Here is a 57,671-nt window from a genome sequence, read left to right on the forward strand (position 1 = left end):
TTCTACACGGGGACCCAACCAAATTCGTAGGTCAAAATTCGCCCACCATCGCCTCGTTCATGGTTCTCCACGAGAACGGCTTCGTCGGCGCAGTCGAGCACAATCGCACCCCTCCGATTGTTCACGCAGTGATGGACAGACCGGTATCTGTCAAATCAAGCGAGACACTGACGATCAGTTCATCTGCATTTCAGTGACGGGTTCGTTGAGGAAGAAGACGGTTCGTGCGCGGGCCGCGTCGCGGCTGTGCGGGCGGATACAATTAGCTTTTCAAGGTAGATCCGCCACTGCGCCCGAAAGACTTGCGATCCGTGGCGTCGCGATCTGCTCACCGCCCCAACCACCCGCGCGTCGTAGTAAACCAAATGTAGAGGCGGAGGTCACCGTTTGCGGAGTAGCCCGGTCATCGCCGCCAGGGTCAGCGCAGCGAAGACCCACGCCAGCAAGCGCAGCGACGCCAGTACCGCCCCGATCGCGACCGCCCACGGTCCAGTGGTTGACAACGCCCAGTCCGGCCGCTGTGGCCCAGAGGCAGCCGGTACAACGTTTTGGAGCGTGTACCCGATAGCATTGAAGCAGGGGTAGGGGCTTGTGTCCGTACATGTTTCGTGAGCTGTGGCCGCGACACTGCGATCGGCGGGAATGAACTGAGTCTGGTTGGTCCAGATCATGATCCCAGATACAGCGAGGATACAAAGCAACCACAGGACTGGAAGAAAGGGTCGATATCCGTATCCAACGGTTGCTGCGTAGACACGACGGATCGCCTTCGTCGATCCGTGACTGTTGGCGGTAACATGCCGTTCTGCATAAAGTCGGACCCGTCTGGCCTGATCAGGATGTCCGATGCGGTCGTAGACGTCGGCGATCTCAAACCATGGCGCAGGAATGAACCCGTTGCAGGCGGGTTCAAGGTATGCGCGGGCGACGGTCCAATCTTCTCGGATCGCGCCCTGGAAATCTGACACGGACCAGCCAGCCGCGACGAGTGCCGGCTTCGCGAACGTTTCAGCGTTGGGGTACTCCCATGAGGAGTTGGCTTCCGGCAGAATCAACATTCGAATCGTGACGCCCGTTAAGTCAATTGTTCCCACTACATTTGTTGGGCGGAGATCGATCACTCCGACTCGTGCATGTTCGAGGATTAGAGGGGGAATTTTCTGACCAACGAGTACTGACCGATTGAATGAGAGTCGACCTGTGATCTCTGCGTCGACTGCGCGGATCGTTCCGGCGGCGCTCAGGTTGTCAGCGATCATATCTCCGTCGATGCGTGCGCCGTCGATGTTGAGGGCATCACCGTTTCTGCCGATGAGATTCGCGCCAACTAAGGAGAAAAGGCCTGTGATATTTGCGCCAGCCGCGCGGACGGTTCCCGCAGCGGTCAGATTGTCCGCGAACATCCCGCAGTTGATTCGGGCGCCGTCGATGTTGAGGGCATCACCGTTTCTGCTGATGAGATTCGCGCCAACTAAGGAGATCTGGTTCGCATGTACTCCCACCGCGCGGGTCATTCCGGTAGCGCGCAGGTTGTGTGCGTGCAATCCGTCGTCAATCCGTGCGCCGTCCAGATTCAGCGCATAACCGTCGAGGTTCTTGAGGTTTGCGTCATTGAGGGTGAGCTGACCGGTGACGTGGATGCCGATTGCGCGCACCTCCTCAGCGGCAACTAAAGAGTGAGCATGGAAGTTCCCGTCGATTCGTGTGCCGTCTAGCGTGATGGCGAGTACCTCGCACGACCGCAGAGTCAGGGTGCCGATCTTCGCTTGTACGAGGTACACCTTTGAGGAAAATTGGCAATCGAAGAACTGTAGTGGTCTCGGGAAGGTTACGTAGTTCCAGTCGGTTCTGCCCACGATTCGCGCACCCAAGATCTGTAAGCCGTTCGGATCGAGTGTCTTCACCTCGGACTCAGGCAGCGTAAGCACCCGCCGGATTGCGCTTGCAGGTATAGATCGATCAGCGCTCAACGGGTCGGTGTCCTCCGTATTCATAGGAATGGAACTTTCAACGGCTGGACGCAGATCGACGACGCCACCCTCCTGCGAGGCTGTCCGCAGTCGTTCGAACCAATCGTCTTCGCTCAATGTCCTCAGCACTGTGTCCTCTCCTCTGGCTACCCACGCTCCTGCGTGCCCGTGTCGCAATGATTATGCGGGACCAGCCAGTTTGGGCGGTGTCAACGGTGTCTGGCAATTGCGGTCCCGATCTGGGTGTGGAACGGGCGGATGTCCGTATCCGAACGGACATCTGTTCGATGGTTTCGGTGAAAGTTGTACGCCCGTAGTAGTCCTCGCGGCACCTCGTACGGGTCTTGTGCCATCGCAGAATGATTCGATCGCGTCCGTAGGGAATGTCTTTCCGGTGTGGTCCTCGTGTGTTACTTGACCGAGGTGGAGACGACACGACAACCCGAGCATGCGCCGGCGATGTCGTCGGCGACCGCTTCGACAATCCTGGCGCCGTCGTCGTGTCGGCCCACGTTCACCACCTGCAGTCCAGGTAACCCGAAACAGCAGTGTCGTAGCATCGAGCCTGCCTCTGGTTCTTCCTCGCGTCCGAAATCGTCGCAGCGTTCAGCCGTTAGTAGACCGGGAGCCTTTGTCGTCCCAGACAGGCGAAAAGGCCACGGTCAGCAATGCCCTCTCGAGATTGACGGGCCATCAAATGTGTTCCATCCAACTCGACCCGAGCCCCTTCGCGACACCTGTTTCCCGCTCCCCCATCGAATCAAGCACGAACTGCAAGCCCGAGTACGGTGCGACAATAGGTTCCCACCTGAAGACATCTACCATCCGAACGTGACGCATGAGGCCCATAGTCGCGATGAACGCTTCTAGTCGCACACGCTCACTTGACGCCGGGACTAGGCACTGCGCCCAGTCCTCTACTGTGTCCGATTCGCTCGGTTCATGTTTTATTGCCTCTTGCATCGTCTTGGGGAGACCAAGAAATAAACCCACTAAAAGAGCAAGGCTATCCGGGCCATCCTCACCTCTATTGAACTGCGACCTGCAATAAGAATCAGAGAGCACTCGGGCACGAATTACCAAATACGTACTCATGAAACGCTTGGCTCGACGCGGCGAGGTTGCGACGAGCGGCGCGATTCCGTCGAGCACCTCGAGGTCCGCATCGGTCAAAGTAAGCCCTTCAACCATACTGTTGACTACTCCCGCACTGAAATCGATTCCGCTTCCCCCGGAATCCGCCTGAATAAATACTCGAGCGTCCTCGGTCGCTGCCACGCTGTCGGTTACCGATATCGACGAGTCTGAGGAAAATGACACAAAGGGATCATATGGAAAGATCCCTACCTTCCTTTCCACAAAATTAACTGACGACCTCAGCAGCGCCGCAGAACCCTGAGAATTCATTGGCGGGAGCGTATAGGTCAAGTGAAATATCTTCTCCAGATAATCAGCCGCCGTCGTAGCAACATTGCCCCCGAGTAACTCTGAGTGCCGCGCACGGAGTGAGGAGGCCAGCCACCGCGGATCCACACCGACGACTACTGAGAAGAGGGGAAGAGCGAGCAGAAGATGGACTGCGTCAAGAACATTTACGACGGTCTCTGGGTCGCATCGATCGAGATCGTCTATGTAAAGGACGATACGATATAGGGCAGTAGTATCTTCTTTCTCATCTTTGGCGGCATGCTCAAGGAATGCGCTGAGGTCTTTCAAATCTCGGTATGCCAGCCCGACTACTCCCAGATAGTGATCGTATTCTCCGCTGCCGGCCCGTTCGGCGAGATAGCTCTTGAGGAGTTGCTCTCCTGTCAGGTCATTCTTTGCCCTCTGCGCTGCAGTAAGTTTGGCTCGGGCTTCTTCCTCCTGTTCCTTGGCGGCCAAAAGTACCATTGCCGAGGCCGCCGACTCCTGTTTCACCGTCTCAAGTTCTGCGTCCAGTTTGCGACGCTGCTCCGCGAGGCGATTATCGACATTCTTCTTTAATTGCCAAGCAGGCTCAATGATCCGGCGACCAATGGTCGTCTGCCGCTTGACCCACGTCGCAATCGCGCCCCCGACCGCGCCTAGCTGGAGAAGGACCGCAGAGACAGGGCCCTGCAGCTCATCAAATACCGTCACAGCTCCAAAGCCAAGCCCCCCTATCGCCAGCGCAGCATAGATTGTCCACGCCAGTGGCGATCTGAAACCACCAACGGTGGCAATTGTGATCGTCTTTGAGCCGAGCGATAAGATCTCACTCGCCGCACTCGCAAGTTCCTGCGCACTGTCAAATGTTGAGCCTGCTCCAAGGCTATGAGCGGCTGATTTTAGTTCTTCTCTGAGCGTCGCATCGGAAACTGCCTCAGCACCTATACCGCTCCAGATGTCCGTGATCGCCACCGTGCCGACTCGTGCGACTGCCAGCTGATGATTCTCCTCCGCGATGTTTACCGCGCACTTTAGCTCGTCCACCCGTTCTTGTGCGACTTCTACTGCGGAACTTGCTTGATCTACAACCTGCTGCACCCCTCTTACATGCGCAAGGGCCTCAAGGACAATAGATTCTGGTTTCGACTGACTTGGGCTGAGGTGCGTAAAAATATGTTCCAGAAGACTCGCCCATATATCACCTCTGGCGTAGTGCCACGCATTGAACCACACATGTTCGATATTGCTATGAAATTGCCTCCTTTCCTGATCGTCATTCTGTAATAAATCAATAGAAGTCTGAATCCGCTTCATAAAGAAAGTCTTACCGCTGCCCCATTCTCCGTACAGGCCTATAGCGAGGGGTGGTTGAAGTTGTCGTGACGAGATCAACGAGGCCAACGCCCGCGCGTCGTGGTCAATTCCGAGCTGATCGACATTGTCGTCAAGGTCGCTCGTCACTGCCGCAATTACCAGACGATCACGAGAATCTTCTTCCTCGGCATCCATATCCATTTCATGAGCTTCATCGTCATCTGCATTCACAGCTCGTTCAATTCGAATAGCGCGGTCCGAATCGCCATCTCGACGTAAAATACCCGCTAGAGCGATCCCGGCGCTCTTATCCCCCGCTCGAAAACTCGACTCGAGTACGGACCTTAGCCACGTCAGTAATTGATCTCTCTGCTCTGAACTATCACTGGAACGCTCGATGATATCTATGAATGGAATCGCGGCCGAAAACTCCCCTCGATGAACAAGTTCCTGCAGCACAGAAATTGCACGCTCAGTATTACCCTGGCGGCCTAGGACTGCTGCCCAAGTCGCACCTACTTGCAGGTTACCCTGCTCGAATGCTTGCTGGAGAATATCCGCTGCACGAGTAAGTTCACCCTGCCGTATGTAAATATCCGCCAATTGGTCCACCGCGTCTAGTTCTCCGCGTTCAAATGCATGCCGAAGAATTTCTGCTGCAGATGCTAAATCGCCCTGCTTTTCGAAAAGTCGCGCGATCCGGTGCGCGCTAACGCCTTTCAAACTGCTCAGTATTCGTACCGCGCCTTGAAGGTTTCCCTGCAATTCGAGGACCTCTGCCAGCAGGAGAGCCAAAGAAGCATCACCCGATTCTCCGTCGTAGACGTGCCTGATTATCCACTCGGCTTCCGCAAGATTGTTCTTTCGCACCAAAGTTCGGGCGACAGTTTCAGCCAATGAGGTATCGCCAAGATCAAAAGCGCGACGAAATTCGTAGTCAGCCTGATCCGCAGCCCCCCGCCGCTGATGGAACTCAGCGAGCTGCCGCGCTGCCACAGCGTCTCCCTTTTCCACGCCGGCGCGCAGAGTTTGCTGTGCAGCGTCATATTCACCCCTGCGCTCAAGGAATTCGGCGAGGGTCCGTCCTGCTTCCAGATCCCCATGCGCGAAGGCATCAGAAAGAACTGTTGGAAGATCGGGGTCAGAAGGGCTTGTCGACATGCCTCCGATTATCAGGTACTCCGGCTCTGAAAGTTCGTAGACCTCGTGTCACAGAATTCGTGTCTGCATCGGTTGTGCTCGTCCCAGAAGTTGGATCAACTTTCGCGACTGCGCGTCGTTTCGCAGCGCACTGACACCCACTGCAAGAGTCAGAGCAGCTCTTCTTGTGTATCGCAGTGGCCGGCCCGGGGCTGGCTGACAGAATAGGTGTCGTCGCTACAACGCCGTGTGACTCATGAATCGCTTTGCTCCTTTTCGGATGCACTGGCCGGGGTTTGTCCACTCCGTTGTGGCGGCGACGGAAGGTCCGGTCCTGCTTCGGTGAAAGAGTGGCGCGTTCAACGATTTCGGTGCCCGGCCGACCTTGGCGACTACGGAGGAATGAAACTGGGCCCGGGCCGTTCGTGAGCTGGCGCGGAGCAGGCTCGTCTGCGGCAGTGACGTCGGCGATGGTGTCGACAAGGACGGTGCCCCATCCTTGCACCAGGTACTGCGCCAGAGACTCTTTGGACGGAAAGTGGTGATACATCGAGCCCTTCGAGACCCCCGTTGTGGCCACGATGTCAGCGATCCTCGCCCCGGCGTACCCGACCGTGTTGAAATGTTCGGCCGCAGCCGCAGCAATGCCGTCCCGTGTCGCGATCGCCCTCCGTTGAGGCCGCCGCTGGGTTGCACTCCGCCTTGTCCGTGTCCTTACGGCTGAGGCGTGGTCAATATGATCGTGCGCGGTCACAGGTCCTTAATGTGCGGCGTCGAACGCATCAACGACGTCGGCTTTGATCCGCCCGCGTGGGGAGACGTCGAATCCGTTCTTGCCGGCCCAGTCGCGGATCGCTTTCAGTTGCTCGACAGATCGACCAGAACCCGACGCTTTGACCACGGCCGAGGTTTTCGTACGGGGCTTGCCAGCAGAGGAAACCTTCTCCGCCGCATTGATATACGGGGCGAATACCGCTTCGATCTTGTCAGCATTGGTAGGCCGTAGATCGATCCGATAATCAACGCCCTGGTAGGAGAAGGTGACCTCGTGTCCCAATCCGGTGTCGATGGGTTTCCCATCGAGATCGTCGATAAGTTGGCGAATAATGATTTCGGCCACAGAGAACCCTCTTCGTTGTATTGCTGAATGAATATCGCGTTCATGTTATCCGCAGTATCTGATAATCCAGGACACTCCTGATGTCCTCGGCCGTGTCGTTACATAGTGCTCGCTCCCCCTGTTGTCGACATGCCGGGCATGTACGCCTGGGCGCGGGTGATACCGACGTCGTAGTCGGCGACGTACTCCCCCGTCCCCGGGGTGTAGATGCCGCCGACACGGTTGGGGTCATACGCCATGAACACCACATCGGGCCGCCCGCCGTTGAAGGTGCCGAACAGCTGGTAGTCCCAGCCCTCGGGTGCATAGTCGTCGTTCCAGGCCAAGCGCGCGACGGGGACGAATCCAGCGTCCGCATACATATCCGGCAGGACGGTATCGAAACAGTCGAGGCGATGGCCTCCCAGCCGGGTGGCCTGGCGGATCATCGATTGCACCGACCTGGGATGTGCGCAGTCCTTGTGCGCAAATGCGGAGACGATTTCGTCGTCTTTGAGTGCGACGCCGGCCTTTCCGTCGTCGGTGACCAACAGTCGCATCTGCCGGTATTCGGCCTCGTCGTAGACATGAACCGACGCTGCATGCGAATTCTTGCGGGTGAGCTCGAGCATCTGCTCCCGGTAGACGCCGGCGTCCGCGGGCGCCAACTCGTAGAGCGTGGGAGCGGACAAGTTACGCTTCGCAAAGCCGGCGCGTTCTGCCTCGGGAAGAGTGTGGTCGGCGACCGGTCGAACCTGTTGTCTGTCGATCAGAAGCCGAGCGCTTGGGCTTCCTCGATCTTCGGATCCGTGTAGCGCGCCTCGATCGCCTTCCGCTGGTCCTCCGGTAGTCCCGGGCTCCAGCCGTACTGCCTCCAAAAGCTCTCGCGGCGTTCCTGCGTCATCGGTTCGTCCATCGTGTTCTCCTTTCTCATTGTCATTGTCCGCCACGCCGCTTCGGACGCAGCGCAGTGCCTCGGTTTGTTCGGAGCGCAACTGCTGCCCCGCGGCCAGGCGCCGGGCCAGCTCGGCGCGGTGGTTAGGGTCGGCGGCGATAGCTGTGCGGAGTTCGTTCTGGCCGCCGGGGGTGGAGTCGTAGAGATCGCGGGTGTCGCTGTAGGCGGCTTCGGCGGCGGCAACACGCCGCTGCAGGCGCGCGTCGCTGGGATTCTTGTCGAGTTTGGCGCGGGCCGAATCGATTCGGGCGCCGGCGTTGTCGAGACGTGCGCGGAGGTGCGGGGTGCAGCGTGGGCCGGGTTTGGGTTTACACATCGGCGCCTCGGTCGCTGACTGCGTCGATCAAGACTGCGAGGTCGCGGCCGAGCTGCGCGATGCTGCTGGGGTGTGGTGTGCGCGAATCGCTCAGGTACGCGTCACGGCGCACTTCGATCATCACCGACAACACCCGGTCATCGGTGCCGTAGTGCCGCAGCGGCACATACGTTCCGGCGTAGGGCGTGTTCTCGGAAATCTCGCCGAGGGACGTGAAAGCGCCACGGGCAGCAGCTGTCAACCATGGCGGGGTGTGCCGGGGGTCGGTGCCGATGCACAACGGTGGCCGCGGCGCACTGGAGTCTTCGAATGCCGAGGGCTTGTCCGGGTATGAGTGCAGGTCGATGACGATCGCCCGCCCGCAAACCTTCAACCGGTTCCCGACAGCGGTGGTGACGGCGTCGGCGTAGGGACGGAAATAGGCGTCGATCAGTTCCGCCCGACGTGGATAGGGTTCGGCGCGCAGCGGCGCCCCGGAACAGGTACGGGTGTAGACGGCGCCGCGTCCGAACGCCTCAGCCGGGTCGCCGTCAGGGAACCGTTCGGGGTCTATCACCAGGCGTGAGAGTTGGTTGATCACGATCGTGGGCCGCGCGCGAACGTGGGCGAGGGCGGCGAGCGCGATCTCGTCTGTGGCGGTGTCGGTGGCCTCGTCCAGCTCGTCGGCGAGTTCCTGGTCGGTGAGCAGCAGGTCGGCGCGAATATCGGGTGGGATCAGGCGCGAGGAATGCGGAACATGGATGACGACCGGTGATGCTTCGTCACCCGGCAGCACGGTGAAGGCGTCCGGCACTGATTTCCCGCAGGTATTCTCGGATCGCTCGTCCTGCCGGCAGGCGGTGGCACGATCGTCGGGACGCGAAGTGTGCAGGTGGGCAAGCCGTTCGGGGTCAGCGGAGTTCGCGGAGTTCATTCTGTCGTTTCCTTATTCTGATCGGATGCCATCGAGGTGCAGAGACACCGAGGTGTGGTGCGCATCCGCCGGGTGCGTTCCCGTCTGCGGGCATCGGTGGTCGCGGTGACGAATTCGGCGGCCAGTGCCGGGCCAGAGTCGGGTTCAGACGACGACACCGACGGCGCAGGGCATGTCGAGACCGGCCCGATACTGAAACCCTCTGTTGCGGTGTCGGATCCCTGGGCCTGTACTCGGAGCAGGTTGCGGTCGATCTGCCCACTGCTCAACGCATTCGGCCGATGTCCGACATGAAACAAACCCTCGGTGTGGGGGCAGGCGAACACAGCCATCCCCTTGTCGCCGTGGTGTCGTTTGCGAACCACCTTCGCATCACCGCGTGTGTGATAGCCGCGGTGACCGCACTTCTCACACGTCGTCCAGCGGGCGGCGGGGTTGTGGGCTCGGGGGCTCATACGGCACGTCCGATCTGGAGATTGAGCCAGTCCGCCAGCCACACGATGGCACTACGTCCGGCGTTGTCGACGACGAGGGCGTTGTAGTTGGTGTGGGCACCGGAGGTGAAAAAGTCTGCGGCGCGCAAACCTTCGCCGACCAAGGACACGAGGTCCTCGGCCCCTTGCGACTGGGACAGTGTGATCAACGAGTTCGACAGTTGCGGCAAATCAAGGTTCTCCGCCGCGGTGGTGATGCTCGTGGAGACCGCGTTCGTCTGTTTACCCAACAAAGCGGGCGGGGTTTTGGTGGCCTTACCGGAGAGCATGTTCATCGCCACCGACGCCAACTCCAGGCCGACCGGAACGAGTCCGGTCATGGCTGCGGCTGCGCCGAGCGGGTCGGGCAGCTGCCCGGGCGGAGGTAGAAGCTTTTCGACAGCAGCCCACGCGATCTCCTGGATCTGCCCGACGATGTTCGCCAACTTGATCACATCGACGTTCGCGAGGATCGACGCGACGAGCGCCGCGATCTGGGTGGCGCCGGAGGGATCGGGGATGACCGAGAGCACCTGTGAGACCCATGTCAGATCAACACCTGCCGCCATCGTGATCAACGGGGAGAATTGATTGTTGAGTTGGCCCGCGATGTCGTGGGCGCCGCGTGCGTCGAGTGCGGCGACCTTCTCCGGCAGCACAGCCAGATTTTCGAGGATGGCAGGTATGTCGAGCGAGGTGACACCGGTGGCGACGTTGAGGACCTGGTTGACCACCACCGTCGGTTTGAGTACCGACAGCACGCTGGTGGCCGAGGTGAGTGCAGCGGACGGCGTCGATGCGAGTGGAGCGACCTGCACGCCGAGGGACTCTGCAGCCTTCGTCAGGGTTTGCACCTCCGTAGAGGTCGACGGCAGGCGCAGCGAGTCACCGCCGTCACCGCCGGTGAGCGTGGTCGCGGTGTCGACGAGCTTCGTGGCCGTATCGAGAGCTGCAGTGAGATCGGATTGCCCCGCCTTGGTGAGGACTTCGGACGCGTTGTACTCGGCAGTACCAACGGGCGCGGCCGCGAGTTGACCGTTCGCTTGCGGATTCGCCGCTCCCGAGTCGAGCAGGTCCGCCAATGGAGCGAGAGTCTTCGCGATAGATGACGCGGCCACGGCCACCTGTCTGAGGTCGACGGCCGGTTCTGCGAGCTGCTGCCCGAGAGTGGCCACGTTCGCCGCCAGTGCAGGCAGATCCGCCGCGGAGAAGTCCGATGTCAATGCGGTAGCGAGTTGACTGTTCCCGCCGGCCGATGCGCCGGTAGCGGCGCCGCTGGGGCTTTTGGTCAGGATCGAGCCGAGCGAGCCGAGTAGGGGGCTCGAGCCCTTCTCGATCGAGCAGTACAGGTCTCCCGGATCGCAGATCGATGCCACGCGGCCAGAGAGCGCACCCATCCCCTGTGGGCGCGGGTCGGCGATGCCGTGGCCCGAAGTGCGCGGGCCGACCGTCGCGGAGCCTTTTGTTCCGGCACCTGGGTCGGCGAGCAGGCCGACTGCGAGGACTCGACCAGCGTCGACGGGACCCTTGCCATTGCCGATTTCGGATGCGAGATCGCCGGCAGCGTCTGCGCCCTGCGAGTAACCGACAATAGTGAATTTCGTTTTAGGGCAGTCTTTCCCGACCTTCGACAAGACCTGCTTCGACTTGGCGAGGGCGTCGGTTTTGCTGTCTGCGTAGGTGTGGCCGTTGTCGAATGCGCGCGCCATGTACGGCAGCGTGTAGATCTCGGCCTCACTGCCATGCGCGGTCCTGAGGGCATCGACAACGGGTTTGAGCATGCCCACCGGCTCGTCTGGGTCGGCGCTCTCGTTGGTCTCCCAGGTGCCGGGGATGAACAGGTTGAATGTTGCCCCGCATCCGGATTGAGCAGAGGCGATAGCCGGTGCGGTGAGTGCGACCGAACTTGTGGCGACGGTGGCGGTCACCAACAGGGTGACCGCGCAGCGAGCTTTCGGACGTGGGAGCGCCATGTGCACCTCATCTACCAGGGGGACAATGCACCTTCCGGTACGCACCGCCGATCTCCCGCCAGCTGCGCCCACCGTTCAGGTGAGCGCACACAGTGACGTATCTGGGCGCGCCGCATCAACCCGCCTGTGGATAACTCTCCGTTGAGATTGGGCCATGTCCGTTGAGATTGGGCCATGTCCGTTGAGATTGGGCCATGATGTTTGTTGTCGAGTCCTCACCGATCAGGTGCAGTCGGCGTGCAGGGACAGATAGACGCGTCCTTGCCCGTAGGACGAGTTCCAGTCGGCTGGTGCATCAGCGGTGGCCGCGATATCGACCTGGTCAGGGTTTGACCATTCGATCGAGTGCAGGACTTCGAGGAATTGGTTTGTTGTGTCGATGCCTCCGGACGGGTTCTGCTCGGTGTTTTCGACGGTAATTACTTGGGACGGGTTGGATGCCTTGATTTTCCAGCCGTGCGGTGCGGAGATGTCCACGACGAGGTTCTCGCCTGTGCCGGTGCAGCGGGCAGTGATGTCTTCGGGTTTGGGGATGGTGATCTCGGTGTCGGAGTGCTTTTCACCCCAGCCGATGATGATGGATCCGAGATCGTCGGTCGAGTCGGTGACGATCGCGCCACTTCTGGAGGCGGATACACCGGTAGCGGCGCGACTGTCGTCGCTGTCGCACGCGGTCAACGCGGCGAGGACTCCGACGGCGACTGTGGCGGTGATTGATCGTCGGGTTCGCTTGACTGAGTGGTTCATTGGAGTTTTCGTCTCTATCGATAGAATGTCTCGCGGTTGTGGATCAGCTGATGCTGTCGACGAACCAGCGGCCGTCGATGTTCTTGGTGGTGATCGTCTGTGGGTACTGCTCGGGGGCAGTGCCGGGACGCATTTCCGCGAGAACGACGGAGTAGACACCGGCCGTGATCGGGGTGATGCGCACGCAGTGCGTGGTTCCTACGGGAACGGAGTCGATTCCAACTTGAATTTTTTCCGCAACAGGTAGAGAGGTGTCGGGGGTGGCCAGCGCTCGAACGACGTCTGAGGAGCGGGTGATGTAGTAGGCATGTTCGAAGGCTGCGATAACGCCCGCGCCGGTCTTCTGATCGCCTTGGTCGGTGCGGCAGGCGGTGGGGTCGGTGGCTGGTTCGGTGGTGACTGCCGGCGGGGTGACCGCCAGGGCCGGCATCGATGTGGGAGCTACGTCGTCGCTCTGAGCGACCACCGGGGCGACGGTGTCCGATCCGGAGAGCACGCGCAGCAGGAACCAGCCCAGTAGTGCCGCAACCAGCAGTAATGCTGCCGCGTATCGCAGATGATAGGGGCGCCGCAGCGGCTGGTCCTTCGGTGAGCGTGGCTCGTTCGGTGCGCTCGGGGGCTTCGGCGCCTTGGTGGCTTTCGAGGCCTTGGGGGTTTTCGGTGAGCCGGTTGCGGGTCGAGCGGCTTTCGGTGCCCCAGCAGGTGCGCCGCCGAGCGTATCGATCACTGCCGGATGCCTCGTGGTCTTGGTGCTCAGGATCGACTTCATGTCGGCGCACTCACCTTTCGTCGTTGTCATTGCCAGTGGCAGGTCGGGGCGGACGGCAGGTGTGCCGCCCGCCCGACCGAGCTATGAGTTGTTGTGGGTTATGCCTGCGCGCCGCCGTCGATTGCTTGGCTGATCAGCGTGGATGCCCGACCTGGTGAGGCGTTCTGGAAATAGTCCGTCAGGGCTGCGTCGACCTGCTCGATAACCTGCTGACCGCCGGGCTGCGCGCCCACGAAGTCGCGGACCTGCGCATCGATTGCAGGAGCGGCGGCAACGGTGTCGCGGACTGTGTTAGCTGCGAACTGCCCGACCGGTCCGGAGTTCTCCCACTCGGTGAGGACGTTCTGTGTCTGCGCTGTCACTGCGGGCTGGTCGACGTCCGGGATCTCGATGTCGACGGGTTCTCCGAGTTCGCCGGCACCGTATGCGGTGGCCGCGACGAAGCCGGCAACTCCGCCGCCTATTGCGCCCGTGATGAAAGCCGGAACACCTAGTGCCAGCGCGCCGATACCCGCACCTGCGCCTGTGCCGGCCAATCCGCCTGCCACCCAACCGATACCGGGGACGAACAGGTTACCCAAGCCCATACCGATATTGCCGCCAATGGTGCCGCCGATCAGCGCGCCGCCCGTCGCGAACGGTGCTGCGAGTGCTAAACCACCGGTCAATGCGCCGCCGGCAGCGCCGGCGACCTGCGCTGCAGACTCACGGCTTGCCTTGTCCACGGGAACACCGGTCGAATGCCAGAATGTCGCGACCATCGACTCGACAACGGCAGTGCTGTTGTTGGTCCGTTCCAGGTCTGCATCGGAAACCCAGTTCGGCTGCGCGATATGGAATGTGCCGAACCGGAGGGTATCGCGCGGGGCGATGATCGGCGCGATGATCTCGACCGGGCTGGGGAGATGGAGCTGGCTGTAATCGATCGGTGTGGCGTCGTAGTTGGCGGACTGACCTGTGTAGGTGTTGGTGTTGTAGTCGAAGTTCTGCAACGGCTGGTAGGAGATGTTCTGGTACTGCGCGGGCGGTTCGACCCAGTAAGTCGGCGCGGGCTGCGGCGGAGCCGGCGCGGGAGTTTCAGTGGTCACACCGGACTGTCCGCCGCCCTGTGAGATACCTGCCTGTCCCCCGCCGTCGGTAATGCCGGCCTGTCCCGGTGCTGCCGTTGCGGAAGGCGCGAAGGCGATGCCGGCCACGACCGCTGCACTAGCGACAACAGCGACAGTGCCCTGACGCGCTGCACGGCGGCGGCGATGCCGACCACCCTGTTGTGCACGCCGAGCGGCTCGGTTGCCCGCGGTGATGTCGATACTCATAGTGATGCCTTTCGATGAGGAAACTACTGGTGGAGGCCGATACGCACGTCGAATGGCAGTGCCGGACGACAGTGGGTCAGAGCGCGGCGTGGGCGATCAGGTCGATGACTGCCCCTGCAACGACAGTCAGGGATTCGGTGGTCGTGGAGCGAAGCTGGGAAGTCGCGATCCGCTCTCCCGACGCGAACAACGGCTCGAACGGCATCCGACGAACTGAATGGACGCCGACTTCGAGGAATGCGTCGACGGCTTCGATCTCGATCATCGGAGCATCACCTGGTCCGTCGGCAATAACGACGATCGTGCGGGCCAAGATGTTTGATCCCGCGGTAGCAGCGAGGTCTAGCAGCATCCGGTGCGCGGCAGCGGCGGCATCGCGGCGCAGTGGCACCGGAACGACGAGGACGTTCGCGTTCGAGGTCGCCCACTGCCAACTCCCGGCCAACCGGTTGTTGCCGGTATCGGCGATGAGAATCTCGCGATGCTCGGACAGGACATTGGCCAACGACTCGACGTCGTCGTATCCCAGGGCGGTACCGTCGAATCCGTCGAAAGCGCCGGCCACGACGTCTTCACCGCCTGGCTGACGTGCCAGGAACTGCGACAACTCGGAAGGACGGATACTTCCTGGTGCTGCGGCCTGTGCGGCAACTAGTGCGAGTACATCCTGACCGGCGCGCGGTGGAACGGAGACGCGGTCAGCGAGGCTTCCCCCGACCTCTGCAACATCCGCGCAGACCGTACTTCCGGCTCCCCGATGCTGAGCGATGACAGCGTTCAATCCGACTGCGATCGGGGTCTTGCCGACACCCCCTTTCGGGTTGGCCACTGTCACGATCGAGAACCCCGGAATCGGCCCGGTGATCGCACCAATTGCGGCGCGTTGACGCATCTCGGCGGACTCAGGTTTCGGTGCCAGTCCCAGGTTCAGAACGGCATTGAGTCGACCCCGCATACCTGTGCGCGCGGGTTCGCTTGATCCGGGCGTGATCTCGGGAGCAGCGAGTACCGACATCGCGGGACGCGTGCTTCGTGTGGAGGCGTGAGCCTGTGACCGCCGGACGCTTGTATCGGGGTTGGGACGCTGCCACGGGACTGGTGGGCGCTGCCGCTGCACGTTGCCTTCCCGCGGCACTGCGTCGGGGGCGGAAACCGGCAGGTGGCCGATGGGGGCCACGGACATCGTGACCGGTTCCGGTGCAACATCTGCCGGAGCTACTTCCGGCTCGCCTGTCAGTTCCTCGGCTACGCCCGGCTGCTGCGACTTGGCGGTGACGGACATCGTGACCGGTTCCGGTGCAGCATCGACCTGCGGAACTTCCCGCTCAGCAGCAGCCGCGACGATCGGCCCTGTCGGCAACGACCGCGAGACATTCCCGTCAGGGGCGACGGTGAGGTAATTCGTGCGTCCTGCTTCGTTCACGACGACCTCTACCGGTGCACCCGCATCAGCTGAATGCTTGCGGCTGTACGCAGCGATCACAGCGTGGATTGACTGCCCCTTGTCGGCGGTCAGTTTTACCTCTTCGGCCCCTGCCCCGCGCGCGACGGCGGTCCGCTCGCCGGTGATCTCGATGGCAAGGGCGGACATCAGGCGTTCGTTCCGCTGAATGCAGCGACGCCGGAGAGTTCGTGGTCCATCTCCGAGACGATGGTGACTGCTTTGTCGAGTGCCGCCAGAGCGTCCTCTCGTGCCTTGCCTTCGGGCAGAACCTCGATGATCTGGCGGCGGGTCGCGACGGCACTCTTGATCTCGTCGAGGCGCGGCTGAGTCAACTCCTGCTCTTCGCTGAGCTTGGCGAGCCACGGTGGGACGCCGTCTTTGAGGACCTTGCGCAGTGCGGTGATGACCGGATCCCCGCCGCCCTTCGTCGGCGCGAAGGGACCACGAAGCAACGTGATGTCCTCGGTGGTGGGGGTGATCGACTGGGAGATACGACGAGCCATGGCGATGGACCTTTCTTGTGGTGTTTCGAGGGTTTCGGGGGTGGAGCGTTCAGGGGTCACACGGACTCGAGGACCTTGTCCGGCTCCGGTAGGAACACCACTTCGTGCGGCCCGTAAGTGATGTGGTTTTTCACCCGTCCGGTGCCGCCCACGGTGATCGTGGTTTCGGTGACATCGCCGGTGTCCTTGTTGCGGATGACGGTCACGGCGAAGACTGTTGCCTCGTGTTCGGTTCCGTCCTCGCCGGTAACGAGGATCGTCATTCCTTCGGTCACCGAGTGAGCCGGAATCGCATCGACATCGTCGTCCACGGCTGCGGCAGAAACGGCCTGATCCGTGTGGTCTTCGCCGAGCTGCGTCGGCTCCGGGGCGTAGCCGCGTTCGCGCGCTGGCGTGGCCATCGAGCGTTCGGATTCGACGAACTGGCGCAACTCTTTCGAGTAGAACGCAATCTGCGGTTCCACCTGTGGCCGGAGCCCGTTGATGATCGCCTTCTCGGAGTCCGAAAGCTGATTCCACTTGTTCGGGTGGGGGTCGACGTTCGGGGTCCACCACATCTGCGCATCCACGGGAGAGCCGTCGTTGCCCAATGCCACACCACGACCGGGAACGGAGGTGTCGATTTCGCGGCCGACTTGCGAGTCTCCCCACAGCATCATCGCGCCGTCCTGCGAAAGATTACCGAGCGAAATTCGGGTGCCGAAGTTGTCGCGTGCGTTACCAGAGGCGCCGCCGAACAGTGACGCGTCGGGACGCTGCACACCAAGCAACAAGCGGATACCAGCGGATCGTGCGAGCACCGCGAGATCGGCCCACGCACCGAGCGGATCGAGTTCCTTGAGCATCTCGCGGGTCTCGTCGTCACCGGTCTTCGCCAGTCGCTGCCACTTGCCGGAGAGGATGAAGAATTCGTCGAGCACGGTGATCAGAAGCGGAAGCTCCGAGGGCTCGATCTTCTTCACGTGCACGTAGTGATTGCGGGCCATCATCTCGCAGTGCAGCGCGCGCACCAGCATTGCCGAGCGGACAGCGTCGTAGACGATTGCAGCGCAACCGGGATACCCCTCGAGTCCGTCGAGTTCGATCATCTTCGGATCGACGCCCAGGAACGGAATTCCGCGGCGCGCAGCTTCTGTGAGCAGTGTGCGGATAACCGACGTCTTGCCGCCGCCGGTCGGGCCGACGATCAGGCAATGCGGCTTGTTCGACTTCGTGGAAATGTCCCAGAACATGGTCAGATCCGATGCCGCTGTCGCATAGGGAAGGTGGCGCAGATTCTCGTCGACAAGTTCGAGTGGATGATCGACACGTGTGGGTAGCGGAGCACGCAACATCATCAGAAGAAAACCTTCGGACGGGAACCATTGCGTCGCCCAGGTGCGGCCTGACTCGTGGGTTCCGGCGAGGGAGGTGAGAGCCTCGTCGATTTTGCGCTGGAACCCGTGCACGCCGCTCGACATCGACTGGCTGTAGGTGATCTTGTAGCCGGTCTCGGAACCGTCCTCGTCGTACGAGTCGACCGTGACGGCCGCGTCCTTGAGCGGTCCGCCCACGAGGACCTGTTCGAGGACCCGGTGGCGATCGGAGCGGGTGTCGGGTTCGACTTGCTTGCGGGTGATGACGATCTGATCGCGGTGCGCTTGATGAGCAACCATGTGGGTCCACTTCCCTGATCGCCGGTTTACGGAAGCACGTACTGCACTGGTGAATTCGTCCATCTCTTTCGGACGGATGATCGCTCCGCGAGGAAGTTTGATCTTGGCGTTGCGCAACGCGCCAATACCGGGCGGGAATCCGACGGTGACCTTCACCGGAAGGTGCCGGGTGGCTTGTCGTACGTGGGCATCGAGCCGAACGCGGTGACGGTGCGAGATGAACCGCACGACGTCGAATGCGATCAGTGCGAGGGTGGCGAGCAGGAGGAGCCAGCGGTAGCCGTGAATCGACGCGGCTGCGATAGCGCCCTGGCTTTCGGGTGCTTGCCCGGTCAACTCGACAAGTCGTGGAACGTAGAACGCGAAAGCTGTTGCGATGACAATCAATGGCGCGATCGCGCTGTACTTGCCGACCACAGGTTTCTCCGATTTACCGGGCTGCCCTGTTGTCTTCTCGGAGCTAAACAGGTCGACGAGGAAGTCCTTGAGGGGGTCGTGCTGACCTCTGCCCATCGACTGCTCCTTTCGCTCGATTCGCACCCCTCTACAGGTCGCGCCGGGTGTGTTGTGGGAGCACCTTCGCAGAGTCGGGAAAAGATTTTCAAGGCGCCTGTGGATAACTTTTTTCCTAGCCTCCAGCCGACTCTCTGACACCTGTTCCCCGCATACGGATGGACAGCACCGAAACTCTGTCGATGACAGCTTTCACCGATACCGATTGCGGCACTGGATAAACCCGCCGCGAACCGTGGAATCCTCCGCTCCGCAAGGGGTGAAACGGCGACGGAAATGATCTTGATTCGAGTACTTCGAAGGGTATTGCGAGGCACTGAAATCAAAGCGCCGAAGACACCTCTGCGCACCGTCTTCAACCGCGAATTTCGGACCCCAGTCGCAGCGTCGTCAGTCGCCTTTCAACCCTGCCTGAAACGGGTCTCGATCACCCCGATGGCGACTGTTCGCGCCGTGATCTTGGTCCGGCGATCAACACCCGAAAGCAACCCTCCGACCAGCAGTTCCCGAAAAGAGTTGGCGCGGAGCAATTTTCATGACTACACTGCCGCTTTCCGGCCCAGAGGGCCGGAAAGCGGCAGTGACCCCCGGAGGGGGAACGGTGAATACACCCGTTTCACACACCATTTCGGAACCCCGCAAAATTACCCCCTGAAACTACCTCACTTCACACCTGCCAACGCTGGTACTTGAACGACAACATCCGCGGGCGTCTGGACCGATGAGTTCCCACTTCTCCGCACCCCCACACTTCGCTCACTCATGGCGGCGTTCCACAGCCCTTCGCGACGGGCTTCATCACCCCCGCCCATGAGTGGTCGAATCCACCTCTGCGACAAATCCCTTCCGCAGGACTCTGATGGCACCATGCCAGAAAAGTATCCACAGACTCATCACCACCACTGTCGACACAACGCTCCGAACCCCGCGCGACCACCTGCGAACACACCCTCCACTGCTCTACCCGTTGACGAAACCCCTCCCAGCAACGATGGAAGGACCCGCAACCACTCGACAGAAACCGGCATACGCGAGCCGAAGAACCTCTCACTGAGCATGACTCGTCCACCACAGCGCACGGAGTTGCACCGAACCCGATGCGCACTCACTGGAATCGAAGAGGTTATCCACAGGCGCCTTGAAGTCGAAGCACCACTTCTTCTATGTTCCCGCGCAACCACATTCGTGGGATCTGGTTTTCAACTGTTGGAGAGTGTTCATGTTTTCTATCGCTTCCACTGTGATCGACCTGTCGGTCGCGACGGCGCACCCACCTGCCCCTGCGGATGTCGTCACTCTCGCGCAATCGACGGACGTCAACACCGGCGGATTGCGGGCGTGGATCAAGGACAACGTGGTGTTCACGATCCTGATCGCACTCGCGTGTGTGGTTCTCGTCGGCGGACTCAAAGGCAATCTCTCGAGAGTCTTCACCGTCGGCGGACTGGGTCTGTTCGGACTCGCATATCTCGGGATCGCGACCTCGGAATCCGCCGCCACCGGGATCGGCAACTGGATCCTCGGCCTCGTCGGCATTCAGACGTAGCCCCTCCCGATATTCACCCCGAGACCACACGAACGGAGCACACAGTGATCGACAACGACGACCTGATGTACCGCGTAGACCGGCACTATCTCGGTCCGACCGGTTATCCCCTGCCGGTCCGGATCCGCTACACCGCCGGCCTCGTCGGCGCGTCCGCATTCGTCGTGGTGTTCGTGATCGCTCGGGGAATTTTGCATGTACCACTCGGCTTCAAAACCCTTCTGGTGCTCGCACTGATCACGGTGTGGATCACTACCCGCATCGCTAAATTCGTCACCCCCGACCGGCCACTGCGTTCGGTGTTCAAGGCCGCTCTCAACGACCTCGCTGCTCCGCGTCCCCCGAAGGCCGGCAAGACCGTGTTCGTGGCGCTACCGGCACGGCTTAGCAAACACGCATCCACGTCCGACGCCTGTGCCCATTTCGACGGTGAGGATCACCGATGACCCTTCACGACAACGACATTGCCGCACTGTTCGACCCGAAGGTCGAGGATCCGGTTCCGGTGGTTCTTCCAGGCTCGCTACCGCCGTCGTGGGCAGCTGCGCAGTCGAGTGCGCGCCGTCCCGAACAAGCATGGTCCGAAGCGGACCCGACACCGGTTCCGAAATACGACGACAGCGGCGAAGACGACTACGACGAGGACACCCAGCCAACGCAGTTTACCGATCCCGAGCAGGTCGCAGAGAAGATCATGCGACGTCGTGGTCGCCGCGGCCGGACCACGAAGAAGGCACGCAAGTCTGCCACCGATCGCGAGAAAGATGCCGCGAAGAAGCGAGTGGAGCGCGAACGCAAGGACGTCCACCTGAAACTGACCGGCACTTCTGCCAACATCACCCGAACCGCGACAACGTCAACGGCGTGGTTCTGGCAGCAGCAAGGACCCTGGAATTTCCGCACCACCGGTAAGCAACGCCGCTTCATCCAGGACGAAGCGATGATCTTGACCAACCTGCAGAAAGCAGGCGTGCGCAAGCTGCACCGCCGACTGGTGCGCACCCCGTTCCCGGTGACGCAGTGGGCGATCGACCACAACGCCTGGGCCACACCCATTCCGGATGTGCCCGGCGCGCTGTCGTGGGCGGATTACCTGCGCGGTCAGCAGCACGCGATGTTGTGGTCGAACGCAACAATGAAGGGCCGCTACTGGGGCATCGAACTACCCGAGCGTTCCGGGCTCGGGCGAGGTTTGGATTGGACTGCTCGAACGCTGCGGTACACGGCCGACTGGCCTCTACTCGGCCAGGTCTGCACGTGGGTGAACCGGTGGGCCGATGACGCCTTCGAGCGCGAGCAGAAGGCGCTCGCGGATCACCTCGCAGCGTTGGAGCGGATCATGTCGGGCCGCGGCGCGAAAGCTGTTCCCGCGTCCCCTACTGCGATCGATTACCTGCTTCGCCGCTCCGCAACGATCGGTCTCCCTCTCGAAGCGAGTGGAACGATCGCGGGCGGCGGCGACTGGACCGAGACCGACGTCGCGGCCCTCGAAGATCTCACCGACCTGTCCCTGACCCCGGGTGACGGCTACACCACCGTCTCCGGTGTGGTCGACGGCCGCACGTACACCGGTGTGGTGATCGTGTTGACGGTCGGGCGCATGGCACCGCTGCCGATCCCCGAACGGATGCTCCCGTGGCAGATCATCGGCGACCCTTCCGGGGAGCCGCAGGAGTGGTCGGATCGAATCGAACTGCACGACAAAGCATCGACCATCCGCAAGATGCGCTCCCTCACCGGCAAGATCGAAAGCCAATTCGACCACTACACCGTCGAACACGATCAGGTGCCACCGAAAGAGTTGGCACAGCAGCACGCTCGCGCGCAGAACGTGATCTCCGATGTCGAGGAAGACCATTCAGGACTCGCGACGCGCACCACCGGCTGGTACCGAGTCGCCGTCGTCGGCACCAGTCCGGACGATGTTCGACAGAAGGTCTCCGCTCTGCAAGAGATGTACTCCCCGCACATCGCGCTCGAACACGAGCACGGCCAGTACCAGTTGCTGCGCGAGTTCATTCCCGGCGAGCCGCAGGCGAACATCGCCCATGCTCGCCGGATGGACGTCGAAGCTGTCGCCGCCGGCATGGCCACGGTCAGCGACCGCATCGGTGACCGGCGCGGTGTCGTACTCGGTGAGACCTCCTCGATCTCTCCGCGACCGGTGATCTGGGATCTGTTCGCCGCCCACGAAAGGAAACACAAGTCGGGGCTGACTCCGATCGTCGCTGTGCCTGGATCGGGTAAGACGTTTCTCGCCGGCATGATCGTGTATCAGGCGGTGCGCGCCGGCGCCTACGGGGTCGTTCTCGACCCGTCCGGACCCTTGTCGAAGCTGGCGAGTCTCCCCGAATTCCGCGATATCGCCCGCGTCTACGCACTCACGGGTCGGGACTCACGCGCGGGAGCGTTGAACCCGTACCGGGTGATCACCAACCCCCGGCGCGAGGACCCCGAATACGACGCCGCCAACCCTGATTTCGCGCGCGACGCCGATCCGCATGCAGCGGCGCAATCGAAGTTCGCTGCCGACAAGCGTGCCGCCGAAGCGGAACGTGTCGAGGTCGCTGTCTCGGTCCTGAAGATGATGCTCACCGAACGTCATCTGCATCAAGAGCACACCGAACCGGTTCTGCATTTGGCGGCGAACATGGTCGGCGGCGACAGCGACCACAACCTCCGCGAAGTGCTGGCCGCGATCGAGACCATCAGTGAGAACAACCCGGATCAAGCGGTCAGGACATGCGCGAGTGGGCTGTATCAGCAGCTCGAATTGATGTCCAGGCTCACCGAAGCTCGTGTGCTCTTCCCCGAAGAAGGCACGATCGGCAGCGGCGCCGATTCCTTCGACAACGACATCCGCCTCACCATCTTGACGATGCCCGGCCTGCAGTTACCGCCCGAGGGCACACCATCCTCGCAGTGGACTCCCCAGCAGCGCATGACCGCACCCCTGATGCACATGGCCGCGTGGCTGGCGAACCGTCTCGTCTACGAAAAGCCGCGCCACGTCCGCAAAGTGCTCTTCCTCGACGAAAACAAGTACCTCGAATCCACCGGTGCCGGCCGCACCCTGAACCTGCGCATTGCACGCGACTCACGCAAGTACCTGCTCCGCGCGCTCGTCTGCTCGCAACTCCCGGACGACTTCCTCGGATTGGACGGCAGCGACGACAAGACCGCGCTGACCTACGAAGTGTTCGTCGGCGACGTCGGCGGCGATCCCCATGCGATCGCGGGCGCCCTGAAACTGCTCAAACTCCCTGCAGAGCAAGGCTTCGAGCAGTTCCTCGCCGAACTGGGAAGCGGCGGTGAAGACACTCTCGACGAGGACACCGACACCTCGTACCAGGATCAAGCACGACGCTGGATGATTCGGATGGCCGACGACGTCGAGTTGGTGCGCTCGAGCTGGATCCACTACGTGCATCTCGCACATGTCTTCGAGGCGCTGAACTCCTCGTCGTCGAAGAACGCACTCGGCGGGCCAGCATGATTACCCTCGAACGCCGCCCTGTGCCCGCGATTGGGAACACCCAAGTTGAGCCCCGTCGGGGGCGCGGTCACCGGTTGGGTGGGCGTTTGGGGCGCGTTCTGACGGTTCTGGCATTGGGGCTGCTGTCGCTGATCGGTGGCGGTGGGACCGCATCGGCGGGCGGATTCGACTGCAAGGACGTCCCTACCCCCGAATACCCGAACTCGGTCATGGCGTCGGAATTCGATTCTTCGAGCAAGGACCGCACACCGAAAGAGAGCGGCACCGGTTACGAGACCTACGGGTGGGCCGGCCTGTCGTGGCACACCTACGATCTCGGCTGCGGCAATGACCTGGTCAACGCGCCCCGCGCCGTTGCAGACACGTCAACAGGCAACCTTTTCCTGGCAATCGGCAAGGGATTCGCTGCCGCCGCATTCTGGCTCGACGACCAGACCAAGACCGGCCAAGCCGCTGAGGATGCCGGCATCGCTCCGGCGATGGTTCAGTTCGACCAGATCGTCTCCTCCATCGCCGACGGTATGTTCGGTGTCTACGGGATGTGGCTGGGTATCGCACTGACCGCAGTTGCGGCGATGCTCCTGTGGAACGCGCTCAAATCCAATGCCGCCGCTGTCACTCGCACTGTCGCTATTGCCGGAGCCGCGTTGGCGATCGGGGCGTTGTTCGTCGGAGCACCGCAGAAGGCGATTCAGATCGCCGACGACACCTTCGGATCGATCATCACCGACACCCAAGGGCAGATGCTCTCTGTGTCCGGAAACGACGCAGATCCACGCAACGTGTTGGTCGACAAAATCTTTCTCGACGACTGGCGCAAAGGCTGGTTCGGAACGAACTTCAACGACAACGAGTTGCAACTCGGTCCGCAACTGCGCGACACCTTGGCGTTTTCGTACGCGGAGCAGCTCCAGATCAGCGATGACAACGAGGCCGCAAGCGAACTGGCCGATAAGAAGGCAAAGGATTTCGAGGACAACATCATCAAGAAACTCGAAGGACTGAACCTCTCCTACAACCAGTTCCAGGGCAAGGACTCCGGGCGCACCGGCACCGGATTCATGGCGATGATCAAACTGATGATGCCGTCCGTCCTGTGGATCGGAGCCTCGATCCTCAAACTGACTGCGCTACTTGCCATCAGGCTAGCGATCCTGTTCGCGCCGATCTGGGTTCCGCTAGCTGCCATACACGGCGGCACCCTCGCTCGGGTATGCCGCGCCATCGCAACGGCATACATGTGGGGTGTGGTCGGCGCAATCGTCATCGCCCTCTACTTGATGGCGCTGGTCAAGCTTTACGACACCGGCAACGGGATCGTCGACGGTACGTGGCGGTTGTGGTTCATGATCATCTTGACCGGGGTGTGCTGGATGATCATGAAGCCGTTCAAGCGGATGTCGCAAACAATCACCCAGAACAAAGCCGGCCCACTCAACCGCAAAGCGCGCGGCGCTCAGTCGATGATGAAAAAGACATTCTTCGCTGCAGCGACGGGTGGGACGGGAGCCGTCGCAGGTGTCGCCGGTGTTGCTGCCGATCGAGTCTCGCAGAACGTGAAAGACCGCTACAACACCAACACTCGAGACGGCGCGGACAGCGGCGAGGCACTGTCACGCCCGGAGGGACGCGAGCTCAACCAACGCCGCCGCCAGGAAGTCGACCAGTCCCGCGTCGAAGCACGCAAGGCGATGGATCGCCAACAGCGGCTGACGAATTCGCGACGGGAATCAGCCCACGACGCCGCCAAACGGGATCTCCAGACGAGTGAGCCCTCCGAAACCGACACAGACAACGCAGCGGTGAAGCCTCGGATCCAGATACCGACGACCAACAGAGGCAGCGTAGTCGCCAGGCAGCTTGTCGGATCCGAGAGCGGCTCTGCACGCAGCTCCTCGTCGGTGAGCGAGACATGGGACGGCGGGCCGCGCTCGAACATCGCGCCGACCAAGGTATTCTCTCCAGTCTCTGCCGATGCCTCCGTGGAGAGGTCGGTTCCGAGACCCACACCCCAGCCGGTCCCGTCGACGCCGCCCCTGTCGACGGGGCGGTTGTGGACGCCGTCGTTGACCTCCGCAGGCGCTACCGACCACGGTCAGGGGTGACAGATGCCCACCAACACAGCCAATCCCGTACTCGCGCCGATCCGGCGATGGGTGCTCTACTCACGGACCAACCTGACGATCACGATCGTCTCCGCGTTCGCCGTGTTGTTCGTCGCCGGATCACTGTTCAGCCAGTCCCCCACCGCGGCGAACACGGCATCCGCAGCGGATATCACCGCCACCACGGCGACTGCGTCTGTTGATGCGGCGGTCGCCGGCGACCTCACCTACGACCTGGTCGAAGTCACCGAATCCGCCATCGCAGGAAAGTCCGTCGCTGCTGTCGCCGAGAGCGCCCCGGCCACAGCGATGACATACGCGCACACCTACGTCGACCAATCGCTCTCCAACAGCGAATGGAAAACCAAGCTCGGCAAGCACACCGCCGACGCACCGAGTGCGACCCTCGTCAACGCCCGCCCGCTCGTGCCGGTGGCGATCACCGGGCCGACGCGGAGCGAAGGCGTGGCCGGTACCGGCGGCGATAGCGCCGTGCTGGTCGTTGTGCCGACGCAGGTCGGCAACCTTCGCATCACCCTCAAAACAGCTGAATCCGGATCGGGTTCGGTGTGGCAGGTGCAGTCGCCGTTGCCGACGCTCGATCGCAGTGAGGTCGACAAGCTCGGTGCTCCGTCGCTGGCTAGTGCACCGACTTCCGAGACGGTCACTACCACCGCGGCGCCACGATCGACGACCAGCTCCCCCGCCGCGTCGACATCGACGCCGGAACCGGCAGCCTCGACACCCAGCCCGACTGCAAGCCAAGAGCCCGCACCGATCCCGGTGCCGGGTCCTATCCCGATCCCCGATCTCGACACCCCGCTACCGGGGGCACTGTGACGCGCCGGACGGTGGCGCTGATCCTCATCGCTGGCACCACCGCTGTTCTGGGGTTGTCCGGGTGCGCGCATGATCCGGTCATCCCCAAGAACCGCTGCGGCAGCACCTCGCCGAGCGAGAGCGACACAAGTGAATCACCAAGCAGCAAAACGGAACTGAAAGCATCTGGGCCGATCACTCAGCCCACCAAAGCCGGTACGACAACGCAAACCTCACCGTTCGGGCCCCGTTGGGGAACCGAGCACAAAGGCGTCGACTTCGCCGGCCCCGTCGGTACCCCGATCTACGCCGCCCTCGACGGCATCGCGGTCAAAGCCGGCCCCTCCGGTGAAGGACCCGGTGTCGGATTCGAGAACTGGATCGTCATCGATTCGCTCGTCGACGACAAGCCCGTGAGCACGGTCTACGGGCACATGTTCACCGACGGGATCCTCATCACCCCCGGCCAGCAAGTCAAAGCCGGTGACCATATCGCCAACATCGGCAACGCCGGTGGATCCACCGGCCCTCACCTGCATTTCGAGTACTGGGAAGGAGGACGACTGCAAGGCGGATTCGCGATCGATCCGCTGACCAAGCTCGGCGGAGCGTCCTCACCTGCTGGTGAGGACGGCGCCGGCAGTCCGAACATCGCCCTGGCCGCATCGTCGTCCTCGATCGACTGCGGCGCCGGATTCGGTGTCGCCGGCGGCGGGGATCTCAAAGCCGGATCAGTTCCTCCCGAGATGGAACCCTGGTTCCGCAAGGCAGGGTCGCTGTGCCCACAGATCACACCGTCACTACTGGCTGCGGATGCGAAAGCAGAGTCCGGGTTAGTCCGCGGGCTGGAATCCAAAGACGGCGCGAAGGGCATCACGCAATTCATGGACCCAACGTTCACCTCCTACGGCCAGGACGACGACGGGAACGGCAAGATCTCGATCTGGGATGACGGGGACGCGATCATGGCCCAGGGCCGGTACTTCTGTGAAATCGCAAAGAAGGTCGACGGCTGGATCGCCGACGGATCCGTCACAGGCGATCCGCGCTCGCTCTACATCGCCGGATACAACGGCGGCGAATACTCCGTCAAGAACGCCGGCGGCATGCCCAGCGGCGGCGACTACACCACCCAGACACAACCGTACGTCGCGAAAGTCCTTGCCTACGAAGCAGAGTTCGCGGCACCTGGAGGTAGCGGCGAGTTGGTCATCTCCCCCGGATCTGCTTCCGGTTCGCAGGTCGTCGAAGCCGCACGCCAGTACATCGGCACCCCGTACGTGTGGGGCGGCGGCAATATCAACGGCACCACAGGCGGCGGCTTCGACTGCTCCGGACTGACCAGCTACGCCATCTACAAAGGCAGCGGCAACCAGGTCACGTTGCCGCGCACCTCAGAGCAGCAATGGACAGTCGGCATCGAGATCCCGATCAACCAAGCACAACCCGGCGACCTCGTCTTCGGATCATGGTCAGGATCCGGTCCCGGCCACGTCGGAGTAGCAATCGGAGACAGCCAGATGATCCACGCCCCCACCACCGGGGACGTCGTCAAACAAGCTCCGTTACAGAGCGATATGAAAGCCCGGAGGGTCATGTGAGTACCGCACGCAAACTCGTTCTCCTCGCCATGGCCGCAGCGATCGTCGCAGGGCTGGTGCACGTGTTCTCCGACTTCGGGAGCGAGGACACCGGCACCGCGGCACCCGCCCCCTTCTCAGCAACACCGTCCACGGTCACGACGCCACGGCGACACCCTCCCCAGTCGTCGATGTCCCGCCGAACCCGGATACCGACGCAGCGGAAGACACTGTGCATCAAGCACTCTCCGTCGCCTTCACCTGGTACCCGGCCACCGACCGCAGCCCCACCGATGCCTACGCACGCGCACAGAACTGGTTCACCGAGTCTCTCGCAGAGTCGCTACTCGTCGACGTCCACACCGAACGCGGCCCCGGCGTGCAATGGGGACAGTGGGCTTCCGACAACGCGAAAATCGTTGCCGACGTGAACGTGGGCTGCTCGGGCTGCCCACCTGACACCGACAGCCGCATTCACCGCGTGGCCAGCATCCATCAGACGGCAATCATCGGCCACGAGACCACCACGGTCACACCTGACACCACCGTGTGGGTCACGCTCACCAAGGAAGGTGACCAGTGGCTCCTCGACAGCATCAGCTACTGATCGACACACACGCGACCAGCGCACCAAAAGTGAACACTCGTCGATCAAGAAAGTCCATATCCACAAAGACCTCAACACCCAACATCACACAGGCACAAACGGTTTCAGAACTCCCGGACGCACAGAATCCGGCAGTTCACCATCGAAGGAGAATGCAAATGAAACGCACCACACGGACTATTGCTGTCACCCGCATGATCGGTATCGTCGTCGCAGCAGCCTCGCTCGGCGCCGGACTCACCGCATGTGCAGACGACAACGTTGTTAACGATGCCAGTCCGCAGTCCGAAACTACCTCTGCCACACCTCAGATCCCGGCCATCGACGTCAACGACAACGTCGACGTGCGCCGCTACTACACCGTCGAGTCGATCGTCAGAATTGTCACGGGACGAGGCGGCGACAAGACGATGGTGCTTGGCGCGCTCGCTGCCGCGGAAGCCGAGAGTGGCTGGTACGCGGGCAACAGCGGCGGCGGGCCCGGGATGACACGTACGGTCGATGTGTTCGGTTGGCAATCCAGCTATCCGGGTGGCGCAGAAAGCAACCAGGCGACGGAGGCAGCCGTGCAGCACTTCATGGACGTCGCAGCGACGGTGCCGCCCGAAACCCGCAACGATCCGGTCGCCTTCGCAGTCGCCGTCCAATTCGCAGATCCGCGCGGCTATGACCCCGGTAAAAGAGTGTTCTCGCGCGCAAGTACGGACAGGGACAGCGTTGCCACCGAATACACCGCGAGCCTGCCGAAAGCCGACGCCGCGCTCCAGCAGGTGCAGTAGAGGACCGATCACCCGCGACCACATGCAGTCAGGCGCCACGCGCGTCGATCTTGACGCGGCCACCTGCACCGGCCTAACTGTCAAGCGCTCATGCCAATACAATCAGCGTACGTTCACGTCCAAACCAACACTTGCAAGCGGAAACATCACCGGAGCCTCATGCAAAGGCAAGCACTACCAATCGAACGATCCGGTAGGGTCCATAACGATCGGCCAGCAACAGTAGATAGAGAAGCCTATCGCAAACTCGCTAAATTTTTCCGGTCGAATTCTCCTTTCTTTAATAATATTGTCTAGCGCCTTGGAATGAACAATTAGACTACTGCCGGCGGCGTAAAATTGATTGGCCATATCGTGTGCTCATCCCATACAATATTAGAAAGGTCCGTTCCAATTAAGTCCGCATTTGAGAGTATGGAACCATTCAGATTCGCTCCATTCAATTTGGCCCCTTTCAAAGAGCAACCAGTCAAATTTGCATCAGATAGCGTCACTCCCGACATGGCAGCATCGGTGAAATTTGATCGTGAAAGGTTGGCATTTTTGAAATTAGATTCGATCAATATTGAGGCCGAAAAATCAGCCGCAGTCAAGTCTGAATTGCTAAAGTCTGTCCAGCTTAGATTCGCTTCGACGAATTTCGAATCAACGAGACTTGCTCCTTGAAGAATTGCATGATCAAGCATCGAACTGCTGAAGTCGGCGCCCGTCAGTATTGCCCCACTCAGATCCGCATCCGTGAGCGTGGATTTTGGGGCGACTGCGTTTGCCAAGTTCGCTCGAAGTAGATTTGCATCGGTAAGGATAGCTCCGTCCATTCTCGCTGAACTTAGATCCGCACCTCTAAGGTTGGAGCCGGTTAAGATGCAGTCGATCAATTTTGCTTCTCGAAAATTTACGTTTACCAAATTCGCATCTTCTAAGTTAGCGAAAGTAAGATCCGCCCCCACCAGATATGCATCGCGCATTTCCGATCTAATTATATTGGCCGATGAAAGATTAGAATTTCCCATCTTCGTTCCCGTTAAAATCGTTCCGCTCAAGTTTGATCTTCTGAAATCAGTGTTCGCGAAGTCACCCCCGGCGAGATTTGCGTCGGACAGGTTTGATTCGGAAAAATCTGCGCTCGTTGATTTTGATTTTCGCAGATCAACGTTGACTAGGATGGCTCTCGTGAGATCGGCGTTAGTAAGATCGATAGCTGTTAGGTCAGCGCTCGTGAGGTCTGATCGCCGCAGCTGCGCGCCAGCAAACATCGAGTTTCGTAGCCTCGCGTTTGTCAGATCCGCACCCGTCAGATTTGCGTTGGTAAAGTTGGACGTAGTGAGGTCGGCCTCACTCAGACTGGCGCCGAATAGATCTGCATCCGTGAAATTTGTCCCCACCAGTGTTGCGCGCTGCGCCTTGGCTCCAGCGCAGTTCGCTGCTGCCAGATTTGCGTTGGTTAGGACGGCATTGTGCAAAACTATTTCTGTTAGCGTGGCCTCCACTAAGTTAGCGTCGGTAAGATTGGCATGACTAAAGATTGCGAACGTTAGGTCCGCTCGGGACAGATCGGCGTTGCAGAAAATTGCTTCGACTGCTCGCGCATTTCGCAAATTCGCACCGACTAATGTGGCGCCTGAAAAATCTGTTTTCTCTAGGGTCGATGCCACTAAGTCCGCTTGGTCTGCGTTAGAATTAGCCAGATTAGCAGAGGATAGATTTGCGCCAAACATTGTTGCTTTTTTGAGTTGTGCGCCAAACAAATTCGACCAAGAAAGGTCGATGTCGACAAGTATTGATTCACCGAGGTCGGAATTCTTCAAATTTACATTTGATAGATTAAAGCCAGTAAGATTTACATTGGAGAGCTTTGATCGATCCATTTCTGTTGAACAGCTGGCCCACGATTTTTGATTTTCGACAGTAAGGTGTTTGCGTTGCAATATAACGTTGATTATTGTCTGCCGCACTTCTAGTTCTCTGGTGTCGGCACTAGTTGAATTTTGATCCGGATTCAATTTTCAAGATCCATTCTTAAATAGGCGCGCAAGACATCAATGCAAACTTGACGTTCATCGTCGTCACCAGCGGCATGCCAGTCGTCGGCGAGTGATGCGAGAGCGTATACACCCGCCAGACGTATTGCTGGAGATTCCGAACCGAGTTGACTTACTGATGCTGTATATCTGCTTCTCAGATCACGTTCTGTAGCGTCGCGACGATCGATCCGATATGTTTTTATTTCGTGTCCGTGGGTCATCTCAGTTGTGTGCTGCCGACGATAGGTAAGGTAAGCTGCGCCACCGATACCTATTATTCCCATAATAGTTACGGTCGTGCGGGCAGCATCAAACCACTGATTTCCATCGGGCTTCGAAAACCACATCGACCTGAGAGGTGCCTCGATTTGTAGCCAGGCCATGATCAAGAACATGACCAGGCCAAGGGTCGCTGTTATCAACGTTGCCCAGATTACTTGCCTACGGATCCGATTTGGCTGTTCGGCATCAGCTGTAGTGTTCAACACCGATTCATCATGTACGGCGCATGTGATCTGTAGCCCCTGAACACGCCGTTGTCGCAGGATTGGTTGTCAAGAATGGACATTAAGCCGGTTTTGGCTGGCATCTGGGTTCGGAGACCGCGCAGAAGCCCAGTGACGCTATCGCTGGTCATTGTCCGGGCACTGAGCACGGTGAGAACCTATACGCACTAGTTGCCCCGATTTTGAAGTTGTTTTGCGGTCAGCTTTCACCAGGATCTACTCGGCGGTTAGTGCACGCGAAAGGCCGCGCCTGCGGATTCCCCTGTTGATGAAGACCCGGATCTTGCTCGTAAGTTGCGAATGCTGCGGGAAGTTCCGCGGTGGATCGCTTGACGTTCGATGATTGAAGAATTACACCTCGCCCAGCTTCATCCCCGGCGTCGACGCCGGGGTGAAGTGCGCATAGATTCAATGATCGCCGCCAGCCATTCGCGGACCTCGGCCTTCTTGTCGGTGGCGTAGTTGTCCCTTGCCAAATGCAGTTCCTGATCCCGATATACCCGCGCCTTGCCGATGACCAGCGCCGCAATGTGAGCCGATGTAGCACGGAGGGCGGGCTGTGTTTTGCATGGCTCCACACTCGCACAACGCACCCGCGAGCGGCAGAGTAGACACCCCTACAGCAACGGTGTCTATCGACTTTCTGTAGATCGAATGCGGGACACCGCCATAGCTTCCCGCTGACTGACGGTGCCGGCTCCATCAGTGGGTGTCCGCGAGCCGTAAACCACGTGGTGCCCTACCGATGCCAGGCGGGCACCGAGAGCAGATCCGACCTTGCCGGTGCCGAGGATCGCGATACTCATTTGACTTCCCTTCGGCTTGGACGGGCGCCGGATCGACGACGGCCGTTGACCTAAACCGATTAGTGAGTGGTGACAGCGATCACCACGGCACCTCGCCCGCGTCCTCGAAGAAACCACCTGAAGGACCTCCGTCAGGAAGAGTCGCCAGACGGATCGCGGTGGCCGCGCCTTCCCGCGGACTGCGCACGCCACGGAAACCGTTCAAGTCGGTTGCGACGAAGCCTGGACAGGCAGCGTTGATGAGGATCTTCGTATCGGCCAATTCCTGAACGTATTGAAGCATCACAGCATTCAAGAAAGTCTTCGAAGGCGCATAAGCAACCGCGACAGGTCCGGTCGTGGTCTCACTCGCGGGGCCGGCCTGACGGGTCAGCGAACCGACACTGCTTGACATGTTTACGATCCGCGGCGCTTCCGAGTGACGTAGCAATGGCAACATCGCGTTGGTAACCCGAATGACGCCGATAACATTGGTCTCTACAACCGCGCGAACGACTTCGGGATCCACACTGCTCGGTTGCTGCGGCCACCCGCCGGTGATGCCTGCATTATTGACCAACACATCGAGCCGCCCCACGCGCCTTCCGATCAGATCAGCAGCCGCTGCAACGCTGACATCGTCAGTGACGTCCAATGGGACACCGAAAGCATCAACGCCTTCATCGCGCAATCGGGCCAGTGCCTCTTCACGCCGAACATCGTCACGGGCGCCGACACCGACACTCCAGCCCAGTTCACCTAAGCCGAGCGCGATCTCGTAGCCAATGCCCTTATTTGCACCGGTCACCAAAGCAATCTTTGTTCTTCTCATGCAATCGATCATGGGTGTTCATCCGACGCGGTCCAACACCGATCGGGTAACGAGCGATACCTCATAGGTATCGACCAAATTCTCCGACGGATAGGCTGACTACATGGAAACGCGAGAAATGCGCTACTTCGTCGCAGTTGCCGAAGAGCTGCACTTCGGCCGCGCGGCACAACGACTAGGCATCGCTCAGCCTCCGCTGTCGCGGGCGATCGCCCAACTCGAACGCAGACTGGGCGTCACGTTGCTACAACGCAACAGCCGCTCAGTGACCCTGACAGACCCAGGCAAGGTGTTACTGCACGAAGGGCGTGCAGCCCTTGACGCGATAGAAGCTGCTGAGCGCCGCGTGCGCCGCGCCGCACTAGCCGCCGAAGGTCAAGCCAGCATCGTTTTAGCCACTAAAGCTGGTGCTTCCAGCGAGCTACTGGCGAAACTGCTCCACGCCTACGCCGCCGAGCCAGGATCGATCCCGGTCGACGTAATGCTCTGTGGCCCCGGCGAACAAGAACGACAACTCCGCACCGGTCGCGCCGATGTGGCCATCCTTCACCAACCCTTCGACGAGACAGCGGGTTTCGACACAGAGGAACTCCGCACCGAAGGACAAGTTGCTGTCCTCCCCGCAGGTCACGCCCTAACCACGCGCACACAACTACAGCTCAGCGATCTATCCGAGGCGCCCGACCTACCACCACCGCGCTGGCCCAGACCCGACGGCACCTACGCTGACGGCGCAGGCCCGGAAGTCCGCGATCACACCCAACTCCTGCAGCTCATCTCGTTGGGACGCACCCTGATGATTGCGCCCGACTCCTGCAGCTCGCAGTTACGCGATGACCTCGTCGCCGTGCCGATCGTGGACGCACCGCAAGTCACCACAGTCATCGCGTGGCCACCACACAGCCGGTCCCGAGCCGTCGCAGAGCTCGTTCAGACATCACTCCGCTTGTAGGCAGTGGCGCCTTGAACACCACAGCCGTCAAGATTTAGACGATCAGCTTCACACCCGACACAGCGAAGCGAGTGCAAACCGATCCCGAACTTCAGTCGAGTGCTCCGGATTCTCCGCGGACTGGGGTTCGCAATCTCACAGGGTCTCAAGCCGAGCATCGGCGCGTTCCTCGATATTGTGTGTACGTGAGCTACTTTGCGGGCCGTGTGGTCGTTGTGACAGGTGCTGGCGCAGGAATTGGACGACAACTATCACTCAGATTGGCAAGACAAGGCGCGTTGCTATCCTTAATCGATCGCGACCAAGAGGCACTCGACGAAACTATGAAAATCATTGGGATTCAAGGTAGTTCGAATCTAAGCTCAAGTATAGATGTAACAAACCGGACTGCGATGAACGATTGCGCTGTGGAAACTTCCGAGAAATTTGGCGGCGTCGATGCAGTGTTCAACAACGCAGGCATCTTGTATTCCGGCGATATCCTTGATTCCGAGTTTACGGACATCGAGCATGTAATGAATGTCAACTTTTGGGGCGTAGTCAACGGATCGAAGGCGTTTCTACCTTTCATCATTCGTTCCGATCATGGACACATCGTCAATGTCTCATCCGCATTTGGTCTAATGTCAGCTCCGGGGTACGCAGCGTACAACTCGGCAAAATTCGCCGTACGAGGATTCACGGAGTCGCTGTACCAGGAGATGCAAATCAACCACCCTCAAGTTAAAGTGACGTGCGCCTTCCCCGGAGGCGTCAAAACGTCGATCGCGCGAAGCGCACGAATGGCTGCCGCATTAGACAGGATGTCGGTCATCGAATCGTTCGAAAAGAACATCGCCAGAACCGAACCCGAGTTTGCCGCCCGCGTCATTGTACGCGGGGTGGAGCGAGGCAGATCTCGCATCCTGGTCGGCAAAGATGCACGACTCATTGATGTCGTGACAAGAATCTCAAGCGCCGGCTATCAACGAATCTTGCCAGCGCTCAATTCCGCCCGGTCAGGGCAAAGCACAGGACGTTCATCCCTGTAGTTAGCGCCCTTGTTCCCGATATTGGTCGTGACAGTTCGACAAGGTTTTGCGTAGTGTTCTTCTGTTCGCATCCGCGGGGAGAGGAACATAGACAGTGGCTGCAAAATGGTTGTTGATCGAAATATTCGGGGACGCTGCACCGTCCATCATCGGCGTGGGGAGCACGCCTCGCCGGTTCATGGCACTCGACAAAGTCCTCAAAGGTAGCGGCTCATTCGACACCGCGCTAAGCGTGATTGCTGAGGTAGCGGCGTCACTTAAGCAAATCGACCGGACGTCAGCTGACGGCGGACGTCGAATTATCGCGAAACCACTCGTTACATTCAGTGGACGGCTGCACGGCGTGTATTTCTGGTCTGGCAGACCTGGCGAACAGGTACCAGCGCCAGACCCAGCGGGAGCATGGATCTTCAACCTCACCGAAGGCAAAGCAAGCGGAAGTGACGACTTGTTGGATCTCTACGGGGTTCCGTCCTCCGAGCGCCACACAGAGAAAGCAATGGCTGGTGCATTCACCAGGCTTCGCACGAACCATGACGAAAGCGAAGCGCTTTCGAAGATCATTCACTCGCAACCAGGAACAATTCACCAAGCAGTGTGGACGGTTGAGCGGGACGACAAAGAGCTGAGAGCGGCTCACTTCTCGTGTCGAATGCTCCTAGAAGTCGATCCGAAAGATGGCCGATCACAGGTTATCCTGCGTGGCATTACTCAAGATATCGGCCCAGCGCTTTCCGTTGTATCTGCACCTCCTCCTGTTGTCCTCGAGTATCGGGTTCTAGAAGCAGCCACCAATGAGGGCGAGCATCGCGCCATTGTTAACCTGAAAACATTGCGGCTGATCCGGTGGATCGGGGAGCCCGTTCCAGGGCTGGCGTGGGAGTCTGTCGACGATCAGATCGAACCGGGTATGCATCCGGAAGATCTCCGAGTGGCACTTGCGATGTCGGAAGGGTTGGCAAGGGGAAAGACACAGGGAGCATTACGTTTCCGTCAACTTAGCGGTGAGTGGCAGACCTACGATGTGGACGCATCGCTGATGGTGTTGGATCAGCACACAACGGCGGGCCTGGTCATGATCCGAGCCGCACCTTAGTACCGCGAGGAGCAAACAAAGGGCGACGAATCTACAGATGGGGCCCAAAAGTGGATTCCAAACGGTAAATGCTGTCCTGAAAGCACATTCGAGGTCTCCCTCTCAAGAATAGCTGCACCACTTTGGATTTCGCGGAGCGACTTCGGAGCCTTCAAGGTTCTCCGGCTTCCGCCGGGTGGGACTTAGTGCCCAAATATGAAGCTAGACCTTGCAAATGGACTTAATCGATCTGTAACGTGCAGTCGTGCGCGCCCCATTTGGGGCCTCCGGCAGTGGGTGGTTCCAAGTGACCCCGCCAGGCAACGCCGTAGCGGTACCCCGTGGTACCGCTCATTCTCTTGCCTGAAATGTCACCGGAGGAATTGCCGTGTTCTGCTCATTCGAATCACACCAAACGCCACAATTTGGCGTGCCTCTATGCAGGCACGCCAGCTGGCCGTGCGCGTGCACGCTCGTAGCTGGCCTGCAATTCAGCAACGCTGATACCCAGAGCATCGGCCAATTTTCGAGCGCTGTCATCAGTCAACAAGACCTCGCCGCGCTCAATGCGAGCAATCATAGAAGTGCTGATCCCGGTCATTTTGCCAAGCTGCGGTTGAGTGAGACCAAGAAGGATGCGCCAATCGCCCGGAAACCGCTCCGCTTCCGGAACCACGACAAGCGCACTCATTGGAATCTCGAGCGTCTGGGCCACCAAAGCAAGCGTGTCGACCTGAGGACTGCGATTGCCAGTCTCCCACTGCTGCACCGTCGCTCCCCCAACTCCAGCTCGTCGAGCCAGATCTGCACGACTGATGCCTTTACTCTCCCGAGCACGACTAAGTCGCGCGGGATCAAACCCGCGCATCACTCGACGGCTCATAGGGGCGTTCCATTCATCATTGCTAGACACCATGCCGTACCTCCTCTAAGGTCTAGTCCATGCATGACTTTAAACGATGCAATTGTTGTAATAGGCATGATGCGCTGCCACGAAAAGTAGGTGAAATACGAGGAGGTAGACCACTTTCCTGAGACGAAAGTCCCCCAGCCGCTACGAACGGCCGGGGGACGAGACCAAACGGGTTGCCACCCGTCCAGCATTTCTTCCTATGCAGAAAGGATTCTGCGATGTCTATCTTAGTTGACCGTCCAGATGTCAGCGACAGATCTGGCGCCCTGTTTGCGCCACAGCTTTCGACTCTCGCGTTTCGTCGGGTCGCGGCTCAGCATGTTTCGATCGACGGCCGTTGCGATGCTTGCGGTTTCACGGTTTCGAAGCGCACTCCATTGTGCCCGGATGCTGCTGTTGCGTTGCGTGAGTTGTCCCGCCGGGACGGCGGTCGCGCCCACCGCGTTCAGTTGTTTCATTACGCGACGATCGATCTTCTTCGGATTGCGGGTGTTCATCATGAGGATCGCGTGGGCAGGTGCGCTCGCTGCGGGTTCGTGTTCACCGCCGAGTGTGACGTGTGCCCGACGTTGCGTGCTGTCCGGAGGGAGCTGGAGGTTCGGGGCGTGGTTCCGGTTGTCGGCGCCGAGCAGGGGCAGGGTTTGTGCTCGGGGAGGGCGCGGTCGTGGGAGATGGACGGCCGCAGCGCGACCGAGTGGCGCCGCGCGATCACCACGTGTGAGGCGTGTCCTCTGCTGGAGCAGTGCCGCGCGGATACGAATTCTGCGATCGAGTGTGGGGCTGGCCCTCGACGAATGATTCTGGCGGCCAACGCGTACGACAATCACGGCAAAGCCGTCGATCGAGATCGGCTAGAGCTGTACGAGTCGTTGACGAGAGCGTCTCGCCCGCGTTCGACATCGACGGCGGCGGCGTGAGTTCCGCGGTTCCACCGCCAACGGTGTTGGCGTGTGCGATTGATCCGCAGTCGTGGGATCTCGATGAGGGTTCGTACCGTGCCGGGTTGGATGCGCGAGCGGAGTGTTTCCGCTGTCTGCGTTTGGCAGAGTGCCGGCAGGAGTTGTCCGCCATGGTCGATGCGGGGACGCCGCCACAGTCGATGGTGTGGGCGGGTGTTGCGTTCAGTCATCGTGGCCGTCCACTCACCTCTGATGCGGCGTTGCGTTCGTATTATCGGCGCGTCGACGGTCAGCGTAGTTCCCGACGCGGCAGCGCCGCGTGAGGATTCGGGTGGGTTTGGTTGATCAAACAACGACCTCTCTCATCGACAGTCCGGCATGCGATATGCCATCCGTACTGGTTCTGCACACCTTCGAATCCGCATGGACGGTGTACGGAGTTCTTGCGGACATGAAAGGGCGCCTACCGGTTCGGGATCGCTATCACCGGGCATGGGTCCTCGTCGAAGTCGCTGGACGACTCCGCAGCCGCCAGTCCTTCGTCCGCACCAGCGCCCACCCGGGTGATTCTCCAGACGTGCGCGGTTTGATCGACGTCGACTCACGAGCGGTCCTGCATGCTCGCGACCTCATCGACGCTCACGGACCGCTGACCGTCGCCCCGTCCCCCACGGCGATCCCGGCACCATTCCTGCTCCCTTGCCTCGAATTCAGTAGCCCCTGCGCGGCCACGCCGCCGGCTTTGTTCGACGCCACCCGATAGGACACTTCGACATGAGTACCGATCCACTGCTCGCCGAACTGAAAGACCGAAACCGACCTCTCTCCGAAATAGTCCTCGACCTGAGTACCGGGGTGCTCCCATCCCCAGGCTCAACAGGTCTACCGTCCCAGCGATGGTCGTGGATGGCGGATCTCCTCACCCACCCGCACTGGGGAATGACGGCGGCCGTTGACGGACTCGACCACATCTGCGCACCAGTAGCCCAGTTGTGCCGACTGACCGCCAACGCGATACATCCATTGAACCTGCGCCAACTCTGGGCAGCCGAGCAACAACCCACCGCTGAGATGCTCGCCCTGCACTCCCCCAACAACACCGGCCATTGGGAAGTACTGACCGCGGTCCTCGAATTGATCACCGACGGACTAGACCACTGCCAGGGAGCAGACGTCTCCGGCGTCGAAGCTGTCACTGCAGCGTTCACCGCCGTCATCACCTCTCAACACCCCGACACGGCCCGCACAATCATCATCGCCGCCATCTCACGCGTGGCACACCCTGGACCCGTCGAATCCCCGAAACTACCTGTGCGACTAGGAGTTGCATCATGACAACATCGACGTACACGTCACCGTTGGTTGAATCAATGATCAGTACCGCCGCCCGCTCCATCCTCGACGAAATCGGGATCGACTTCCCCACCGCGTCCGAGTCCGCAGAAGTACGTCAGCTCGCTGAAACGATCGTCCGAGAGACTGTCGATGCGCTCGCGGGACCTCGGAGACTATCCGTCGGTATGCGCGAGCGCCTCCTCGACGTCGCTGATCTCGTGGCCACCGACGCGGAGACTGCATCAGTCGATCAGATTCACGAGGTTGCTATCGCGCTGCGTGACCTGCTCGATCTCCACATCCCGGTGAGGGTGGATCGACAGTGATTGCGCTGGTTCTCGCCGGAATTCTGGGGTTGGCAGGCGTTGCAGGGACGGTGCTTTCGCTGCGCACCGCGCATTTCTGACACCTCGCACGCCCGCGCATCCAAGACCTGAACTTTGAGGCCGTCTCGCCTTCACCGCGACGTGCCTCGTCCCGCCGCGCCCGCAACACCGAACTCCGGCCCTACACCTAACGAAAAATGTCACCCACCACCAAGCATTGACCGTTGAAAAACCTTGACACCCAACTCAATACACGCTGCATTCACAGAAACGACGAAACCCCCTTGCGGGGGTCCGTAACGATTCGCCGAATCAACACAGAGCCTGGCCGGGCTCTCGTCGTCACTGACTGAAGACGAAATATCCGCTCCGCCTTCGGTACTGCACTTTTCTTCACTCACATGAAGGGACTTACCTGATGACAGGTAATACGTCTCAGGCTATCGCACGCCCTGAACCAGCGCCAACACTTTCACAACACGACCCCACCGCACCGTTCCACATCATCGACGGTCAGCCCACAGCGCCCACACCTGCGCTACCGACTGATGACGAATGGGATCGTGCTGTACGTCAAGCCACCGAAAACGTCGCCCGCATAGAAACACTCAACGCAGCAAGCAACCAACGCGGCAACTCCTGGGCCCTCCCAATCAAAGATGGCCAACACGCCCGGACCCCCATCTGGACCAGCCGCACCAACTGGCAACACCAAGTCCGCGCACTCCTCAACTCCCCCACCGGCACCCAACTCTGCAAAACTCACACCGTCAGCACCGAAACTGCTTTCGCTGTCGCCGTCACCCACGCCCACTACGCCGACAGTAAAACCGGCCGCTCAATCACCGCCTCCCGCATCACCATCGCCACCCGCGCCGGAGTCAGCGTCAGCGTCGTCAAACGCGCCAGGCGAGTCCTCACAGGCCTCGGAGTCGCCACAGAACTCGTCCGCGGCCGCTACCTTCAGAAAATTGAATCCATGGCCGCAGAAGCACACCACGGACACAAGCAGTTCCGGGCAGCGTCCGTCTGGGCACTCATCTCACCCCGCACCGCGGTCACAACCATCACCGCACCCTTCAAGAAGTCCAGAAAACCCTCTCGCGCAACACTTCGCAGCGCCGCACACCGCGCCCACATTGCTTCTCTAATTTCTCCACAAACCGGCGGGCGTGGCCCCCTATCCCCCTCTGGGGGATTTGTTCTTCCATCTCTTGTTTTGAAGTTCTCACCAACGCACGCGCACACGCGAGCGGGCAAGCCGAAGAACACACAAAGATCCACACCACGTCCAATCGAGTTGCAACGCACCGCTGCCCAACTGATCGATCACATCCCGGCACTGAAAACCGTCAGGCACGTCGGCCACATCTGCGACGTCCTCGACCAAGCCGGCATCGACCCCGCCCGGTGGACCGGTCGCGACATCGTCCGCGAACTCACCAAGGACACCCAAACTCGGGGCTGGGTCTGGCCCGCACAACTCACACGCCCCACAGCATTCCTCCACTGGAGACTGGCACACATCGACTGGTCACAGCCCTCCCCTGCCGAACGTGCCCGCGACAACGACCGGACTCGTCTAGCCGAACAAGCTGCACGCCGACGGGAGGTGTACGAGCGGGATTCGAACGTCGCCGACGCTCACACTCGTACCGAAATCATGAAACAGCTGCGGGCGCAACTCTCGTCGAGAACGCCCGCATGAGCCCGAGCTATCCATCAGTCGGCGGCGGCAAGATCTTCGTCATCGGCAAAAATCAGCCTTCCGTCATCCAGCGCGATAGCCCACCGATGAACCGGAGCCCAATCACGCCCCACCGACTCCGAATCGATGACCATATTCGCGTAGTCCTCGATCACCACACCGGTACATGCCACGCCGTCGCTGTCAGGACCAGGCACCCTAACCGTGACCCGAGAGCCAACACCCGTCGCGCTATTGGTTCGGCCGTTCTTTTCGTTCATTCTCGGATTCTCCCCCGGCCACCTCCACTCGCGCGCACCATCCGTCACACGCTCCCCCGATGTCAGGACAGCATCGGGTCCGCCCGGGTCGTCTACGACGTGTGATCCGCACCCCGCATACGAGCTGCGTTGGTGCCGGGAAAGATGTGCCAGTGCGCAATGTGTGTCCTGTCGTCGTCGGGTTTTTGCTGGTACCAGCGTCGCGAATCGCTTCTCCAGTGGCGATCGACCCCCTCGGGGCGTCTGCATCTCGGCGGACTCGACGGGCGGGGGGCGGCGGACGTATCCTGAACAGGAGTGATCCATTTTGAACCAGGAGGTGAGGTGGCGATGACAACAGTCGAAGGCCACACCCCGCAGCAACGGCTGCTTCGCGCGGCCGCACGGCGCCGAGTCGACAACCTCGAACTCAATCGCGCTATCTACTGGGCCTCGCGAGATCAGAACCTCTCACACCGACAGATCAACGCCGTCGTCACCGATCTCTCCACAACCAGCATCCAGCGGATCCTGGCCCGCTACTCCGACGACCCGTCACTACTCGAGGAAACCCCCTCCGAAGTAATCGACAAGCGCGCCGCCGGCCTGATCGACGACGAGACCATGATGGACAGGCTCCTGAACTGGCACTACGAATTCGGTCATGTGCCCTACGTCGACGGAGTAGCCACCGACGCCTACACCGCCGGCGATTGGGACGACATCGAGCAGGCGTACTACCGCGATCGACTCACCGACGACGAGTTCACCCACCTCGTCGAACGACACAAGACGCAACTCGAACGTGCGGCCCGCGCTCAGTGACCGACGATCACCAGTTGCGCGGCGCCGTCGCCGCGCAACTCATCGCCATGTCCGCCCCGGGAAACCTGCTGCACACCAACGCCGATCACAACACCGACATCCGCTATACCGGCGAGATCACGCGCTCGAAGTTCCGTAAGCGCGTGATCGGCGAGTACCTTGATCGTCAAACCCCCTCGCGGGGTGGATATTCCGCGATCGTCACGGCGGGCACCCCGGGTGCCGGCAAGAGCACCGCCTTGCGTGAATACGGCGGAGACCTGGCCGGTTTCCGGGTCCTCGACCCGGACATCGTCAAGGATTATCTGATCGAGCAAGCGCTGCGTGACGGGATCTACGACGACATCCTCTCCCACTGTCTAGACGATGGGAGTACCGTCGCTCCGCGTGAGTTGGCGGCTCTCGTCCACCACGAATCGACACGGCTGATCGATCAGATCCGCCGCATCTGCATCACCCAACGCGAGAACATCGTGGTCGAAGGAACGCTCAGCTGGAAAGGTTTGCCGCCGAAACTCGTCACGGAGTTCACCGAAGGTGAGTACGAATCCGTCGAGGTCATCGCGATCGAAGCGGACCGTGGCACGTGCCATGAACAGGCGCTTTCTCGTTGGTGGTCCGGGCGCCGGCAATGGGTCGACGGTGCGGACAGCCTCGGTGGGCGCTTCACGCCGCCGGCCGCTATCGACATCTGTTACACCGACAACGAGTCGTCGCTGTGTACCGAGCACGCCATCGAGTTCGGAGAATTGGCGTCCGCGACGATCGGACGTACCCGCGTAGCTGTCCTGCGCCGCAACGATACCGGCGACTTGGACACGATCTTCGAACGCAGGCACCCACACGAGCGATGACTCCCTCGTGTGGGTGCCTGCGACCGTGGGTGCCGCTAATTAGCCCAGTCGATGGAGTACATCAGCTCGGCAATTCTTGGGGCGGCGGCCTCCACGACATCGAACGGCGCCCGGCACGACACCGTTGTCGATCGCGTATTGATCCCATTTCTCAGCAAGTTCTCTCGCAAGGTCTGGGTGGACGTCGATAAGGTCCAAGGTTTCACCCGGATCAGAACCGATGTTCGAGAACCTGGCAGCGAACCCTCACGCCGCCGCTCAGGTGTGGATCGACGCGCTCGCCGAATCAAGAAAACTAGCCGACCACATTCGCGAGTACTGGGACGAACCCGCCATGCTACGTACTCTTGCGCGTGATCCACGGACGAGTCTGCAACCAAAGTCGTTCCAGAAGTTGCGAACCTGCCCGCTTCCGTCCCAGCCGGCACGATCGCGGTGTGTGCAGGCGCTCCGTTGTACGTGCGCACCCGCTCACATGCCTCGACGCGAGTAGTCGAGCACGTTGTCGACCGCGATCTCCGTGAGCTGCCCGGCCTCGAGATCCTCGAGCGGACTGTTTCCGTCGAGCAGATCCGTACTCGTCAGCCACCAACTCGCCGCGCCGTACGGGTCCCGCTCGACATGGAGCCGCAGGTTCGCGTGCCGAACCACGTCGTGGATCTTGTGCCGCTCCTCGTCGAACTGAAACGCTGGGTACTTGTAGTTGGGTCGGGTCCCGATGGGCAGGCCGATCAGCTCACCGGCCTTGCGACGTTTCTGCGCGACGCTGCGGGTCGCTTCACTTGTCGGAGCGAGTATGCGGGCGACGTCCTTGGAGTCGAGGACATCGAGGGAATCGAGGGAATCGAGGGAATCGAGAATTGACCTTCGTGCATTCGCCAATGCTGTTGACCTGGATGGATCCTCGTCATCTGTGGAGGTCTCCGGTGGTGTCGTCGAGACCTCATCGGATACAGAGACCGACGCGATGAGAAGCTGTGCGAGCGCCAGACGCTGTGTGCCGGTCAGGGAAGCTGCTGAAAGTTGTGCGACCGCGGTGACGATGTCACCGCCGGCAGTGCCTTTCCCTGCCGGTGCGTGGAGGTCGTGATCTCGCGTGACTTTCCCTCGACCGCGCTCCGCAACGGCGCGGGAAGGGTGCAGTTCGGTGGTGTAGGCCTGCCACATTTGCGCCACGTGGACGCTGAATGCGTGAGGGAGACCGTCGGTGCGGATTGCTGCGGTCAGGTGCTCCACCGCCACGGAATCGATGTCGTAGCCGGCGACAGATGTCTGCGATCGGGCGATTTCGGTACTCATGGTGCTCCTTACCAGTCGACGGCAAGTCCAACTTGAAGTACCTATCGTACCTGACGTACCACAAGGGCGTAATCTTCACCCTTGAACGTCACACAATCTCAGGTTGGGATGATCCGCTATCGGCCGCGATGCTCGGCTGGGCCTCGCGTCGAAAGCGGTGGCCTGCCACTCGAGCCAGGGAAACCCCACGTCAATACACCTCGACATCCAATACTGCAGCCAGACCGACAATCGGCCGTGAACGAAAATCTGGTCGATATCAGCGGCCGGTGAAAGTTACTTAGTGAAAAGAGTTAGCACTCAACGTGCATGAGTGCTAAATTTTGATGAGGCCTACGCCACAAGCACAGGCACTGGACGAGTCCGTCACAAGCCACTGGCCTTCGGCCGATCGCGACGATCAGCCGCAGACGCGGTCTCGACCACCCCCGCGCGAATTCTTCGATCGAACAGACCGAAGACATCCCCGGACCGCGAACGCCGACAGATGCCCGTCGACACGACTACCGACGACACGAAGGAGGAGCATGACCACCGTCCCCCACAGCCGCCACACCGACAGCCTCCCGTGTGCCTCCTACCGCGACAACGACACGCAGCAGCAACACCGCTCGCGGTTACCCGCGGCGTCGATCACCTTGGGGGCACTGTCCATTGCGGCGTTCTGGATGGTCGGACTCGGCTTCGTACTGGGAGTAGCCGCCGCGGTGTGCGGCACCGTCGCCACGTCACGGCCCGCGGTCGCCGATGACGAAGCAGCATCGCTGCGGGCCCTACTCGGCATCGTTGCCGGCGCCGCGGGCATTATCGTATCCGCGGGCGCCGCCCTACTCCCCATGCTGGCGGCACTGTGAACCCCACACATGGTTTCTCCCTACGGTGAAACAGCCCTCTAGGTGTACCCGGCCATCAGGTTGGTAGCAGACGGCTGACGGGTGGGTGACCGCCGAGTGCGCTGTGGCGTCGTCGAGTGTTGTAGTTCTCGAGCCAAGGTGCAAGTGCTGCGGTGCGATCCGCGTTCGTGGCGTAAGGACGGCGGTATGCCCATTCGGTGGCGAGAGTGCGATTGAGTCGTTCGACTTTGCCGTTCTGCCAGGGACAATGAGGCTTGATGAACTTCTGCACAATCTCGTGTTCGGCGCACACCGTGCCGAGAGAGTATCGATATGCCCACGCGTTGTCGGTCATCAGTCGTTCGATCCGATCGATGCCGTGCACAGCGAAGTAGGCGATAGCGCGAGTGAGGAATCCCGCACATGTGACACCTTTCTCGTCATCATGAATCTCGGAGTACGCCAAACGGGAATGGTCATCGACCATCGAGTGGACGTAGTCGAAACCGACTGCGGTGGAACGCTTTTTGCTGGACGAGCCAGCGGATCGCCCGTGCGCTCGCCAACCACCACCGTCGGGTATGCGCCCGAGTTTCTTGACATCCATGTGCACAAGTTCGCCCGGTCTCTCGCGTTCGTAGCGGATAGCCGTGGTTTTGGAGGATCGGATTCTCGCGCCGGTGAGCGGATCGAGTTCACGCAGATATGGCATGCCGTGTCGACGGAGTACTCGCGCCACGGTGCGTGCCGGCACACCGAGCTCGGGGCCGATCCAGTCCTGGCCACGTCGATCTTCACGTCGGGCTTCGAGGATGCGGTTCTCGATCTCGTCGTTGGTGCGTGTCGGCATCGTGTGCGGGCGTGAGGACCTGTCCTCCAGCCCGGCTGTGCCTTCGCAGGCGTACCGATCGATCCAGGTTTTGACGCACTTACGGGATACACCCATTGCCGAGGCGATGTGTGCTTGCGGCCATCCCTGTCGGTGGCGCTCCACGATCAGAGATCTGCCGTGAACAGTAGTGCGGACATTACGGTGGGACACGAGAACCTCCGGTATGGATGTGGGCCTTAGACAAGCCACACCACACCCGGAGGTTCTCCCATTTTCAAGTCGACACGCCTGCTACCAACGTCCTGGCCGGGTACATCTAGGCGCGCTGATTCCCCACCCGGCCCCTTGGAGCAACTGGACTCTCGTCGGTCTGCTGATCGCACCACTGGCCGACGAGCGTCCTGATCGAGAGACTGCGTCAAGCGTCAATCCCGGGGCCCTAGTCCCTAGAAAAATACGCAGCATTGATAATTTGGCGCTCAAAGAACATCCACCCGCGGAGGATGGCGTAGTCAGCTCCCGATCACTAGAGGTATCGACCCATCCCCCTCTACACATTGGCCTCTCGTTCACCAGCCAACCGGCGAAGTTATCCACAGTGACTTTGTCGTCCGTACCCACCGCCGTCGACACTGAACGCACAATCATCCCGGCAGAAACGGACTCCACCTCATCTGCCGGGCAAGCATTCTCCAGACGGCAGATGAGGTACCCACATGTCCACCACACCAACATCATTCGGCCGTCGACGTACCAGAAAGACCGATTCCAGCCGCCGCGCACTAGCGCTCGGACTCGCCATGTCCACTCTCGGTGCCGCAACCTTGACGCTCACGGTTCCCTCACTCGCATCCGCTACACCGGCGAGTTGCACCGACACCCTTGCAGTCATAACCCCAGGTATTTCTCGACGACTACTCTGATCTTCGGTGGACACGGTTCCGGCAGAAGATGATCTGCCCAGTTCTCGATGGTTTGTGTGCCCTTGCGCGGCTCTACTGCGACCTGACCGATGTTGAACAGCAGCACATGTGTGCCGTGCAGCTTCCCTAACTGGTTCCGGAGGAACCGCACATTTGCCTCGTCGTCGTCGCGGAACTGACCGTTCGTGAACAGTATTCGGCGCAGGGTGTTGAAGTCCTCGCGCGCGCCGAAGGCGCGGATTGCCGACCCGAACGCAAAAAGGTCCTCGGCGGTGATCGCTGTCAGATCTGAGTCGCCGCGGTAGAGCATCAGTCGACCCAGAGACCAGATCAGGCCGTTACGCGCGTTGACGCCAGAGTGGCCCAGTTGTGTCAGTCGCGCCACCCACTGGTCGAAGAGGACCAGATCGACCCCGAGTCCAGCGCTACCACCGCGTCGATCGAAAAGACGTGCATACTTTCGACCGAGCAGGAAATCGAAGTCGAGGCCTATCCCCTTGGCCATGGACAGATACACCAAATACCCGCTTGCGCGGTGTGATTCAGTCCGCCCGTTGGACCGCATGCCCTCGCCGACGAATCCCAATCGCACCGGCAAGGGTGCCGCAAACCATTCCTGGAGGTCCGGCCAGTGCTCGACGAAGCGGCGATACGCACCCATCCGCTCCCACTGTGCCGGCGGCTGCGGCACATGGGTTTTCACCCACGCGTGATACTCGTTCTCGTCGACATGCTGTCGGCTCCGGTGCGATACCGACGACACCTCGACGCCTCCGACGCCCATCATCGGCGATCTCGCAACGCGGCCTCGTATTCATCGCGCACCTGCTTGTCCGACACCCGGGTATAGATCCGGGTCGACTCCGGCGAGGCATGCCCGAGACGTCGCTGCAACGCCAACTCCCGCATTCCTGCCTCCCACATCGCCGTCGCATGGGTGTGCCGTAACGCGTGTGGAGTCTTGTCGGCTGTCCGCAGTCCGAGTTTGTCGAGCCGCCGCGCGAACATCCTCACCATCGCCGCATACGACAACGGCTCATAGCGGCGCACGCCCTTGCCGCCGACCAGAAATATGAACGGACTCAGTGCGTCGACCGGGCGCTCGTGCAACACATACCGATTCACTGCATCCAACGTCCGAGACTCGAGCAGATCGACAACACGCTCCTGCCGCGATTTGCCCGCACACCCCGAGGGTGATCATCACGTTTGCGGATCGTGACTCGTCTGCGTCCGTATCCGATATCACCGAGCTGCAGGCCCAGGACCTCCCCCGGTCGCAGCCCACCATCGAGCATCAACAGCACCGTCGAAAGATCCCGCAAGCAGGTCATACTGCCCAACAATGCACTCACATCAGACTCGCTCAGAGGCCTCGGCAGACGACGCGGCAGACGAACTCGAATCTCACGGCTGACCGGTACCTGCCTGCTTGCATTCCCGGTGAACGGCCGATGCCGCTCAGCTACCATCGCCAGGCCCAGATCGCGGCGTCGCCGCATCGGATTCTCCCCTTCGCCGAGTTCAGCGATGATCGCCCAGTCGTAGAAGCTCGACACCGCCGCCAGTATGCGGGCCACGCTCGCGGGAGCCATCAACCGCCCCGTCGGGCCGACGGCAACCCGTCCCAGCTGCTGCGCAGGTCCGCGGACTGGCCGACGGCGCAACCAACCCAACAACTCCAACCCGACTGCTGGACGGAACTCCCGCCAGTCCACCTCCGCTTCAGCGAAGAACTCGAATACGATCCGCAGGTCATACCCGTACGCCACCGCGGTGTTCGGGCTCCCTCCGGAATCGAGCACATACCTTAGAAACCGGGTCACCGACGATACCTGTTCGCCGTCAGACCTCACCAGGGCAACCGATGTCACGATCCCGTTGGTCTTCACGGTGTCCACGCGCATGAGACCAGCTCACCATTTCTCGACCCGATATCGGTCTCAACTCGCTGTGTGTTGTCCACATAAGAAAGAACGCCGCCGACAGCGCGACCTCGCTGCTGGGCACGCTGAGCCCGTTGGCGGAGCTCTCACTTCCGGGGCCGCGAACCCGGAGTCGACCAGCACCATGTACAACACCCCCGCCGGTACCCCGGAGAACGCCGCCAAACAAGTACTCGACAGCACCCACGATTCGGATCTCCCCGGCGCGTTGTCAAACGTAAACAGGATCGCGGCCGCTGCAACGCAATTGATCGACACAGGGAACACATCAAATCGCAGGAGACCTCAACAACCAGTTCGCACCACTCGTGACAATGGCCGCCGACATCGACCTCACATGGGTATCACAGATCCTCTCCGCCCTCCCAGACCCGACCGGCACCGCCCGAATCGCGGCCCTCGTCTGCAACCTCCTCTCCGGATTCGACATCATCCGCATCGCTCACAACATCGCCTGGGCCGTCCTCGAAGGAAGCCCGGCCGCACTCACCGGACTGCTGCCAATCGGACTCGACCTCGCCTCTGCCACAACAACAATGCTCACAGGAAAGGCGACCAAGACCTATATCTCTCTTGAGTGAAGAAGCCGCCCCAACAGTCTCGTCCACGCAGATCACCGCCAAGCCCAGAACATGGACCTCAGCGGGCTGACCAACTCCTTGACCGCGATGGCCGAAACACAAGACGCAGAAGGCCTAAACAGCACTCCTCGGCCAAGGCCTCGACGCCGCCACGTTCGTCGCTTCCGGCGCATACACCAACTACGCCGCGCTCACCGTCGACAACTCCGGCCGCAACGCACCCCAATGGCTCACCGACTGGTTCACCCTCCAAATCCAGCACACCACAGAGCAAAGATGCCAGCACTGATCGACGCTGCCGCGAGCGCAGCTGCCGAGTGCATTGCCCTTCTGATCTCACAATGGCAGAAACGCATCGTGTCCATCACCGAAACTGCAGGAAGTCGACCAGTCGCACCCTATCGACGCTAATGATCACTTCATGATTCACGGGGGCGGTCGATCGTCGAGAACATGCTCGACCGCAACCGCGAATTCCCCACTCTGATCCACACCGCCGAAAAACGGCCCTACCAATCGAGATCTTTAATCTACCGGCCATTTGGTTGACGGTTGAATCGCGTATGGATTAGATAGTGCGGAGATGAACTCGGGATCGTTCATAGGATCGGATGGATCGTCAATCTTCACTCCCCGAGACCGCACATCAGCGATGAGCATTTCCAAAACTTGATCAATCTTAAGGTCGTCTTTATGGTCGAAGTACACGCGCAGCTCATCCATGCCGCGAAAGACATGCGCATCGTAATGGAACAAGACTCGAATTTCGTCTTCCGTGTAGACGTCTAATGTCTTGTCTGCATCCCTAACTGCCCATCCGCCAGATTCCGCTTCAATGACCGTTTCCATAGTTGCGCCTGACAAATTATTGCGTCGATGCAATGGGCCGGATGATTCTCCACGATGGAACATATGTTGGTTGTCAGTTACTAAACCGTTGTTCCAGAACGGCGCGGCAATGTGAGAAGCCGCTTCATCTGGCCCATCAGGCCAGTAGGTGAATCCGCCGTCTATAGAGGAACGGTAGTAATACGAAATAACTTGCCCTGCCTGGACCTCCCAGCGCTCGAATAGGCCCGAGCGTGCCATCACGCTCATAAGCCATGGGGGCGTGTTCATCGGGTCCATGCCTCGCCAGCTACGTCCATCGAAATGCGCCGACCCGTCAGCAGTGGCAGGACCAGCAATGTTGAACTGAAAAAGGAAAGGAACTGCATACTCTGCCCCATGTAAACTCTTGACCGAATCAAGAAGCTTTTTGGAGTAAAAGGAGTCATGCGCACCTTCTTCGTAAACTACACCGTTTCGGGCAAAGAATCCACGAAAGGTCGGACGAAGGTCAAGTGCCCCCCCGGCATCCGCCGATTTACCGCCCGTTGTCGCATTCAACTGCGCAGCATTCTTGAAATACTGAGCGACAAGCAGTTTCCAAGGACCGCGATTGCGCAGGATCCAAAATAAGTTTTCGTTCTGCTCATCGGTAAAAATATCGCTCATCATCACTGGCGGCATTGATGGCACTAATCCTACGACCATGAGAATTACTCCTTCGTGTAAATTGATACTTCATCAAGTTGATAGCGTTGTTCAGGCGACAGTCGAGGTTCTTTCAATTCCAATCCTTCAAGAGAAGCATATATGTCCGCGATGTCGGAGAACCCGGCCGACGTAGAGTCGATAACCAAATAGAGTATTAGGTCATTGTTCAACCCAGGCTAACTCCGGGCGGAACCAGTATTGGTAGGCAGACTCCACTCCCTGGATGGAACCAGTGGTAATTAGTCTTGAAATCGCGGGTCGCCAAAATCGGTACGCGGTGGTGTTCACGAGTTCTCGGATTGCTGTCTTGTATGCTTCGTTAACGGTAGGGGGATCGTCGGAATTGTGTGTCACATCCAGTGCGGCGTCAACGGTGGAATTCGAGTACCCTGCCGTGTTACTCGCCCCGTTGGTGTGAAACACCTTATAGAGATTCTCGGGGTGGGCGCCGCCGAGGGCACTGAGGATCAGTTCATATTTTCCGGACGTCAGTGCGGCGGCGAATGCCGCCCCATCGAGGGGCTGAATATCGAGTTGTAGTCCGTTCACTCTCTGCAGCTGCGCTTGCAGTAGCTCCGCTTGCTGGTTGAGAAGCGGGCTGCCAGCAGTTGTAATGAAGGATACGACGACCTCTTTATCGTTATTACGGGCCCGATAGGCATCGATGAGCTTTTGCGCACCCTCGACATCCTGGTCGAGCCAGCGGGCCTCCGGATCGTAGAAGGGACTGCTCTCCGGCGCGAAGGTATCGGCCACAGGTTCCCCTGGGTAAATGGCGGCGATGAGCTGCTCACCGTCCACGAGCTTTGCGATTGCTGTGCGTACGTCGGGATCTGAGAGAGCGCCGTTGGAACTCATCCGGAACCCTGAACCGCCAAGCTGTGGGGTCTCGACTATGTTCATGCCAGCACTTCTCGCTCGCGTCACATACTTGTCGAAAGTGACTGACATAACGTTGATCTCACCAGCTTGTAAGGCGTTGTAACGCTGGTCGTCTGCTGGAATAGTCTTGACTACCAGCTTATCTACATAGGGACGTGGCTGATCCCAGTATGTCGGATTGCGATTGAGGACCATCTCGGTACCACGCGCCCACGAGGCCATTGTGAAAGGTCCCGCGCCGACCGGCGCGCCGCCAAAGTCCGCCCCCTTCTCCTGGATCGCGGTCGGCGATCCAACAAATGCAAGCACTTCCGACATGGCGAATGGAAGCTGATAATTGACTTCGGCTGAGGTGACTCGAATAGTGGCTGAGTCGACGACTTCCCAGGTAATCGATTTCGCAACTGCGGCGCTCGGTGAAAGCAACTGCGGGTCCAACAGGCGTAGCCAGTTGAAGTCGACGGCCTGGGCATCGAAGGGCGTGCCATCCGTGAAGGTCAGAGCCGGCCGCAGTTTCAGCGTCCACACGCGGCCGTCTTCAGAGGAGAACGACTCCGCCATGCCGGGTTCGAACTCGTCTGTCTCGGGGTCGTAGTACATCAGCGCACCGAACACAGCTTGACACGGTCCCAATCCAATGCCGATGGCGCACGTTGCAGGGTCAACCGACTGGGCGTCGGTATTGAACGAATAAGTGAGGATTCCACCACTCTGGGGATTGCCGGTCAGGTTAGAAGGGCCGGCCGCGCCACCGGAGCACGATGTCAGGAGGAGGGCAAGCGCAGCTCCGGAACCTACTATGGCCGAGCGAACGGACCGACTCTTGAATGATGTACAGCATCTCGCCAGCAACGATTCGCGTCGACTCGCCACCACGGTATCCAATCCGCCTCCAAGATTTATGGGACATTGTCCTAAAATAATGAGTTAATGGTAATATTCGCCACACAACCTGTCAATCCCTTCGTGGTGCGACCAGAGGGTTGCCGAAGTGTCGACTTGAAGGGGGTCTCTACCGTGCGGACACGGCTCTCCCGAGCCCGCTGATCACTTGGTCGCCCCACCGATGTTTCGCTCAGACTGTTCGTCGATCCGGTACCTATCAGATTGAGAATCTTGCGGCGAAGCGGTGGCGTTCCAGTACGGTTCAGCAAGGATTGATTATCCAAAAGTGGCCTCTACTTTCGAAAACTGCGCTGGACGAACGAAAGCTGGAGCGTTAACGCGCCGGACAGTGCTACGACTGACCCGGATGGTCCAGTACCTTCCGCTCAACATATTCCCGAAGAAGGAGATTTTCTCAAGTGAATCCCACCGAGATAACGCACGCAGGCCTCGCCGATTTGATCGCAAAATGGTGGTTTTATTACGACGAGTGGCAGCCCGGCGTACTTCGCGCGTTGCTTGCCGACGACTTCACTCTTTCGTGTCGAAGCGACACCGGTAGAACGAGTTACGAGGAGTTCATTCGATGCGATCTGCATGGGGCCGACGAAGCTATGGCGTGGAAGGAAGACCACCGACTTAACAGCCCGTACCCACTGCGTCATAACGGAAGTAACATCGTTATTACTAGTCGAAGTGACACAGAAGTGTCATTTACTTCATATATCTTTGTTACGAAAATTTTGGAAGGTCGCCCATACTTGTTGTCTACCGGAATCACAAGCGGTTCGGCGCGCGTGACATCGAAAGGTCTTTTGTTGCAAAGCATCCACACGGTCTTGGATACTCAGGACTCGGTGCGATATGCAGACAGGCCTGCTGTGGGCAGCGCCTTCTGACTCGCCTCATTCGAAATGTATCGCTTACCCGGCGGTACCGAGGTGCCCGCCTGGTTGCCTACTTTGTTGGCGGTCAGGCGGGCACTCCGAGACTGACATCCTCGAAGTGCCCGCAACCTCCGTGGTGACCATCACTTCTATCGTCGTAAAGATGCGGATTCATCTTTGCTGTTGGGTCCAGTTGTATGGTCATGATAATCACCGCGGCTTTAGGCCCGCATACTTCGGAGGGGAATGTCGGCAGCGGTGTTGAGGATTGTGAGCGAGGAGGCTGTCCGTCGGACGGCATTCTTAAATTCTGTGATCCGAGTTTCGTCAAATCTGTACCGTGGGGTGGAAATGGTCACGGCGCCGATAACCTGGTCTCCGTTGAATACGGGTGCCGCCACCCCAACTGCGCCCGAGATCTGTTCTCCATATGAAACCGCAGCGAGATCACTTCGAATAACGGCCAACTCGTGATGAATGGCTTCAGGGTTCCGGTTAGACTCTCCGACTCCAATGATCTCCTTGGAGCGCTTCTCTTCCATGAAGGCCAGTACCGATTTGCCGGCCGCCCCGGATCTCAGATGTAGCCTGTCGCCCTGGCCCAGGTGGTATTGGATGGGCTTGGATCCCTCACAGACTTCTACAAGAACGAGCGACGCCTCTTCTGGTTCTAGGAGCCCGAATGCAACGGTTTCGCCCACTTCGGACGCCAGAGAATCGAGGGCTTCCCGCAGAAGGCTGCACGGCTCGAGTTCGGCGAGGGTGCTTGACCACGTGATCGCCAGGACTCCCGGAACTAAGTTGCTGCCGGATTTACGGAAAAGGCCGCTAGCAACCATCTCCTCGACCAACCTATGAGCTGCTGGTGTAGAACAATTGGCGATTCTTCCAATGGCTCCGATCGGCGCTGAACCTTGTAGGTATGCATGTTCCAGAACTGTCACGAAGCGGTCGGTGACAGAACTCGGAGACTCGGTTGTAGGTGGAGTAATCGGTTCGTCAAAGCCCGAATTTGACAGAGCAATGACCGTTGCGGCCAAATTGGAGGCACTTGCCACTAGAGATCCGAGCTCAGCGACGTCGAGTTCCGCTTCGCGGACCCGGGGAATTGTCAGTCCGATACAACCCACTACATCGCCGCCGACGAGTATCGGAGAGCAAATGCCCATAGCTCCAGGGATTCGCTCCTCCCGACTGACAACAAACTGTTGCTTCCGCAGTTCCTGCAGACTCTGTTCCCGGACAGTCTCGAGCTCGTGCGTTGTTGGTGAACCTTGCTCTATCATTCTGGCGAGTTGTTCACGGGGCATGCCGGCCAGCATCGCCCGGCCAAGGGCTCCACGGTCGAGTGGCACCCTTGATCCGGGACTGACACGGTAACGGATCCTTCGACTCGATACTGCCTCGAAAATCGTTCGTCCTTGCAGATTCACCTCGTCCAGAAGCACCAGCAGTGCGGTCTCGTTCGTGCGAGCTGACAATTCTTGAATTTGTATGCGTAATTGCCCGAGGAGCCGGCTGCGGTGCGATGCCGCCCACGCATCAACCAAGATTCGGTGCCCCAGTCGATATTTGCCGCTGGGTAGTGCCCTACTCGCACCGCGTTCGCTCAGGCTCATCAGAATTCGGTTCACGGTTGTGCGGCTTAGGCCTAGCTCGCCAGCAATCTGGCGTACTCCGACCGAATCCGGCCAGTGTGTGACAAGTAGGTCGACCACCGCACCTGCTCGCCCATACATGCCCTCAGCGACAGGTGTTGACGACATGATTCTCCACTCTTGAGACGTAACTGGCGGACTGCGCCGATCAAACGAGGTCAGAGTATCGCTTTGCTGGAGCGCGCCTAGATGCACGTTGACGAACCCATCCCCTTCAGGTAAAAATGGGACATCGTCCCTATTTTGACGCAATGCAATTCAACCACACGTACCCAGCAGTAACGAGTACCACCCCATCTGTTGTTGTCGTCAATATTCCAACCCGAAGGAGACCGCATTTCCATGCGCCCCGTATCCACGTTGGACCCGGCCGATATGCGTGATCGAGAGATAGCCTCCGGTCTGCGCCGCATCTTGAGCCCGAGATCTGTGGCAGTCCTGGGTGTGTCGGGTCGCTCGACATCGCTGACAGCGCGACCCGTAAGACTCCTTGCCTCACACGGTTACGAAGGTGCGGTCTACCCCATCAACCCCAAGCACCGAGAGCTTTACGGCTTGCCCTGCTACGCGACATTGGCTGACGTCCCCGCGCCAATCGATCTGGTGATGTCGTTTGCACCTCCGGAGAGAACTGAGGCGGTGATCCGCGAAGCTGGAGAAGTAGGCGCGGCCGCAGTCGTCATTCTGGCTTCTGGGTTTGCAGAGGTAGGCGAGGCGGGACGGTTGCTCCAGGCTCGAATTATCGACGCAGCACGAGAATCCGGCGTGCGGATCCTCGGTCCGAACTGCCTTGGCCTGATCAACCGGGACATCGGCCTGTTCGCCACATTCTCAGCCGCAGCCGACCGACCCCAGGCAACGTCTTTCCCCATTGCCTATGTCGGTCAGAGTGGAGCGGTGGGCGGAGCGCTGCTCGACATGGCCAACGACATCGGCATCGGTTTCGCCAAGTGGGTCGCCACTGGAAACCAAGCAGACCTCGACATCGTCGAGGTAGCGACCGCGTTCGTCGAAGACCCCTCGATCAAGGTGATTCTCATGTATTCGGAGGGAATCGATAATGGACATGGGTTCGTCCACCTCGCGGAAAGTGCCCGCCGATACGGCACGCAGCTCGTCCTTCTTCGATCAGGTCTCTCCGAGGTCGGCCGCCGGGCCGCTGCTTCGCATACCGGGGCGATGCTCGGCGACGATTCAGCCTTACTGGCCGCCGCTCACCGTTACGGCGTGATCGTCGTCGATGATCTCAGCGAACTCCTATGGGCCGGCATGTCTTTGGCCTCGAACCTTGAGATAGTTGGCCCCCGGCTGGCAGTAGTCACCACTTCCGGAGGCGCAGGGATCCTCCTGGTTGATCAATTCCAAGCAAATGGCCTAAATGTTGCCCAATTGGCAAGCTCGACGATTGAGGAAATCCGTCAGATCATTCCACCGTTCGGTGTAGCGACGAATCCGGTGGACGTCACGGCACAGATCCTCAATTCCGCGGATTCCAGCGGAGATTTCCGCAAGCTCTTGGAGGTAATTGCTGCCGACTCGAATGTCGACGGAATCGCATTGGTCTTGACATTAGTGACAGGAGATCAAGCAGAGAGTCTAGCGGAAATGATTGCAAACCTTAAGGCGGATCTAGCTGTGCCACTCTGGGTTCAGTGGCTAG

Annotated in this window: 52 protein-coding genes (1 of these 52 running past the window's edge); 24 read left to right on the top strand and 28 right to left on the bottom strand. The window is 60.0% G+C overall.

Annotated elements, in window-relative coordinates:
* Positions 1–380: 380 nt before the first annotated feature.
* The 13 genes from FEZ60_RS04665 to FEZ60_RS04730 all read right to left on the bottom strand — a co-directional run bounded on the left by FEZ60_RS04665 (position 381) and on the right by FEZ60_RS04730 (position 18,510).
* Positions 381–1,781 carry a hypothetical protein gene (locus FEZ60_RS04665; RefSeq protein ID WP_172935641.1) on the bottom strand — a complete coding sequence of 467 codons (1,401 nt, stop codon included), beginning with the start codon at positions 1,779–1,781 and terminating at the stop codon, positions 381–383.
* An 882-nt stretch (positions 1,782–2,663) separates the two neighbouring features.
* Positions 2,664–5,855 carry a P-loop NTPase fold protein gene (locus FEZ60_RS04670; protein WP_172935642.1) on the bottom strand — a complete coding sequence of 1,064 codons (3,192 nt, stop codon included), beginning with the start codon at positions 5,853–5,855 and terminating at the stop codon, positions 2,664–2,666.
* Between the two features lie 739 nt (positions 5,856–6,594).
* Positions 6,595–6,954, bottom strand: a complete 360-nt coding sequence (locus tag FEZ60_RS04680) for a histone-like nucleoid-structuring protein Lsr2 (protein WP_172935644.1) — start codon at positions 6,952–6,954, stop codon at positions 6,595–6,597.
* Between the two features lie 98 nt (positions 6,955–7,052).
* The gene (locus FEZ60_RS32370; protein WP_242484442.1) at positions 7,053–8,204 is read right to left on the bottom strand and encodes a hypothetical protein; all 1,152 of its coding nucleotides are present in this window, start codon (positions 8,202–8,204) and stop codon (positions 7,053–7,055) included.
* Positions 8,197–9,117, bottom strand: coding sequence for an N-formylglutamate amidohydrolase (locus tag FEZ60_RS04690; RefSeq protein WP_202025749.1), 921 nt, complete (start codon positions 9,115–9,117; stop codon positions 8,197–8,199). Before FEZ60_RS04690 ends, FEZ60_RS32370 begins: the two co-directional genes overlap by 8 nt.
* Complete coding sequence (locus FEZ60_RS32375) at positions 9,114–9,572, bottom strand: hypothetical protein (protein WP_242484443.1); 459 nt, start codon at positions 9,570–9,572, stop codon at positions 9,114–9,116. The genes FEZ60_RS04690 and FEZ60_RS32375 overlap by 4 nt, the downstream gene beginning before the upstream one ends.
* Entirely contained in the window at positions 9,569–11,563 is a 1,995-nt protein-coding gene (locus FEZ60_RS04700; RefSeq protein ID WP_172935645.1) for a cutinase family protein, read from the bottom strand. Before FEZ60_RS04700 ends, FEZ60_RS32375 begins: the two co-directional genes overlap by 4 nt.
* A 222-nt stretch (positions 11,564–11,785) precedes the next feature.
* Positions 11,786–12,310 carry a hypothetical protein gene (locus FEZ60_RS04705; RefSeq protein ID WP_172935646.1) on the bottom strand — a complete coding sequence of 175 codons (525 nt, stop codon included), beginning with the start codon at positions 12,308–12,310 and terminating at the stop codon, positions 11,786–11,788.
* 43 nt (positions 12,311–12,353) lie between these two features.
* Positions 12,354–13,079, bottom strand: coding sequence for a hypothetical protein (locus FEZ60_RS04710; protein ID WP_172935647.1), 726 nt, complete (start codon positions 13,077–13,079; stop codon positions 12,354–12,356).
* Between the two features lie 98 nt (positions 13,080–13,177).
* On the bottom strand, positions 13,178–14,395 hold the full coding sequence (locus tag FEZ60_RS04715) for an insoluble domain protein (RefSeq protein WP_172935648.1): 1,218 nt from the start codon (positions 14,393–14,395) through the stop codon (positions 13,178–13,180).
* Between the two features lie 76 nt (positions 14,396–14,471).
* Positions 14,472–15,986: a ParA family protein gene (locus FEZ60_RS04720; protein WP_172935649.1), complete on the bottom strand. Its 1,515-nt coding sequence runs from the start codon at positions 15,984–15,986 to the stop codon at positions 14,472–14,474.
* Positions 15,986–16,342, bottom strand: coding sequence for a hypothetical protein (locus tag FEZ60_RS04725; RefSeq protein WP_172935682.1), 357 nt, complete (start codon positions 16,340–16,342; stop codon positions 15,986–15,988). Before FEZ60_RS04725 ends, FEZ60_RS04720 begins: the two co-directional genes overlap by 1 nt.
* A gap of 56 nt (positions 16,343–16,398) precedes the next feature.
* A complete protein-coding gene (locus tag FEZ60_RS04730) occupies positions 16,399–18,510 on the bottom strand; it encodes an FtsK/SpoIIIE domain-containing protein (RefSeq protein WP_172935650.1) in 2,112 nt (703 codons plus the stop codon).
* Between the two features lie 1,219 nt (positions 18,511–19,729).
* Here FEZ60_RS04730 and FEZ60_RS04735 point away from each other — a divergent pair.
* The 8 genes from FEZ60_RS04735 (at position 19,730) to FEZ60_RS04770 (ending at position 29,442) form a co-directional block, all read left to right on the top strand.
* Positions 19,730–20,056 carry a hypothetical protein gene (locus FEZ60_RS04735; protein ID WP_172935651.1) on the top strand — a complete coding sequence of 109 codons (327 nt, stop codon included), beginning with the start codon at positions 19,730–19,732 and terminating at the stop codon, positions 20,054–20,056.
* Positions 20,057–20,100: 44 nt separating this feature from the next.
* Entirely contained in the window at positions 20,101–20,502 is a 402-nt protein-coding gene (locus FEZ60_RS04740) for a hypothetical protein (protein ID WP_172935652.1), read from the top strand.
* Positions 20,499–23,552, top strand: a complete 3,054-nt coding sequence (locus tag FEZ60_RS04745) for an ATP-binding protein (RefSeq protein ID WP_172935653.1) — start codon at positions 20,499–20,501, stop codon at positions 23,550–23,552. Before FEZ60_RS04740 ends, FEZ60_RS04745 begins: the two co-directional genes overlap by 4 nt.
* Before the next feature lie 86 nt (positions 23,553–23,638).
* Positions 23,639–25,657: a hypothetical protein gene (locus tag FEZ60_RS04750; protein WP_242484444.1), complete on the top strand. Its 2,019-nt coding sequence runs from the start codon at positions 23,639–23,641 to the stop codon at positions 25,655–25,657.
* A gap of 3 nt (positions 25,658–25,660) precedes the next feature.
* Positions 25,661–26,497: a hypothetical protein gene (locus FEZ60_RS04755; protein ID WP_172935654.1), complete on the top strand. Its 837-nt coding sequence runs from the start codon at positions 25,661–25,663 to the stop codon at positions 26,495–26,497.
* The gene (locus tag FEZ60_RS04760) at positions 26,494–28,077 is read left to right on the top strand and encodes a peptidoglycan DD-metalloendopeptidase family protein (RefSeq protein WP_172935655.1); all 1,584 of its coding nucleotides are present in this window, start codon (positions 26,494–26,496) and stop codon (positions 28,075–28,077) included. The genes FEZ60_RS04755 and FEZ60_RS04760 overlap by 4 nt, the downstream gene beginning before the upstream one ends.
* 211 nt (positions 28,078–28,288) lie before the next feature.
* Entirely contained in the window at positions 28,289–28,663 is a 375-nt protein-coding gene (locus FEZ60_RS04765; RefSeq protein WP_172935656.1) for a hypothetical protein, read from the top strand.
* 158 nt (positions 28,664–28,821) lie between these two features.
* Complete coding sequence (locus FEZ60_RS04770) at positions 28,822–29,442, top strand: hypothetical protein (protein ID WP_172935657.1); 621 nt, start codon at positions 28,822–28,824, stop codon at positions 29,440–29,442.
* Between the two features lie 314 nt (positions 29,443–29,756).
* On the opposite strand, the gene FEZ60_RS04775 is transcribed toward FEZ60_RS04770, so the two are convergent.
* From FEZ60_RS04775 to FEZ60_RS04790, 4 genes are all read right to left on the bottom strand, one after another.
* The gene (locus FEZ60_RS04775; protein ID WP_172935658.1) at positions 29,757–31,445 is read right to left on the bottom strand and encodes a pentapeptide repeat-containing protein; all 1,689 of its coding nucleotides are present in this window, start codon (positions 31,443–31,445) and stop codon (positions 29,757–29,759) included.
* Positions 31,442–31,954: a hypothetical protein gene (locus tag FEZ60_RS04780; protein WP_172935659.1), complete on the bottom strand. Its 513-nt coding sequence runs from the start codon at positions 31,952–31,954 to the stop codon at positions 31,442–31,444. The genes FEZ60_RS04775 and FEZ60_RS04780 overlap by 4 nt, the downstream gene beginning before the upstream one ends.
* 650 nt (positions 31,955–32,604) lie before the next feature.
* A complete protein-coding gene (locus FEZ60_RS32835; protein WP_346343329.1) occupies positions 32,605–32,970 on the bottom strand; it encodes an NAD(P)-binding domain-containing protein in 366 nt (121 codons plus the stop codon).
* A complete protein-coding gene (locus tag FEZ60_RS04790; protein WP_202025751.1) occupies positions 32,858–33,601 on the bottom strand; it encodes an SDR family oxidoreductase in 744 nt (247 codons plus the stop codon). Before FEZ60_RS04790 ends, FEZ60_RS32835 begins: the two co-directional genes overlap by 113 nt.
* A gap of 91 nt (positions 33,602–33,692) precedes the next feature.
* Between FEZ60_RS04790 and FEZ60_RS04795 the strand changes: the two genes are divergently transcribed.
* From FEZ60_RS04795 to FEZ60_RS04805, 3 genes are all read left to right on the top strand, one after another.
* Positions 33,693–34,541 carry a LysR family transcriptional regulator gene (locus FEZ60_RS04795; protein ID WP_172935660.1) on the top strand — a complete coding sequence of 283 codons (849 nt, stop codon included), beginning with the start codon at positions 33,693–33,695 and terminating at the stop codon, positions 34,539–34,541.
* Between the two features lie 185 nt (positions 34,542–34,726).
* On the top strand, positions 34,727–35,572 hold the full coding sequence (locus FEZ60_RS04800; protein ID WP_172935661.1) for an SDR family NAD(P)-dependent oxidoreductase: 846 nt from the start codon (positions 34,727–34,729) through the stop codon (positions 35,570–35,572).
* A gap of 94 nt (positions 35,573–35,666) precedes the next feature.
* Positions 35,667–36,668 (top strand): GAF domain-containing protein, encoded by a 1,002-nt coding sequence (locus FEZ60_RS04805; RefSeq protein WP_172935662.1) that lies wholly within the window; start codon positions 35,667–35,669, stop codon positions 36,666–36,668.
* A 415-nt stretch (positions 36,669–37,083) separates the two neighbouring features.
* Here FEZ60_RS04805 and FEZ60_RS04810 read toward each other — a convergent pair whose 3' ends face one another.
* A complete protein-coding gene (locus FEZ60_RS04810) occupies positions 37,084–37,563 on the bottom strand; it encodes a helix-turn-helix transcriptional regulator (RefSeq protein ID WP_172935663.1) in 480 nt (159 codons plus the stop codon).
* A 224-nt stretch (positions 37,564–37,787) separates the two neighbouring features.
* On the bottom strand, positions 37,788–38,018 hold the full coding sequence (locus FEZ60_RS04815; protein WP_172935664.1) for a hypothetical protein: 231 nt from the start codon (positions 38,016–38,018) through the stop codon (positions 37,788–37,790).
* Between the two features lie 147 nt (positions 38,019–38,165).
* On the opposite strand from FEZ60_RS04815, the gene FEZ60_RS04820 reads away from it, so the two are divergent.
* From FEZ60_RS04820 to FEZ60_RS04845, 6 genes are all read left to right on the top strand, one after another.
* A complete protein-coding gene (locus FEZ60_RS04820) occupies positions 38,166–38,477 on the top strand; it encodes a hypothetical protein (RefSeq protein ID WP_172935665.1) in 312 nt (103 codons plus the stop codon).
* Positions 38,474–38,782 carry a hypothetical protein gene (locus FEZ60_RS04825; RefSeq protein ID WP_095888833.1) on the top strand — a complete coding sequence of 103 codons (309 nt, stop codon included), beginning with the start codon at positions 38,474–38,476 and terminating at the stop codon, positions 38,780–38,782. The genes FEZ60_RS04820 and FEZ60_RS04825 overlap by 4 nt, the downstream gene beginning before the upstream one ends.
* Positions 38,783–38,844: 62 nt before the next feature.
* Positions 38,845–39,222 (top strand): hypothetical protein, encoded by a 378-nt coding sequence (locus FEZ60_RS04830; RefSeq protein WP_172935666.1) that lies wholly within the window; start codon positions 38,845–38,847, stop codon positions 39,220–39,222.
* Positions 39,223–39,233: 11 nt separating this feature from the next.
* Positions 39,234–39,794, top strand: a complete 561-nt coding sequence (locus tag FEZ60_RS04835; protein ID WP_172935667.1) for a hypothetical protein — start codon at positions 39,234–39,236, stop codon at positions 39,792–39,794.
* Entirely contained in the window at positions 39,791–40,120 is a 330-nt protein-coding gene (locus FEZ60_RS04840) for a hypothetical protein (protein ID WP_172935668.1), read from the top strand. The genes FEZ60_RS04835 and FEZ60_RS04840 overlap by 4 nt, the downstream gene beginning before the upstream one ends.
* A 418-nt stretch (positions 40,121–40,538) precedes the next feature.
* Positions 40,539–41,828, top strand: a complete 1,290-nt coding sequence (locus tag FEZ60_RS04845; RefSeq protein ID WP_172935669.1) for a replication protein — start codon at positions 40,539–40,541, stop codon at positions 41,826–41,828.
* Positions 41,829–41,842: 14 nt separating this feature from the next.
* Here the strand turns inward: FEZ60_RS04845 and FEZ60_RS04850 are convergent, their stop codons facing one another.
* A complete protein-coding gene (locus FEZ60_RS04850) occupies positions 41,843–42,088 on the bottom strand; it encodes a hypothetical protein (RefSeq protein WP_172935670.1) in 246 nt (81 codons plus the stop codon).
* 330 nt (positions 42,089–42,418) lie between these two features.
* On the opposite strand from FEZ60_RS04850, the gene FEZ60_RS04855 reads away from it, so the two are divergent.
* Positions 42,419–42,892, top strand: a complete 474-nt coding sequence (locus FEZ60_RS04855; protein ID WP_172935671.1) for a winged helix-turn-helix domain-containing protein — start codon at positions 42,419–42,421, stop codon at positions 42,890–42,892.
* Positions 42,889–43,746, top strand: a complete 858-nt coding sequence (locus FEZ60_RS04860; RefSeq protein ID WP_172935672.1) for a zeta toxin family protein — start codon at positions 42,889–42,891, stop codon at positions 43,744–43,746. The genes FEZ60_RS04855 and FEZ60_RS04860 overlap by 4 nt, the downstream gene beginning before the upstream one ends.
* A gap of 471 nt (positions 43,747–44,217) precedes the next feature.
* On the opposite strand, the gene FEZ60_RS04865 is transcribed toward FEZ60_RS04860, so the two are convergent.
* On the bottom strand, positions 44,218–45,045 hold the full coding sequence (locus FEZ60_RS04865) for a hypothetical protein (protein ID WP_172935673.1): 828 nt from the start codon (positions 45,043–45,045) through the stop codon (positions 44,218–44,220).
* 527 nt (positions 45,046–45,572) lie between these two features.
* Between FEZ60_RS04865 and FEZ60_RS32380 the strand changes: the two genes are divergently transcribed.
* Entirely contained in the window at positions 45,573–45,899 is a 327-nt protein-coding gene (locus FEZ60_RS32380) for a hypothetical protein (RefSeq protein WP_242484445.1), read from the top strand.
* A 55-nt stretch (positions 45,900–45,954) separates the two neighbouring features.
* On the opposite strand, the gene FEZ60_RS04875 is transcribed toward FEZ60_RS32380, so the two are convergent.
* From FEZ60_RS04875 to FEZ60_RS04885, 4 genes are all read right to left on the bottom strand, one after another.
* Positions 45,955–46,920 (bottom strand): IS481 family transposase, encoded by a 966-nt coding sequence (locus FEZ60_RS04875; RefSeq protein WP_172935674.1) that lies wholly within the window; start codon positions 46,918–46,920, stop codon positions 45,955–45,957.
* Between the two features lie 678 nt (positions 46,921–47,598).
* Positions 47,599–48,420 (bottom strand): hypothetical protein, encoded by an 822-nt coding sequence (locus tag FEZ60_RS32385; RefSeq protein ID WP_242484446.1) that lies wholly within the window; start codon positions 48,418–48,420, stop codon positions 47,599–47,601.
* On the bottom strand, positions 48,417–48,758 hold the full coding sequence (locus tag FEZ60_RS32390; protein WP_233364579.1) for a tyrosine-type recombinase/integrase: 342 nt from the start codon (positions 48,756–48,758) through the stop codon (positions 48,417–48,419). The genes FEZ60_RS32385 and FEZ60_RS32390 overlap by 4 nt, the downstream gene beginning before the upstream one ends.
* Positions 48,755–49,540, bottom strand: a complete 786-nt coding sequence (locus FEZ60_RS04885) for a site-specific integrase (protein WP_242484448.1) — start codon at positions 49,538–49,540, stop codon at positions 48,755–48,757. Before FEZ60_RS04885 ends, FEZ60_RS32390 begins: the two co-directional genes overlap by 4 nt.
* Before the next feature lie 353 nt (positions 49,541–49,893).
* Here FEZ60_RS04885 and FEZ60_RS04890 point away from each other — a divergent pair, with 353 nt between their 5' ends.
* Positions 49,894–50,160, top strand: coding sequence for a hypothetical protein (locus FEZ60_RS04890; protein ID WP_172935675.1), 267 nt, complete (start codon positions 49,894–49,896; stop codon positions 50,158–50,160).
* A 276-nt stretch (positions 50,161–50,436) separates the two neighbouring features.
* Entirely contained in the window at positions 50,437–50,571 is a 135-nt protein-coding gene (locus tag FEZ60_RS32840; protein WP_275942422.1) for a hypothetical protein, read from the top strand.
* A gap of 114 nt (positions 50,572–50,685) precedes the next feature.
* Here the strand turns inward: FEZ60_RS32840 and FEZ60_RS04895 are convergent, their stop codons facing one another.
* Both FEZ60_RS04895 and FEZ60_RS04900 read right to left on the bottom strand, forming a co-directional pair.
* Positions 50,686–51,696, bottom strand: a complete 1,011-nt coding sequence (locus FEZ60_RS04895) for a hypothetical protein (RefSeq protein WP_242484449.1) — start codon at positions 51,694–51,696, stop codon at positions 50,686–50,688.
* 162 nt (positions 51,697–51,858) lie between these two features.
* A complete protein-coding gene (locus tag FEZ60_RS04900; RefSeq protein ID WP_346343330.1) occupies positions 51,859–53,196 on the bottom strand; it encodes an ABC transporter substrate-binding protein in 1,338 nt (445 codons plus the stop codon).
* A 689-nt stretch (positions 53,197–53,885) separates the two neighbouring features.
* Between FEZ60_RS04900 and FEZ60_RS04905 the strand changes: the two genes are divergently transcribed.
* On the top strand, positions 53,886–54,365 hold the full coding sequence (locus tag FEZ60_RS04905) for a hypothetical protein (protein WP_346343331.1): 480 nt from the start codon (positions 53,886–53,888) through the stop codon (positions 54,363–54,365).
* A 209-nt stretch (positions 54,366–54,574) separates the two neighbouring features.
* Here FEZ60_RS04905 and FEZ60_RS04910 read toward each other — a convergent pair whose 3' ends face one another.
* Complete coding sequence (locus FEZ60_RS04910) at positions 54,575–56,119, bottom strand: IclR family transcriptional regulator C-terminal domain-containing protein (RefSeq protein WP_308191077.1); 1,545 nt, start codon at positions 56,117–56,119, stop codon at positions 54,575–54,577.
* Between the two features lie 498 nt (positions 56,120–56,617).
* On the opposite strand from FEZ60_RS04910, the gene FEZ60_RS04915 reads away from it, so the two are divergent.
* Positions 56,618–57,671, top strand: the 5' portion of a protein-coding gene (locus tag FEZ60_RS04915) for an acetate--CoA ligase family protein (protein WP_267951478.1). Its footprint extends 821 nt past the window's final position; 1,054 of the gene's 1,875 nt are visible here — the first part of the coding sequence; its start codon is at positions 56,618–56,620; its stop codon lies beyond the right edge, outside the window.

The organism is Rhodococcus sp. MS16, from assembly GCF_013277795.1.
Lineage (GTDB): Bacteria > Actinomycetota > Actinomycetes > Mycobacteriales > Mycobacteriaceae > Rhodococcus_F > Rhodococcus_F globerula.

Coding starts and splice junctions, on each gene's coding strand:
- FEZ60_RS04730 (WP_172935650.1), bottom strand. CDS start 18,510: ATGGGCAGAGGTCAGCACGACCCCCTCAAGGACTTCCTCGTCGACCTG.
- FEZ60_RS04885 (WP_242484448.1), bottom strand. CDS start 49,540: ATGCGCGTGGACACCGTGAAGACCAACGGGATCGTGACATCGGTTGCC.
- FEZ60_RS04735 (WP_172935651.1), top strand. CDS start 19,730: ATGTTTTCTATCGCTTCCACTGTGATCGACCTGTCGGTCGCGACGGCG.
- FEZ60_RS04790 (WP_202025751.1), bottom strand. CDS start 33,601: ATGATCGATTGCATGAGAAGAACAAAGATTGCTTTGGTGACCGGTGCA.
- FEZ60_RS32385 (WP_242484446.1), bottom strand. CDS start 48,420: ATGATGGGCGTCGGAGGCGTCGAGGTGTCGTCGGTATCGCACCGGAGC.
- FEZ60_RS04770 (WP_172935657.1), top strand. CDS start 28,822: ATGAAACGCACCACACGGACTATTGCTGTCACCCGCATGATCGGTATC.
- FEZ60_RS32370 (WP_242484442.1), bottom strand. CDS start 8,204: ATGTGTAAACCCAAACCCGGCCCACGCTGCACCCCGCACCTCCGCGCA.
- FEZ60_RS32380 (WP_242484445.1), top strand. CDS start 45,573: ATGACCACCGTCCCCCACAGCCGCCACACCGACAGCCTCCCGTGTGCC.
- FEZ60_RS04830 (WP_172935666.1), top strand. CDS start 38,845: ATGCCATCCGTACTGGTTCTGCACACCTTCGAATCCGCATGGACGGTG.
- FEZ60_RS04710 (WP_172935647.1), bottom strand. CDS start 13,079: ATGAAGTCGATCCTGAGCACCAAGACCACGAGGCATCCGGCAGTGATC.
- FEZ60_RS04850 (WP_172935670.1), bottom strand. CDS start 42,088: ATGAACGAAAAGAACGGCCGAACCAATAGCGCGACGGGTGTTGGCTCT.
- FEZ60_RS04890 (WP_172935675.1), top strand. CDS start 49,894: ATGGCCGCCGACATCGACCTCACATGGGTATCACAGATCCTCTCCGCC.
- FEZ60_RS04855 (WP_172935671.1), top strand. CDS start 42,419: ATGACAACAGTCGAAGGCCACACCCCGCAGCAACGGCTGCTTCGCGCG.
- FEZ60_RS04840 (WP_172935668.1), top strand. CDS start 39,791: ATGACAACATCGACGTACACGTCACCGTTGGTTGAATCAATGATCAGT.
- FEZ60_RS32840 (WP_275942422.1), top strand. CDS start 50,437: ATGCCAGCACTGATCGACGCTGCCGCGAGCGCAGCTGCCGAGTGCATT.
- FEZ60_RS04690 (WP_202025749.1), bottom strand. CDS start 9,117: ATGAACTCCGCGAACTCCGCTGACCCCGAACGGCTTGCCCACCTGCAC.
- FEZ60_RS04810 (WP_172935663.1), bottom strand. CDS start 37,563: ATGGTGTCTAGCAATGATGAATGGAACGCCCCTATGAGCCGTCGAGTG.
- FEZ60_RS04865 (WP_172935673.1), bottom strand. CDS start 45,045: ATGAGTACCGAAATCGCCCGATCGCAGACATCTGTCGCCGGCTACGAC.
- FEZ60_RS04755 (WP_172935654.1), top strand. CDS start 25,661: ATGCCCACCAACACAGCCAATCCCGTACTCGCGCCGATCCGGCGATGG.
- FEZ60_RS04715 (WP_172935648.1), bottom strand. CDS start 14,395: ATGAGTATCGACATCACCGCGGGCAACCGAGCCGCTCGGCGTGCACAA.
- FEZ60_RS04845 (WP_172935669.1), top strand. CDS start 40,539: ATGACAGGTAATACGTCTCAGGCTATCGCACGCCCTGAACCAGCGCCA.
- FEZ60_RS04815 (WP_172935664.1), bottom strand. CDS start 38,018: ATGAAACAACTGAACGCGGTGGGCGCGACCGCCGTCCCGGCGGGACAA.
- FEZ60_RS32375 (WP_242484443.1), bottom strand. CDS start 9,572: ATGAGCCCCCGAGCCCACAACCCCGCCGCCCGCTGGACGACGTGTGAG.
- FEZ60_RS04705 (WP_172935646.1), bottom strand. CDS start 12,310: ATGAACCACTCAGTCAAGCGAACCCGACGATCAATCACCGCCACAGTC.
- FEZ60_RS04910 (WP_308191077.1), bottom strand. CDS start 56,119: ATGTCGTCAACACCTGTCGCTGAGGGCATGTATGGGCGAGCAGGTGCG.
- FEZ60_RS04725 (WP_172935682.1), bottom strand. CDS start 16,342: ATGGCTCGTCGTATCTCCCAGTCGATCACCCCCACCACCGAGGACATC.
- FEZ60_RS04895 (WP_242484449.1), bottom strand. CDS start 51,696: ATGGTCGTAGGATTAGTGCCATCAATGCCGCCAGTGATGATGAGCGAT.
- FEZ60_RS04795 (WP_172935660.1), top strand. CDS start 33,693: ATGGAAACGCGAGAAATGCGCTACTTCGTCGCAGTTGCCGAAGAGCTG.
- FEZ60_RS04700 (WP_172935645.1), bottom strand. CDS start 11,563: ATGGCGCTCCCACGTCCGAAAGCTCGCTGCGCGGTCACCCTGTTGGTG.
- FEZ60_RS04720 (WP_172935649.1), bottom strand. CDS start 15,986: ATGTCCGCCCTTGCCATCGAGATCACCGGCGAGCGGACCGCCGTCGCG.
- FEZ60_RS04670 (WP_172935642.1), bottom strand. CDS start 5,855: ATGTCGACAAGCCCTTCTGACCCCGATCTTCCAACAGTTCTTTCTGAT.
- FEZ60_RS04835 (WP_172935667.1), top strand. CDS start 39,234: ATGAGTACCGATCCACTGCTCGCCGAACTGAAAGACCGAAACCGACCT.
- FEZ60_RS04745 (WP_172935653.1), top strand. CDS start 20,499: ATGACCCTTCACGACAACGACATTGCCGCACTGTTCGACCCGAAGGTC.